General features: G+C 67.9%; 58 protein-coding genes and 2 tRNA genes (1 of these 60 running past the window's edge). 21 read left to right on the top strand and 39 right to left on the bottom strand.

All coding sequences use genetic code 11. The features are described 5' to 3' along the window. Nucleotides 1-395 carry the 3' portion of an arsenate reductase/protein-tyrosine-phosphatase family protein gene (locus GZ67_RS0102945; RefSeq protein ID WP_231481678.1) on the top strand. Its footprint begins 379 nt before the window's first position, so only the last 395 of its 774 coding nucleotides appear in the window; its start codon lies off the left edge, out of view; the stop codon is at nucleotides 393-395. 94 nt (nucleotides 396-489) lie between these two features. Then, entirely contained in the window at nucleotides 490-1953 is a 1464-nt protein-coding gene (locus tag GZ67_RS0102940) for a polysaccharide biosynthesis tyrosine autokinase (protein WP_051662301.1), read from the top strand. Nucleotides 1954-1978: 25 nt separating this feature from the next. On the opposite strand, the gene GZ67_RS20020 is transcribed toward GZ67_RS0102940, so the two are convergent. Next, on the bottom strand, nucleotides 1979-3064 hold the full coding sequence (locus GZ67_RS20020) for a hypothetical protein (RefSeq protein WP_051662300.1): 1086 nt from the start codon (nucleotides 3062-3064) through the stop codon (nucleotides 1979-1981). A 328-nt stretch (nucleotides 3065-3392) separates the two neighbouring features. Here GZ67_RS20020 and GZ67_RS0102925 point away from each other — a divergent pair, with 328 nt between their 5' ends. The 3 genes from GZ67_RS0102925 (at nucleotide 3393) to GZ67_RS20015 (ending at nucleotide 6068) form a co-directional block, all read left to right on the top strand. Further along, nucleotides 3393-4289 (top strand): AraC family transcriptional regulator, encoded by an 897-nt coding sequence (locus GZ67_RS0102925; RefSeq protein ID WP_029261183.1) that lies wholly within the window; start codon nucleotides 3393-3395, stop codon nucleotides 4287-4289. A 195-nt stretch (nucleotides 4290-4484) separates the two neighbouring features. Next, nucleotides 4485-4991 (top strand): hypothetical protein, encoded by a 507-nt coding sequence (locus GZ67_RS0102920; RefSeq protein WP_029261182.1) that lies wholly within the window; start codon nucleotides 4485-4487, stop codon nucleotides 4989-4991. 87 nt (nucleotides 4992-5078) lie between these two features. Beyond that, nucleotides 5079-6068 carry a MauE/DoxX family redox-associated membrane protein gene (locus GZ67_RS20015; RefSeq protein ID WP_051662299.1) on the top strand — a complete coding sequence of 330 codons (990 nt, stop codon included), beginning with the start codon at nucleotides 5079-5081 and terminating at the stop codon, nucleotides 6066-6068. A gap of 27 nt (nucleotides 6069-6095) precedes the next feature. On the opposite strand, the gene GZ67_RS0102900 is transcribed toward GZ67_RS20015, so the two are convergent. Next, a complete protein-coding gene (locus GZ67_RS0102900) occupies nucleotides 6096-7160 on the bottom strand; it encodes an acyltransferase family protein (protein WP_029261180.1) in 1065 nt (354 codons plus the stop codon). A 48-nt stretch (nucleotides 7161-7208) separates the two neighbouring features. On the opposite strand from GZ67_RS0102900, the gene lepB reads away from it, so the two are divergent. Continuing rightward, nucleotides 7209-7892, top strand: a complete 684-nt coding sequence (lepB, locus tag GZ67_RS0102895) for a signal peptidase I (protein ID WP_051662298.1) — start codon at nucleotides 7209-7211, stop codon at nucleotides 7890-7892. Nucleotides 7893-7908: 16 nt separating this feature from the next. Here the strand turns inward: lepB and GZ67_RS0102890 are convergent, their stop codons facing one another. Continuing rightward, nucleotides 7909-9015, bottom strand: coding sequence for a PqqD family protein (locus tag GZ67_RS0102890; RefSeq protein ID WP_029261178.1), 1107 nt, complete (start codon nucleotides 9013-9015; stop codon nucleotides 7909-7911). 30 nt (nucleotides 9016-9045) lie between these two features. Next, nucleotides 9046-10128: a nucleotidyltransferase family protein gene (locus GZ67_RS20335; RefSeq protein ID WP_231481677.1), complete on the bottom strand. Its 1083-nt coding sequence runs from the start codon at nucleotides 10126-10128 to the stop codon at nucleotides 9046-9048. On the opposite strand from GZ67_RS20335, the gene GZ67_RS0102880 reads away from it, so the two are divergent. The 5 genes from GZ67_RS0102880 (at nucleotide 10117) to GZ67_RS0102860 (ending at nucleotide 16968) form a co-directional block, all read left to right on the top strand. Beyond that, a complete protein-coding gene (locus tag GZ67_RS0102880; protein WP_029261176.1) occupies nucleotides 10117-11985 on the top strand; it encodes a DUF4012 domain-containing protein in 1869 nt (622 codons plus the stop codon). The genes GZ67_RS20335 and GZ67_RS0102880 overlap by 12 nt on opposite strands. Before the next feature lie 73 nt (nucleotides 11986-12058). After that, nucleotides 12059-13423: a hypothetical protein gene (locus tag GZ67_RS0102875; protein ID WP_029261175.1), complete on the top strand. Its 1365-nt coding sequence runs from the start codon at nucleotides 12059-12061 to the stop codon at nucleotides 13421-13423. A 154-nt stretch (nucleotides 13424-13577) separates the two neighbouring features. Beyond that, entirely contained in the window at nucleotides 13578-14609 is a 1032-nt protein-coding gene (locus GZ67_RS19550) for a glycosyltransferase family 2 protein (RefSeq protein ID WP_081859855.1), read from the top strand. Further along, nucleotides 14606-15670: a polysaccharide pyruvyl transferase family protein gene (locus GZ67_RS0102865; RefSeq protein ID WP_029261173.1), complete on the top strand. Its 1065-nt coding sequence runs from the start codon at nucleotides 14606-14608 to the stop codon at nucleotides 15668-15670. The genes GZ67_RS19550 and GZ67_RS0102865 overlap by 4 nt, the downstream gene beginning before the upstream one ends. Next, nucleotides 15670-16968 (top strand): lipopolysaccharide biosynthesis protein, encoded by a 1299-nt coding sequence (locus tag GZ67_RS0102860; RefSeq protein ID WP_029261172.1) that lies wholly within the window; start codon nucleotides 15670-15672, stop codon nucleotides 16966-16968. Before GZ67_RS0102865 ends, GZ67_RS0102860 begins: the two co-directional genes overlap by 1 nt. On the opposite strand, the gene GZ67_RS20010 is transcribed toward GZ67_RS0102860, so the two are convergent. The 7 genes from GZ67_RS20010 to GZ67_RS0102825 form a co-directional block, all read right to left on the bottom strand. Next, entirely contained in the window at nucleotides 16965-17804 is an 840-nt protein-coding gene (locus tag GZ67_RS20010) for a glycosyltransferase (RefSeq protein ID WP_168380829.1), read from the bottom strand. The genes GZ67_RS0102860 and GZ67_RS20010 overlap by 4 nt on opposite strands. A 272-nt stretch (nucleotides 17805-18076) precedes the next feature. Continuing rightward, entirely contained in the window at nucleotides 18077-19201 is a 1125-nt protein-coding gene (locus tag GZ67_RS0102850) for a glycosyltransferase (RefSeq protein ID WP_029261170.1), read from the bottom strand. A gap of 20 nt (nucleotides 19202-19221) precedes the next feature. After that, nucleotides 19222-19866, bottom strand: a complete 645-nt coding sequence (locus GZ67_RS0102845) for an acetyltransferase (RefSeq protein WP_029261169.1) — start codon at nucleotides 19864-19866, stop codon at nucleotides 19222-19224. After that, complete coding sequence (locus GZ67_RS0102840; RefSeq protein WP_269319683.1) at nucleotides 19859-20467, bottom strand: sugar transferase; 609 nt, start codon at nucleotides 20465-20467, stop codon at nucleotides 19859-19861. Before GZ67_RS0102840 ends, GZ67_RS0102845 begins: the two co-directional genes overlap by 8 nt. Nucleotides 20468-20475: 8 nt before the next feature. After that, nucleotides 20476-21606: a DegT/DnrJ/EryC1/StrS family aminotransferase gene (locus GZ67_RS0102835; RefSeq protein ID WP_029261167.1), complete on the bottom strand. Its 1131-nt coding sequence runs from the start codon at nucleotides 21604-21606 to the stop codon at nucleotides 20476-20478. Then, nucleotides 21603-23417 (bottom strand): polysaccharide biosynthesis protein, encoded by a 1815-nt coding sequence (locus GZ67_RS0102830; RefSeq protein WP_231481676.1) that lies wholly within the window; start codon nucleotides 23415-23417, stop codon nucleotides 21603-21605. The genes GZ67_RS0102835 and GZ67_RS0102830 overlap by 4 nt, the downstream gene beginning before the upstream one ends. 129 nt (nucleotides 23418-23546) lie before the next feature. After that, entirely contained in the window at nucleotides 23547-24755 is a 1209-nt protein-coding gene (locus GZ67_RS0102825; protein ID WP_029261165.1) for a hypothetical protein, read from the bottom strand. A 70-nt stretch (nucleotides 24756-24825) separates the two neighbouring features. Here GZ67_RS0102825 and GZ67_RS0102820 point away from each other — a divergent pair, with 70 nt between their 5' ends. Continuing rightward, nucleotides 24826-26178 carry a polysaccharide biosynthesis tyrosine autokinase gene (locus GZ67_RS0102820; RefSeq protein ID WP_051662296.1) on the top strand — a complete coding sequence of 451 codons (1353 nt, stop codon included), beginning with the start codon at nucleotides 24826-24828 and terminating at the stop codon, nucleotides 26176-26178. Nucleotides 26179-26290: 112 nt separating this feature from the next. Further along, nucleotides 26291-27748, top strand: a complete 1458-nt coding sequence (locus GZ67_RS0102815) for a polysaccharide biosynthesis tyrosine autokinase (protein WP_029261163.1) — start codon at nucleotides 26291-26293, stop codon at nucleotides 27746-27748. Nucleotides 27749-27772: 24 nt separating this feature from the next. Here GZ67_RS0102815 and GZ67_RS19540 read toward each other — a convergent pair whose 3' ends face one another. Then, nucleotides 27773-28216, bottom strand: a complete 444-nt coding sequence (locus GZ67_RS19540) for a GtrA family protein (RefSeq protein WP_051662295.1) — start codon at nucleotides 28214-28216, stop codon at nucleotides 27773-27775. Nucleotides 28217-28270: 54 nt separating this feature from the next. Between GZ67_RS19540 and GZ67_RS0102805 the strand changes: the two genes are divergently transcribed. After that, nucleotides 28271-29056 (top strand): glycosyltransferase family 2 protein, encoded by a 786-nt coding sequence (locus GZ67_RS0102805; protein WP_029261161.1) that lies wholly within the window; start codon nucleotides 28271-28273, stop codon nucleotides 29054-29056. After that, nucleotides 29053-30501, top strand: a complete 1449-nt coding sequence (locus tag GZ67_RS0102800) for a hypothetical protein (protein WP_029261160.1) — start codon at nucleotides 29053-29055, stop codon at nucleotides 30499-30501. Before GZ67_RS0102805 ends, GZ67_RS0102800 begins: the two co-directional genes overlap by 4 nt. 84 nt (nucleotides 30502-30585) lie before the next feature. Here the strand turns inward: GZ67_RS0102800 and glmM are convergent, their stop codons facing one another. The 7 genes from glmM to GZ67_RS0102765 form a co-directional block, all read right to left on the bottom strand. After that, nucleotides 30586-31944 carry a phosphoglucosamine mutase gene (gene glmM, locus GZ67_RS0102795; RefSeq protein WP_029261159.1) on the bottom strand — a complete coding sequence of 453 codons (1359 nt, stop codon included), beginning with the start codon at nucleotides 31942-31944 and terminating at the stop codon, nucleotides 30586-30588. Nucleotides 31945-31958: 14 nt separating this feature from the next. Beyond that, nucleotides 31959-32444, bottom strand: a complete 486-nt coding sequence (gene rpsI, locus GZ67_RS0102790) for a 30S ribosomal protein S9 (RefSeq protein WP_028502255.1) — start codon at nucleotides 32442-32444, stop codon at nucleotides 31959-31961. Nucleotides 32445-32471: 27 nt separating this feature from the next. Further along, nucleotides 32472-32918, bottom strand: coding sequence for a 50S ribosomal protein L13 (gene rplM, locus GZ67_RS0102785; RefSeq protein WP_029261158.1), 447 nt, complete (start codon nucleotides 32916-32918; stop codon nucleotides 32472-32474). 183 nt (nucleotides 32919-33101) lie between these two features. After that, nucleotides 33102-33770: an endonuclease/exonuclease/phosphatase family protein gene (locus GZ67_RS0102780; RefSeq protein WP_029261157.1), complete on the bottom strand. Its 669-nt coding sequence runs from the start codon at nucleotides 33768-33770 to the stop codon at nucleotides 33102-33104. 12 nt (nucleotides 33771-33782) lie between these two features. Beyond that, a complete protein-coding gene (gene truA / locus GZ67_RS0102775) occupies nucleotides 33783-34667 on the bottom strand; it encodes a tRNA pseudouridine(38-40) synthase TruA (protein WP_051662294.1) in 885 nt (294 codons plus the stop codon). 42 nt (nucleotides 34668-34709) lie between these two features. After that, nucleotides 34710-36251, bottom strand: a complete 1542-nt coding sequence (locus GZ67_RS0102770) for an APC family permease (RefSeq protein ID WP_029261155.1) — start codon at nucleotides 36249-36251, stop codon at nucleotides 34710-34712. Nucleotides 36252-36349: 98 nt separating this feature from the next. After that, nucleotides 36350-36715 carry a winged helix-turn-helix transcriptional regulator gene (locus tag GZ67_RS0102765; protein WP_029261154.1) on the bottom strand — a complete coding sequence of 122 codons (366 nt, stop codon included), beginning with the start codon at nucleotides 36713-36715 and terminating at the stop codon, nucleotides 36350-36352. Nucleotides 36716-36808: 93 nt separating this feature from the next. Between GZ67_RS0102765 and GZ67_RS0102760 the strand changes: the two genes are divergently transcribed. Further along, nucleotides 36809-37654: an SDR family oxidoreductase gene (locus GZ67_RS0102760; RefSeq protein ID WP_029261153.1), complete on the top strand. Its 846-nt coding sequence runs from the start codon at nucleotides 36809-36811 to the stop codon at nucleotides 37652-37654. Between the two features lie 54 nt (nucleotides 37655-37708). On the opposite strand, the gene GZ67_RS0102755 is transcribed toward GZ67_RS0102760, so the two are convergent. The 9 genes from GZ67_RS0102755 to GZ67_RS19530 all read right to left on the bottom strand — a co-directional run bounded on the left by GZ67_RS0102755 (nucleotide 37709) and on the right by GZ67_RS19530 (nucleotide 41791). Further along, a complete protein-coding gene (locus tag GZ67_RS0102755; RefSeq protein ID WP_029261152.1) occupies nucleotides 37709-38083 on the bottom strand; it encodes a hypothetical protein in 375 nt (124 codons plus the stop codon). After that, the gene (locus tag GZ67_RS0102750) at nucleotides 38065-38685 is read right to left on the bottom strand and encodes an Asp23/Gls24 family envelope stress response protein (RefSeq protein ID WP_029261151.1); all 621 of its coding nucleotides are present in this window, start codon (nucleotides 38683-38685) and stop codon (nucleotides 38065-38067) included. The genes GZ67_RS0102755 and GZ67_RS0102750 overlap by 19 nt, the downstream gene beginning before the upstream one ends. Continuing rightward, nucleotides 38682-39248: an RNA polymerase sigma factor gene (locus tag GZ67_RS0102745; RefSeq protein WP_029261150.1), complete on the bottom strand. Its 567-nt coding sequence runs from the start codon at nucleotides 39246-39248 to the stop codon at nucleotides 38682-38684. The genes GZ67_RS0102750 and GZ67_RS0102745 overlap by 4 nt, the downstream gene beginning before the upstream one ends. A gap of 126 nt (nucleotides 39249-39374) precedes the next feature. Further along, the gene (locus GZ67_RS0102740; protein ID WP_029261149.1) at nucleotides 39375-39548 is read right to left on the bottom strand and encodes a CsbD family protein; all 174 of its coding nucleotides are present in this window, start codon (nucleotides 39546-39548) and stop codon (nucleotides 39375-39377) included. Between the two features lie 90 nt (nucleotides 39549-39638). Next, nucleotides 39639-40256 carry a hypothetical protein gene (locus GZ67_RS0102735; protein WP_029261148.1) on the bottom strand — a complete coding sequence of 206 codons (618 nt, stop codon included), beginning with the start codon at nucleotides 40254-40256 and terminating at the stop codon, nucleotides 39639-39641. Beyond that, nucleotides 40253-40819 (bottom strand): hypothetical protein, encoded by a 567-nt coding sequence (locus GZ67_RS20005; RefSeq protein WP_051662293.1) that lies wholly within the window; start codon nucleotides 40817-40819, stop codon nucleotides 40253-40255. Before GZ67_RS20005 ends, GZ67_RS0102735 begins: the two co-directional genes overlap by 4 nt. Continuing rightward, nucleotides 40816-41163: a hypothetical protein gene (locus GZ67_RS0102725; RefSeq protein ID WP_029261146.1), complete on the bottom strand. Its 348-nt coding sequence runs from the start codon at nucleotides 41161-41163 to the stop codon at nucleotides 40816-40818. Before GZ67_RS0102725 ends, GZ67_RS20005 begins: the two co-directional genes overlap by 4 nt. Then, nucleotides 41160-41351, bottom strand: coding sequence for a DUF2273 domain-containing protein (locus tag GZ67_RS0102720; RefSeq protein ID WP_029261145.1), 192 nt, complete (start codon nucleotides 41349-41351; stop codon nucleotides 41160-41162). The genes GZ67_RS0102725 and GZ67_RS0102720 overlap by 4 nt, the downstream gene beginning before the upstream one ends. Then, complete coding sequence (locus GZ67_RS19530) at nucleotides 41348-41791, bottom strand: Asp23/Gls24 family envelope stress response protein (RefSeq protein WP_081859859.1); 444 nt, start codon at nucleotides 41789-41791, stop codon at nucleotides 41348-41350. Before GZ67_RS19530 ends, GZ67_RS0102720 begins: the two co-directional genes overlap by 4 nt. 175 nt (nucleotides 41792-41966) lie before the next feature. On the opposite strand from GZ67_RS19530, the gene GZ67_RS0102710 reads away from it, so the two are divergent. From GZ67_RS0102710 to GZ67_RS0102695, 4 genes are all read left to right on the top strand, one after another. Beyond that, nucleotides 41967-42578 (top strand): TetR/AcrR family transcriptional regulator, encoded by a 612-nt coding sequence (locus GZ67_RS0102710; RefSeq protein ID WP_029261143.1) that lies wholly within the window; start codon nucleotides 41967-41969, stop codon nucleotides 42576-42578. After that, nucleotides 42579-44249, top strand: coding sequence for an MDR family MFS transporter (locus tag GZ67_RS0102705; protein ID WP_029261142.1), 1671 nt, complete (start codon nucleotides 42579-42581; stop codon nucleotides 44247-44249). It abuts the gene before it with no gap. 112 nt (nucleotides 44250-44361) lie between these two features. Next, nucleotides 44362-44670, top strand: coding sequence for a hypothetical protein (locus GZ67_RS0102700; RefSeq protein WP_029261141.1), 309 nt, complete (start codon nucleotides 44362-44364; stop codon nucleotides 44668-44670). An 85-nt stretch (nucleotides 44671-44755) separates the two neighbouring features. Beyond that, nucleotides 44756-45583, top strand: a complete 828-nt coding sequence (locus GZ67_RS0102695) for a CPBP family intramembrane glutamic endopeptidase (RefSeq protein ID WP_029261140.1) — start codon at nucleotides 44756-44758, stop codon at nucleotides 45581-45583. Nucleotides 45584-45590: 7 nt separating this feature from the next. Here GZ67_RS0102695 and GZ67_RS0102690 read toward each other — a convergent pair whose 3' ends face one another. The 7 genes from GZ67_RS0102690 to GZ67_RS0102660 are packed head-to-tail and all read right to left on the bottom strand — an operon-like array spanning nucleotide 45591 to nucleotide 52703. Further along, nucleotides 45591-45926 (bottom strand): L-rhamnose mutarotase, encoded by a 336-nt coding sequence (locus GZ67_RS0102690; RefSeq protein ID WP_029261139.1) that lies wholly within the window; start codon nucleotides 45924-45926, stop codon nucleotides 45591-45593. A 16-nt stretch (nucleotides 45927-45942) separates the two neighbouring features. Then, on the bottom strand, nucleotides 45943-46926 hold the full coding sequence (locus tag GZ67_RS0102685; RefSeq protein ID WP_029261138.1) for an aldo/keto reductase: 984 nt from the start codon (nucleotides 46924-46926) through the stop codon (nucleotides 45943-45945). Then, nucleotides 46923-48443 (bottom strand): sugar ABC transporter ATP-binding protein, encoded by a 1521-nt coding sequence (locus GZ67_RS0102680; RefSeq protein ID WP_029261137.1) that lies wholly within the window; start codon nucleotides 48441-48443, stop codon nucleotides 46923-46925. Before GZ67_RS0102680 ends, GZ67_RS0102685 begins: the two co-directional genes overlap by 4 nt. Next, a complete protein-coding gene (locus tag GZ67_RS0102675) occupies nucleotides 48440-49444 on the bottom strand; it encodes an ABC transporter permease (protein WP_051662292.1) in 1005 nt (334 codons plus the stop codon). The genes GZ67_RS0102680 and GZ67_RS0102675 overlap by 4 nt, the downstream gene beginning before the upstream one ends. Continuing rightward, nucleotides 49441-50520: an ABC transporter permease gene (locus GZ67_RS0102670; protein WP_081859852.1), complete on the bottom strand. Its 1080-nt coding sequence runs from the start codon at nucleotides 50518-50520 to the stop codon at nucleotides 49441-49443. Before GZ67_RS0102670 ends, GZ67_RS0102675 begins: the two co-directional genes overlap by 4 nt. Then, complete coding sequence (locus GZ67_RS0102665; RefSeq protein ID WP_029261135.1) at nucleotides 50520-51611, bottom strand: mandelate racemase/muconate lactonizing enzyme family protein; 1092 nt, start codon at nucleotides 51609-51611, stop codon at nucleotides 50520-50522. The genes GZ67_RS0102670 and GZ67_RS0102665 overlap by 1 nt, the downstream gene beginning before the upstream one ends. A gap of 27 nt (nucleotides 51612-51638) precedes the next feature. Next, nucleotides 51639-52703 (bottom strand): sugar ABC transporter substrate-binding protein, encoded by a 1065-nt coding sequence (locus tag GZ67_RS0102660; RefSeq protein ID WP_029261134.1) that lies wholly within the window; start codon nucleotides 52701-52703, stop codon nucleotides 51639-51641. A 118-nt stretch (nucleotides 52704-52821) separates the two neighbouring features. On the opposite strand from GZ67_RS0102660, the gene GZ67_RS0102655 reads away from it, so the two are divergent. Beyond that, nucleotides 52822-53478 carry a GntR family transcriptional regulator gene (locus GZ67_RS0102655; RefSeq protein WP_197024970.1) on the top strand — a complete coding sequence of 219 codons (657 nt, stop codon included), beginning with the start codon at nucleotides 52822-52824 and terminating at the stop codon, nucleotides 53476-53478. A gap of 103 nt (nucleotides 53479-53581) precedes the next feature. Here the strand turns inward: GZ67_RS0102655 and GZ67_RS0102650 are convergent. The 4 genes from GZ67_RS0102650 to GZ67_RS0102635 form a co-directional block, all read right to left on the bottom strand. After that, nucleotides 53582-53655, bottom strand: a tRNA-Met gene (locus GZ67_RS0102650). 34 nt (nucleotides 53656-53689) lie between these two features. Then, a tRNA-Thr gene (locus tag GZ67_RS0102645) sits at nucleotides 53690-53761 on the bottom strand. A 69-nt stretch (nucleotides 53762-53830) separates the two neighbouring features. After that, entirely contained in the window at nucleotides 53831-55084 is a 1254-nt protein-coding gene (locus GZ67_RS0102640) for a peptidoglycan DD-metalloendopeptidase family protein (protein ID WP_029261132.1), read from the bottom strand. 120 nt (nucleotides 55085-55204) lie between these two features. Further along, nucleotides 55205-55999 carry an inositol monophosphatase family protein gene (locus GZ67_RS0102635; protein WP_029261131.1) on the bottom strand — a complete coding sequence of 265 codons (795 nt, stop codon included), beginning with the start codon at nucleotides 55997-55999 and terminating at the stop codon, nucleotides 55205-55207. Between the last annotated feature and the right edge of the window lie 16 nt (nucleotides 56000-56015).

The following is a 56015-nucleotide window of genomic DNA, read 5'->3' as shown; positions in this document are numbered from 1 at the left end:
CCGCCCACCTGGCCCGCTACCTGGTCGAGCCGCTTCTCGAAGACGCCGACCTCGTCCTCACCATGGCACGCGAGCATCGGTCGCACGTGGTCAAGATGATGCCGAACCGACTGCGTCGCACCTTCACGGTCCGCGAGTTCGCGCGCCTCGCATCGACGGTGAGCACCGACGACGCCCGCGCTGCCGCCGATGCGGCCGGCTCGTCGTCCCACGAGCGGTTCGCCGCCGTGCTGCGTGCCGTCAACGATCAGCGCGGCGTCACCGCCTCCTCCGGGGATGACGACGACGTGATCGACCCCTACCGGCGGTCGCGTGAGACCTACGCGCGGTCGGCGGCGGAGCTGACTCCCGCGCTGGTCGAGGTCGAACGAATCGTGCGCGCCGCCCTCACGTGAGCCGTGTGCGCCTCCGGCGGCGGGGTGTTCGCCGTATGCTCATTCTCATGTCTGCATCCCGGCCTCCCCGCGGGATGTGCGAGGGGATGAAGAGTTGGAACTGAGAGACTACGCGCGCATTCTGCGCGCACATTGGATCGTCATCGTCGCGGCCACGCTGGTGGGTGCGGCCCTCGCGTTCGGCTGGAGTTCCCTGCAGCCGCGGGTGTACTCGGCCGACACGACAGGCATCGTGACGGCCGTGGGCGGAGACGGCACGAGCGGTTCCGCCCTCGTGGGCAACCAGCTCGCCCAGAGCAGGGTCAAGTCGTACCTCAATCTCGGTTCCTGGCGGGCGGTCGCCGAGCATGCGATCGACGAACTCGACATCGACGCCTCGCCCGACGTGCTGGTGAACCGGGTCACGGTGACGAACCCCGTCGACACCACCGCGCTGAAGGTCACCGCCACCGGGCCGACGCCCGAGTCGGCGCAGGCACTGGCGCAGGCCTGGCTCGACGGCATGGCGATCGAGATCGAGAAGCTCGAGGGCGGCACGGCGGAGACGCCGGCGGCGATCTCCCTCATCGTCGGTGACTCCGCGCGCCTTCCCAGCACCCCGTCGTCGCCGAACACGCGGCTGAACGTGATCATCGGCGCTCTCGCCGGTCTCGCTCTCGGTCTCGTCTACGCGTTCGTGCGACACACCGTCGACCGTCGCGTGCGTCACCCCCGCGACATCGAGCGCGAGACGGGCGTCTCCGTCATCGGCACCCTCCCGCTCGAGAAGTCGATCGCCGACGAGCGACAGGTGATCGATTTCTCGCTGGAGTCGCAGCACGGGGTGTCGCACCACCTCATCGAATCGATGCGCGAGCTGCGCACGAACCTGCAGTTCATCGACGTCGACAACCCGCCGCGCGTGATCGTGGTCACGAGTTCCGTGCCCGGCGACGGCAAGTCCACCGTCTCGGTCAACCTCGCCTCCAGCCTCGCCGCCGCCGGACAGTGGGCCATCCTCATCGACTGCGACCTGCGCCGCCCGGTCATCGCCGACATCTTCGGCATGTCCCACGACGTGGGCCTCACCGATGTGCTCGCGGGTCGGGCCGAGCTGCAGGATGTGGCGCATCGCCCCTCCCGCGACATCCCGCTCGCCGTCGTCGGCGCGGGGCGCATCCCGCCGAACCCCAGCGAGCTGCTCGGGTCGCAGCGGATGCGCGACTTCCTGGCGGAGATCAGCAAGTCGGCGATCGTCATCCTGGACTCCCCGCCGGTGCTGCCGGTGACCGACGCCGCGGTGCTGGCCGCGAACGCAGACGGCGTGCTGGTCGTCGTCTCGTCCGGGAAGACCACCTTCGACATGCTGCAGCGTGCGATCGACAACATCACGCGTACGACCGGCCGCGTGCTCGGCGTGGTGCTGAACCGCGTGCCGCGCAAGGGTGCCGAGTCGGCGTACTACGGCCGCGAGTACTACGGCGCCTACGAGCGCTATGCGAAGGACGGCGGCGACGGCGAGAGCACTGAGCCCGACGCCGCGCCCGGTGTACGCCGGCGCGGCACCGCTCAGGTCTGAGTCACCGCTCGGTCTGCGGCCCCTCTCAGGGCTGAGTCGGCGGCAGCAGGATCCCGTCGGCGATGAGTACCTGCACGGCCGTCTGCACGATCGTCACGGGGTCTCCATCCGCGGGCTCCCCGTGCGCGCTCACCACGGCGTCGACGAGCTGAGCGAGCGAGCTCCCGCCGGCGGCCGCGCTCCAAATGGTCGGGCCGATGCCGTCGAGGACGTGCACCTGTCCCCCGGTCGGCGTCCGCCGCAGCACGGCGACGCGGGATTCGAGTACCAGCTCGTCGACGGTCTCCGCGCGGCGGTAGGCATCCGCGGCTGACGCGTCGACCACGGGTGCGGTGCGGGCGACGATCGGCGGCACCGGAGTCGGCTCGACGTCGAGCAGAGCATCGATGATCCCGTCGATACCCGTCACCTCCCGGTAGCGCAGTCGCACGGCACCGCCGGTGGCTGCGAGCAGCGCGGCTATCCGCTGCAGGGGTGCCGGGCCGTCGGAGAGGTAGCTGGTCTGCGGTCCCAGCAGAGCCAGGGCGTCCGCGACGTCCAGCAGTTCGACCTCCGGCACCTCCGGGCCCTCCGGCGAGCGATCGATCACGACGATCTTCGCCACCCGCAGCTCATCGGGAAGCGGGTGCGCGCCGCCGATGCTCGACAGCGCGACCTGAGCCTTGGGGACGACATCCTGTTCGATGATCGACAGCGGCTTGCGGTAAGGCACCACGCGACCGGTGTCGTCGATGCCGATGGTCTCGTCACTCACATACGCGTAGCGCTTCGAGAGGTGGCGCGCCGCCGTCGTCTTGCCGGTGCCGGATGCCGCACTGAGGACCACGACGCGACCGTCGTCAGTGGCGAGACCGGCAGCATGCAACATCCAGATCGGGTCGTGTCGGCGGTGCGCGAGGGCTTTGATCGTGACGTCGGTCGAGAGCGCGGAGAGGGCTGCGGCATCCTCCGTGTCGGCCGGAACCACGGCGACCGCATCGGCGACTCGATCGCCCTCGTAGCGGGCATCCGCCCAGGCAGCCGCGGCGCGAGCCCGGAAGTCGTCGTCGCGTTGGGAGGCGTCGATCTCGATGACGGCTCCGACCGCGTTGACGAGGAGGCGATCGGGCATGCCAGCAAGCCTATCCACGTTCGCCGACTCGGCGAGCCGCGGAGTCGACAGCACAATGCGCGCAGGAACAACGCACATTGCGCGCTTTTCGTCTATTCGTCAGATTTTCCCCGAAGGGCGCTCTACGGTGGCTCGCAGTGAGGCTCCTGGGGGATGCAGATGAGTTTCGTGTCGTCTCACTACACGAATTCGAGATCTGCATTGACAGGAGGTCCGGGATGATTGAATCTATATTCAATACACCGCTGTATCGGGGCTTCGGCTTCGAGACCGCACCGATCGCAGAGGCGCTACTGCCGCTCGCTGGCACCCTGAAAGGGGACGTCTCGTGAGTCATTCCCACGCTCAGGTCATCGACGACAGAGAGCTCGCGAAGCACGGTGTCCGACGGGTCGGAGACCGCCCTGGACTGCGTTCCCGGGAGCGTGCCTCCGGCGGTGTGCGACTGCTCAGCACAGGCGGCGGGACCTCCGAACTCCACGTGGACACCGTGAGCTCGTACCCCGACCACGCCGTGTTCGCGTTCGTCGAAGCACAGGCGTTGTGGTCACGTCTCGAGGGCGAACCCTGGGTCGAGACCGAGGGCGGTCTCGTCGTCGCCGCACACGGCATCGCACGCCGACTGCGGTGGGCAGGACAGTGGCGCTTCGTCGCCGCCCTCGTGCCCCGCTCGGCCATCTCCTCGTTCGTGCCGTCGCTGCCTCCCGATGCGAGCGTGTTCGCGGACCGCCGGCTCCTGGATACCTCGATGCAGCAGTTCATCGGGTGCCTTCTCGACACCGACGACAAGGCGTCTCCGATCGAGCAGTACGCGATCGAGCAGCTGGTGATGGAGATGTGCGGGGCGGTGCTCCTCGACCGGATCGGCGGGGTCAGCGGGCAGGGCTCGCCGCATGCCGTGCTGCGTGAGCGGGCGATCGCCGTGATCTCGCAGCAGTGCGGTGACCCGTCGCTGAAACCGTCGCGCGTCGCGCATGAGGTGCAGTCGTCGTTGCGGCAGCTGCAGCTCGTCTTCTCCGAATCCGGCAACAGCGTCGCGGCGGAGATCCGTCGCCAACGCGCGCGGCTGGCGCACTCGCTACTGGTCGACAGTCGCTACGACGTGCTGAGCATCGACCAGATCGCGCAGCGCGCCGGATTCCACTCTCCGATGAGCATGCGTCGGGCACTCGACGAGGCCTATCAGGCCACCCCGCGCACCCTGCGCTCCTCGCGCCGGGCATAGCTCCGCGCAGCCAGAACGCACAGATCGCGCAGGTTGAGCGCACCCTGCGCGTAGTTCACCGAAACCCCCTTCCTCCCCCTCTTCCTCTCCCTACTTTGATGACCACGAAGAGGCTCCTGGGGGATGCAGACAACGTGTCGCCTCTTCACGACACCGCGGGAAACCGCATCTGCATCGAACAGGGAGGGCACTCACGTGACCGAAGAAATCCAGAAGAACAAGGGCATCTCGCGGCGCACCATCGTCAAGGGCGCGGCGTGGTCGGTCCCCGTCATCGCGGCAGCCGTCGCTACGCCGCTCGCGGCCGCGTCGGGCGACGTCGAGGTCGGCGCGTTCTCCGTCGACGGCGACTGCGGCACGCTGGGACTGCTGTTCCCGGGCTTCGAGATCACCGCCGGCCCGAGCGTACCGCTCCCCGCCGGGACCGTCATCAACATCACGGCGACCGGCGTCGCGAACGTGCAGCTCTTCTCCATCTCGAGCGCACTCGCCGACATCCAGCTCCTGGGACCGACATCGCAGCAGATCACACTCGTCGCCGACCTGCCCGCAGGCGCTTCGTTCGAGGCCCGCGCCCTCGTCGGACTCGGCGTCGGCAGCGTCCTGACGGCAACGGCCACGCTTCCCAGCGGGTACGTCGCGACCGGCGCGAAGACCTCGGGCACGCTGTCCCAGACCGCGATCCTCTGCACCGACGGCTGATCTGTCCTTCGAACTGATCACGAAGATCGTGGAGCGGCCGGAGCCTTCGGGTTTCGGCCGCTCCGGCTATCCGGGAGTATTGGGGCCATGGTCGCGTTCCTCACACCTTTGACGGTGTTCCTCGCCGTCGTCTTCGCCGTGAGCGCGGTCGGAAAGCTCCGATCGGCCGACCGCGGAAGCGCCGCCTTCGCGGCTTTGCGTATCCCTGTCGGTCACCCGAAGACCGCGGCCGGAGCACTGATCGCCGTCGAGGCGGTCGTCGCCGTCGGGCTGCTCGCGACGGACGGCTGGCTCTTCGTGGTCTTCGCTGCCGCGGCGCTCCTGCTGACCTCCGGCCTTCTGATCGCCGTCATCCGGGCGCACCGCCTCGGCGCCACCGATGATTGCGGCTGCTTCGGCGACTGGCTCCCCTCCGCGATCGGGCCTCGCCTCATCGTGCGCAACGCGGTCCTCACCGCCATCGCCGCCTCCGTGCTCGCAGGGGCCGTCGCCACGGCCGCCGTCTCCCAGCCCGTCGGGATTCCGGCCACGCTCCTCACGGGCCCGTCGGTGCCCCTCGTGCTCGGCGCTGTCGGTGCCGGATTGTTGATCGCCGTCGGCGTCTGGTCCCTGGCCCGCGCATCGAACGCCGCCGGACGAGCGGATGCGCAGATCCCCCGTGGAGCCGGCGCCGTGCTGCTGCCTGGCACTGCGGAGATCGTCGACGTGCTCGCCCCGGCCGCCCGCGCCCGACTCCTGGTGTTCGTGGCGCCAGGGTGCCACGCGTGCGCGACCGCCATGACATCACTCAAGGCCGCAGAGGCCCCTCTGGCGGCCGTTGTCGACGTTTACGTGATCCAGCGCGCCGTGAGCGTCGCGGCGAGCACAGAGCCGCCGCACGACCTCCCCGCTTCGACGCGGTTCGCGCTCGACGTCGGCGGTTCTGTTGCGGCGGCGCTCCGCATCGGCGCGGCGACCCCCGTGGCCGCCCTCATCGGAACCGACGGAACGCAGGCCGGGCCGCTGGCGGTCGGCAGCGACGAGGTGCGGGTGCTGATCGACAGCATCCGTGCGGCGGTCGAGGTCTCCCCCGCCTGATGCGGTGCCGAGGGCGCGCGGCTGCGATCATCGCCTCCGGAGCAGGGGCTTGCGCCGACCGGTCAGCCAGCCCATCACCCATTCGACGGGGCCGGTGCCGACGAACCGCCACCAGAGCCATCCCACGAGGATCATGCCGGGAACGATCACGAGCCAGCCCGGCCAGAAGTTCTCGGTGGGGCGGCCTTCGGCCCGCGCGTACAAAGCGATGAGCCCGACATGCAGGAGATACAACGACAGCGCGACCTGCCCGCACGCGACCAGGGGCACGAAGATCGGGCTCCAGAAGCGCTTCGCACCGTCGCGACGCGCGGTCGCGGCGAACACCACGATGACGTAGACCACGAACACGAGGCCGAAGTCCTTCAGGGTGTCGAGGTAGTCGCCCGACTGCACGTCACCCAGCCGCTGACCGACGCCCCAGGCCAGGTAGGCGAGCGGTGCGGCGATGGCCAGCCCCGTGAGCAGTCGGTCGCGCTGCAGGCCGTGCCGGATGAAGAGCGCACCGATGAGGAACATCGGCACAAGATTGAGCACGCGGTAGTGCTGGCCGAGGAAGAGCCACTGCATGATGTCGGCGACCGGAGCAGGCGCCGTGTACACCCAGGTCCAGGTCCGGGCGAGGTCCACCAGCGGTTGGCTGATGAGCAGGAGGACCGCCGTCACTCCGATCACCACGGGCGTGCGCGCGAGGAGGATCGGCGCTCCGAGGATGATGGTCACGCCGAGATACGCCAGGATCACGTCGACCCACGAGCCCCAGGTCGCCATCCAGACGCCCAGAGCGATCAGGAACAGTCCGCGGATGACCTGCTGCAGAAGTGTGACGCCGAGGCGTCCGCCACGGCGCCAGACGAGCTCTGCCGACATACCCATCACCAGGGCGAACAGCGGCGACGCCAGGTCGCTGAACATCGCCGTCACGAACTTCGCGGCCCAGGGCAGTTCGGGCAGGAACGGGTTCGCGTGCGCGATCACCATCGCCACGATCGCCACGCCACGGAGGACGTCGGGGATGAGCAGGCGCTGCGCCTGCGATGCCGATGCGGACTCGAGCAGGCGGGGACCGCTGTCACCGGAATACTGGGCCATTCACTGACAGTATTGTGTCGACACCGCAGCGCGCGAGCCGGAGAGCACATGATGACGACAGATGCACCGAAGCCGCGTCGGCGACTCCTCGGGAACATCTGGGTCAACATCGCACTCGCACTCGCATTGACCGGCATCATCGTCGCCTTCATCGGCCAGCCGTCGTCCGGATCCATGTCGCCGACGCTCGAGCCGGGCGACCGTCTCATCGTCAACCGCCTCGCCTACGTCGCCGCAGACCCCGCGCCGGGCGACATCGTCGTGTTCCGTCCCGATGAGGCCTGGGGCGAGAAGCCGGCGGCCGGCGGGAACTGGTTCTCGCAGGCGTTCCACTGGGTCGGCGAGGCCACCGGCATCCGGCCCTACGTGCTGGTGAAGCGGGTCATCGCCGGACCCGGGCAGACCGCGGAGTGCTGCGACGCCCAGGGCAGGGTGCTGGTCGACGGCGAGCCGCTCGATGAGCCCTACGTCGTCAAGGATCTCCCCTTCGTCGCCGGGTCGCTCGACTGCGACAGCGAGCCGATGTCGACCCGCTGCTTCGGGCCGGTGACCGTTCCTGAGGATTCGTATCTCGTGCTCGGAGACAATCGGGCGAACTCGGCCGACTCCGCGTATCTCTGTCGCGGGACGGCGGATCCGGACGAGAGCTGCTGGCGCTGGATGACGCGCGACGACGTGTTCGGCAAGGCCGGGGCCATCCTGTGGCCGATCGGGCGGTGGGGCGGGCCGTAGGCGGGGGTGCCGCTGTTCAGATGCGAATGACCAGGCCTCGTCCCCAGAGGTCGTAGAGAAGCGCCTCGATCGGGGCTTCGATCTCGCGCGCGTCGGCATCGAAGAGCCGGGCGCAGGCATCGACCAGCGCATCCTGGTTCACTGCACATCGATCGGCGAGCACCGACCACACGACATGCGACGATCCCACCAAGGCCAGCGGCGAGATGCTGTCCGGGCTCAGTACCGTCGTGCGAGCGTCGTCTCCCACCCACGCGACATCGTCACTGATGCGCCACGACGGCCGGGAGTCGAGCAGGCCGAAATCGAGCAACGTATCGACGACTCCGGCGGGACCTCCCAATCGCGTTCGCTCGACACCATCAGCGCGGTTCCAGACCTGGGCGACGTCTGCATTCAACACGTGAAGAAGCGGTGTTGCGTTCTCGCCCTGGAGCACGACCGAACGCCCGTCCACGAGCGCGAGCTCGTCGAGGGCAGGACCGCGGAAGTACAGCGGTCTCGCAGGCGTGGAGCGTCCGGCTGAGTCACTGTCACCCCGATGGCGCGCTCTCGAACGCAACGGCGACTCGTCGACGACCAGGCCGGTCGCAGAGACATGGCGCTGCACCCTCTCTCTCAGCTCATCGATCGTGATCGTGGAGGCAACGGTGAGATGTGCAGCATCGCACTGCGAAACGACATCGGTGATGCGCGCCAGTGGTCGCGGTACGCCCCCCAAACCGATGCTTGCGCTCACGAGCGAGCGCAAGATGCCCTCGAGACCGTCTGGCACCGACGTCTGCGATTCCCCCACTGCACCGTCGTTGAGGACAACGAGATGTCGCGCTCGCAAAGTCGCCGGCAGGTTCGACGTTTCCGACGACGGCCGCACGGACTCGGCCTGCGACTCTTGCAAAGGCACGACCACTCCGGTGGCGTCGATGCCCACGAGCCGCGCGCTCACGTATCCCGGGTCAGCCTCGAGCCCCGACACCATCTTCTGGAGGTTGCTTCCGTCGACAGCCAGCAGAAGCATGACGGATCCGTCGGCGTCCGCGATAGCCCCGGCACGCAGGACCCAGACCTCATCCCCGATCTCGGTGAACTCCTCGCTGAGCAGGCGATCGTGGACGGCGGGCATGGTCGTAGCCTATCGACAGCCGAAGGAGCATCAGCCTCGCAGATTGCGGACGTAGTTGAGTGTGGCACGCAGACCCCGACGCCAGCGTTGAATCTGGTAGCGCATCACCTGTTGCGTCGACAGCGGCACCGACTTCTCATTGCGAGGCACGAACTCCTTCGGCACCCACACAGCGCGAACCAGAGTCAGAGCCCGTTCCCTCATCGGCCCGCGCCGAAGGGCGATGAGCCATCCGGCCGCACCCCCGTCGGCGCCGAAGCGCAGGTTCGAGGACCAGCTGTCCGCCTCGCTCGTCGAGAGGTCATTCTCGACTGGCCCGAACCCGATGATCTCGAGCGCCTCCCGAAGCACCCATCGGGACCGTCCGGCGTCGGCGAGACGCAGGAAATCCTGCCGGCCGCTGTCGTCGAGGCGGCTCTGCAGCATTTCGATGATCGAGTCCCACTCCGCCCGATGCCGAGGGACCGACATGTTGCGCAGCGCGTGAAGAGCACCGATCATCATCGACGGCACGAGTGCGGGGATCGTGAGTGCGACGCCTCCCACATGGAGTGCCTCGCGACGATTCCACAGCTCATCGAACACGTCCGCCGGGTCTGCGAAGAAGCCGGGGAACCTCTCATGCACATCGATGTCGCACGGCCACCGTGGGTGGATATAGGTCCGGGAATGCGGTTCGAGAATCGTCGGAGTCGACCTGGCCACACGTTCGTGCCAGCCCTGCGCCTCCAACGCCGCGCAGAATGACTCGAACGCCGGGGGGTCTACAAGAAGATCCGCGTCCACGGACAGGCGAGGTTCACGGAGCGCGTGATGATCGGCAGCAGGCCCCTTGATCGAGAGCACCCGGGCGGACACCTGTTCGGCGACCCTCGCTCCCAGCGCGTGTGCGAGCAGTGTCGCCTCAGGTAGCCGAAGTGGCACCGCTTCCAACTCTTCCGGACGCCCCATGTCACCCTTCCAGACGCGAAACGCCTCCGATCGCATTCCCTGGCATTCTTGCACCTTGCGCGGGCCCGCTCGTGCGTCAGTACTCGCTTCACAGGTTGCCTTGCGGTGCAGCGCGATATGTTGCCATGCGCAGATGATTGGATAAGTGACATGAGCTCGCACCAGCCCCCCGCTTCTCGAAAGGCCGCACGCGAGGCTCGATCAACCGAGACCACTCGCGAGTCGCCTCGCCCGGACAGCACACCGCGTCGGCGACGACGCGGGTGGATCTGGCTCGCGATCGTCGTCGTCGTGCTCGCCGCGATCGGCGGAGCGGTGTGGGTCGCCCTGCAGGTCTACACGCAGGCGCAGAGTGCGCGGACCAGCCTCAGCACAGCTATGACCGAGGCGCAGAAGGCGAAGTCATCGCTGCTCGCCATGGACCTCGAAGCCGCGTCGCTGAGCGCGGACGCCGCGCTCGAATCGACGCAGGCAGCTGTCGGCGAGACCTCGGGCGTGGCATGGAGCATCGCGGAAGCCGTCCCCTTCGGTGTGGGCGACAACGTGCGGGCAGTCCGCGTCGTGTCAGTACTCACTGACCGCCTGGTCAGCTCCGTCGCAGGGTCTATCCAGGGACTCGATCTCGCATCCATAGCTCCTCAACAGGGCAGGTTCAACCTGGACGCGCTCGAGGGTCTGAAGAGCACGACGGCTGACCTCTCCGAAACCGTCGACTCGGTCGTCGCCGACCTCGGGGCCGTCGATCAGGGACCGCTGATCGGTCCTGTCCTCGCTGGAGTCGAGGCGTTCGAGAACGAAGCGACGCAGCTGCAATCGACCATGAGTCCGATCGCCGACACTCTTGCCCTGCTCCCCCGCGCGCTCGGGTCTGAAGGGCCTCGGAACTACCTGGTCATGTTCCAGGGGAACTCGGAAGCGCGGAGCCTCGGTGGGAACCCGGCGGTGATGATGCTGTTGCGCGCGGAGGCGGGCGCGATCAGCATCGTTCGATACGCGGACACGGCGGAATTCCCCAACGGTCTGGACCAGCCCGTCACGCAGCTCACCGACGAGGAGGTCGCCATCTACGGCGACAAGATCGGACGCTGGACTCCTGACCTGACGATGGTCCCCGATTTTCCTCGAGCAGCCGAGATCCTGGGGGCTCATTGGCAGGGCACGATCGGCGAACCGTATGACGCGGTCGTATCGCTTGATCCGGTGGCACTCTCGTACATCCTCGCTGCGTCAGGGCCGGTGCCGCTCCCCACCGGCGAAGTGCTCACCGTGGAGAACACCGCGCCGATTCTGCTGAACGGCGTGTACTTCAACTACAAAGACGGCTACTCACAGAACGCCTTCTTCGCTGCGGCCACCGATGCGATCTTCACGGCCATCACCGGGGGCAGTCCTTCGCCGGTCGCCCTGATCAACGCCCTGAGCAGATCCGCTGACGAAGGCCGCCTGCTCTACTGGTCTTCGGACGAAGCGGAGAGCGCTGCGATCGCGGGGAGCCGCCTCGCCGGCTCTTTGCCATCGTCGAACAGCGAGCACACGGCCATCGGCGTCTACGTGAATGACAACACGGGTTCGAAGAAGAGCTATTACCTCGACCTGGCGACTTCTGCGTCGTTCGAAACGTGCGAAGCCGGACAGCCGCAGGCTGTTCGAGGCACAGCCGTACTCTCCTCGAAGATTGACGAAGAACTGGCGGCGAGATTGCCGTACTACGTTCGCGGGCCGTACTTCGCAGCCGAAGATGTGAGCACCTACGTCGTGATCTACGGCCCCGAGGGCGCCTCGCTCAACAGCATCACCCTCGATGGCGCGCCCGCGAAGCCCATCAGCAGCGGCACGCACCTCGGGCGACCCGCCGTGAAGATCGAAGTCCTGAACCACCTGGTGAGTTCGCACACGGTCGAGTTCGAGTTCGCACTCGCGGATTCGGCGGATGCGGGGCCACTGGAGATCTGGCACACGCCGATGTCGCGGGCCACGCAGTCGACGGTCGATGGAGCATCGGGCTGCACGACGCAGTGATACCGCGCGCACTGCAGATGCTCGGATCCAGAGCGCCGGGCGCCGCCCAGTAGGCTTGTGCGCGATGAGAGACATGACCACAGCGCTGCCTTCGACGCGCGTCGGGGACGAACTGGCCCGACCCGCGGAGCGCTCGGGTTTCCTCCGCAATATCGGGTTGTACGTCTACGTCTTCTACGTCATCTACACGCCGACGTTCTCCGCATCGTTCTTCGCGAGCAAATTCTTCATCCTGACCGCACTCGCCGCCGTTCTCCTGATCCACTCCGCCCTGAGCGGAAAGCGCATGTTCCGGCTGCTGGGATACCCACCGCTGAGGCGCTTCCTCATCGTCATGTTCGGGCTGAGCCTGTTCGTGGCGATCGTGCACCTGGCCTCGCATCCCGAGGTCGAGGACTTCGTCGATCTGCGAATCGTCCAGAACAACGTGCTTCTGCTGATGGCGATTCACGCCGCCTTCATCGTCCACATCTGCAAGAGTCGCGGGTTCAGCGCGGAGTCCGCCCTCCGCATGATCTACAAGCTGGCGGCGTTCCAGGGCGTCTGGGGGTTGCTGTCGTTCGTCTTCTTCCCACTCAAGGAGATATCGAACTGGCTGTACCAGCTCGCTGCTGGCGACCGGGGCGAGTACCTGATGAGCTCCCGGATCTACGGGCTTATGGGAGAGTTCACGTTCGTCACGCCGATCTACCACGGCATGCTCGCCGCGGTGGCCGTCTACTTCGCCTTGAACTATCGTTTCCGCGGGCTGCGCTACGTGCCTCTGATCCTCGTCGCGATCCTTCTCAACGGACGAACCGGGATCGCCGTATTCGCTGCGATGACCGCGCTGATGCTTCTCGGCCAGATCCTCCGCGGCCGCAAGATAGGTCCGTCGCTCGCGATCGTGGCCGGCCTGGGTGGCCTCCTGTGGATCGCGTGGTCCGTCGTCTCCCAACTCAGCCCGATCACCGCACGTTTCCTCCAGGGGTTCATCGACGAGACCACTGCGCTTGTGGCGGACGGGTCGGTAGAGGGAACATACAGCGTGCTGTTCGAGGACATACTCGTCTTCCCCGAAGGGCTCGGGCTGATCTGGGGCACCGGTGACGACATCTTCCAGAGCCAGGGGTTCCGGTCAGATGTCGGCCTGACCAATGACCTGTTCATGGGCGGGTTGCTCTTCGTCGTCATCGGATACGGCACGCTTGCGTACTTCCTCCTGAAGAACTCGCGTCCCGACACGGTGCTGTTCCTTGCCCTGTTCGCAGGGTTCGCCATCGGAATCGTCAAGGGGCAGATATTCATCGGCACTCCCGTCCTGTTCCTGTTCGTGTTCGTGGTCTTGATACACAAGCAGATCGTCGGAGGCGAAATGCCCCCGAAGAGCGCCAGAAGAGCGCGTCGCGAGAACGGGACCCTCGGTGCCGGCAGCGGATCCGTCAGGCGGCGCGCCTGAGCGCGCCCACCCGGGCTCGGATTGGTCTCGCTCTTACCCAGCCTGTAGAGTCCTGACGTAAGCCGGCGCCCTTCAGACAGGCTGGTTCGCTCTCAATTGCGGCCGACGGGTCGGGGTCGTCCCGTCTAAGCGCCCAGACACGAAGGACGTCACGATGGCCCCCCCGAGCCCTTCCTGCGTCAGCGTGATCGTGCCGGTCTACAACGTCTCGTCGTACCTCGCTCCGTGCGTCGATTCGATACTCGCCCAGACGCACGCTGAGCTCGAAGTCATCCTCATCGACGACGGGTCGACGGATGACTCCGGGCTGCTGTGCGACGCCTACGCGGCTGCTGACAGCCGGGTCCACGTGATCCATCAGAGCAATGGCGGTCTGTCGGCTGCGCGAAACTCGGGGCTGGATGTCGCTACCGGCGACTACATCATCTGCATCGATGGCGATGACGTCGTCGCCGTCGACCACATCGAGAAGCTGGTCGCGGAATTCGCCCACCCGGGAGTCGACATCGCGATCGCGCGCTTCCAGTCGACGGAGCCCCGGGAGGTGTACCCGCAGCATGGTCGGCCTGCCCCCTCGCCGACCACGTACGAGTCTCGCGATGATGCGCTCGTCCGGCTCTTCCGCTTCGACGGCACGACCAACAGCGCTTGGGGCAAGCTCTATCGCGCGGCCCTCTTCGATGGCATCCGATACCCGGTCGGCGCGCTCTATGAGGATCTTCCGACGACGTACCGCCTCTTCCTCCGATCCGAGCGCATCGCCTTCACCACGTACGCGAGCTATTTCTACATCCAGCGGGCGACGAGCATCACCGCCCTGCGTCACACGGCTCGACGTCTCGACACCTTCACCTTCGCAGCGGAGGCCGCCGAAGCGGTGTCCGAGCTGCCCCCCAGGGTGCAGCGGGCGGCCCATGCGCGCCAGTTCATGGAGAGCGTCTTCTATCTGTCCGAGATCTCGGTGCGCCAGAACCTGAAGACCCTCCCCGCCCCGGCGCTCGCGCCGCTGCGCGCGTTCCGCCGCGAAGTGCTCTTCGACAAGGAGAGCAACACGAGCAGCCGGCTCTTCGCGCTTGCCGCGTATCTGGGCCCTCGTGCCGTCCAGCTCCTCGGAGCCCTGCGGGTGTGGCTTTACGCCCGACGTCACACGATCGCAACCCGCCTGACGAAGAAAGAAGAACGATGAAGGTCAAGACGCTGGCGGCCCGCGCATACCAGTTGTTCCACACGTGGACGTCCCGCGAGAAGATCGCTCTCAGCACCGACCGTCCGAATGCCGTCATCATGCTGGTCCCCGACTACGGGAACATCGGTGACCTCGCCATCGGCTACGCGCAGGAACACTTCACGTCGAAGCTGGATCCCGGCTACAACGTGCAGAGCATCCGAATCTCGCGAACATACAGAGTACTGCGTTCGCTCAAGCGTCAGCTCGGACCAGACGATGTCGTCCTCCTCGTCGGCGGCGGCAGCATGGGTGACCTGTACCCGAGAGCGCAGCTCGGCCGGGAGTTCGTCGCCCGCTACCTACGGCCTCATCGGCTCGTGTCCTTCCCTCAGTCGATCATCTACATGGATCGTCCGGAGCGGGAGAAATCCGCTCAGCGAGAGGCGCGCGCCCTCAGCGCGAGCTCCGACAGGCTCACACTCTTCGCCCGCGAAAGCGAGAGCTACGAGATCATGCGGGCGTTCTACCCGGGACAGGTGGGCTTCGCGCCGGATGTCGTGCTGTCTCTGACCGAGGACTATCAGGATCGGGACCCGCTCGACCGCGCAGGTGCCCTCCTCGCGCTGCGCAAGGACGTCGAGCGTGCGCTCTCCGACGCAGACCACGCTGTCATCCGCGAGGCGGTAGCCCGCTTCGGTGATATCACGGACCGGGATCACGGCATCCCGGATGATGAAGTCGACCAGACGGCTTTCGACCGGCTGCCTCTGGAAACCATGGAGACCTACCGCAGGTCCGCACTCGTCGTCACGGATCGTCTGCACGGCATGATCTTCGCCGCCGTGACAGGCACACCGTGCGTGGTTCTTCCGAACACCAACCATAAGATCACCGGCACCTACCGCGACTGGATCGCGGACCGCTGCGCGTACATCACGCTCATCCGCAAAGTCGACCAGCACACGATGCGTGAAGCCATCGACGAGGTCACCCGGCCTGAAGCCGCGGCGTCGTATCGTTCCGTCCGTTTCGATTTCGGGAGTCTTCAGCGGGCCATCCAAGGCGGAGCCGTTTCCTGATGTCGGCTGCCCGCGACGGCGAGAAGCGGGTCCGGCAGGGCGCCGGACGTGGTTTCAGCACGATCGTCCTGGGCACGGTCGTGGGTCAGATCGTCACGTTCTTCGCCCTGCCTGTGCTGTCGCGCTTCTATACGCCGGACCAGTTCGGTGTGCTCACGTTCGCCCTGGTTCTCGCCGGTGCTATCGCGCCGTTCGCACTGCTGGGGTTCGATCAGGCCGTCATCCAGCCACCCGCTGACCGTGACGTGGCACCGCTCGTCTGGACGGCATTGTCGACGCTCCTGGGCGCCGCGTTGGTCCTGGCCGGCGTCATCGCATGGACGCCCCTCGTCGAGTCCTTTCCCGGAGCGCTCCGCCCGTTCCTCACTTGGTCGCTGCCTCTCCTTCTCTTCGTGACGGGAGTCGCACTGCTGTTCAGCCAGCTGGCGGTCCGGAGCGGTCGTTACTCCAGCATCGGGGGCAGGAATTCCGCGCAGTCGTTGACCATCACCGCCACGCAGTTGGCCTTCATCGGAACGTCGAAGACGACGTCTTTCAACGGGCTCGTCGGTGGCGCGGTCATCGGCACGTCCGCAGGCGCCCTGCTGCTGCTGCCGTTCGCGAAGCGTTACCAGCGTCGGGTGCGCCTCCACGAGGTGAGGAGCTCCGTACGACGCTTCTGGCGATTCCCTGTGGTCTTCGCGCCGATGACGAGCATCACCCTTCTCTCCCAGCAGGCGCCGGCGTTGTTCGCCCTCTTCGCGTTCGGTGCGACAGCTGGCGGCTATGTCGGTATGGCCGAGCGCATCGTCGCGGTCCCGCTCGCCCTCATCGGTCTGGCGGCGGGATCCGTGTTCAGCGGTGAGCTGTCGCACGCGCTTCGGTCGGACTCTCCGCACAAGGAACGGATTTTCCTTCGGACGTCGGCCTGGCTCTGCATCCCCGCGATCGGCGTCGCGCTCGGACTTCTTCTGCTGGCGCAACCGCTGCTGCCGTTGTTCCTCGGCGCGGACTGGACCGCGGCCGCGGCGGTCGCGCAGGCGATGGCGGTGGTCTCGGCGACGCGCATGGTGACGAATCCGACCCGCGCTGTCTTCCGCATCCTGGAACGCGCACGCATCCTCTCAATCGTCGAGCTCGTCCGCGTCGCCCTGCTTGCACTCGCCATGGTCATCGCCGTGGCCGCGGGGCTGTCCCTGCTAGTGAGCCTCACGCTGCTGTTCTCCGCGCTCGCGCTCGCGGACGTCATCACTTGGGCATGCGCGTGGTGGACTGTTCGCCGAGCCTCGGCGCCACTCAGTACAGCCGGAGCGAACTAGGGCCGGTTGCCGGCCGAGCCCAGCGCTCGATAGAAGTCGGTCGCGAATCGATCGATCGACCAGAACGACTCCCCTGTCGCCCTTCCAGCGAAAGCCTGCGCCGTTCGATCCGCAGTTCCCAAGACCTCGCTCAGAGCCGCGCTGATCAGTTTTGAATCAGGCGCCTCGACCAGTCGTCCAGCCGAGGGACCGTCGACGATCTGACGAAGGCCGCCGACATCCGTGGCGACGATCGGTGTCCCCAACGCCGCAGCCTCCATGACGGCGACCGGGAGGCCCTCGAAGTAGCTCGGATGCACCAGTGCGTCGGCGATCGCGGTCCAACGCCACGCATCGTCCACGCGTCCGACGAAGTGCACGCGCGATGAGACACCCATCTCGCCAGCGAAGTCCTGAAGTGACGACCGTTCGGCGCCGGCTCCGACCAGCGCGAGAGAGACTTCCGCGAGTTCGGGGGCCTTCAGCGCCTCGATCGCATGTCGGTGCCCCTTGAGTGGAATCAGACTCCCCACCGCGACGACCAGCCGATGCCCGTAAGGAACACCGAGCTGACTCCGCATCTGCGAGGGCGCATCGGGGGACGCCTGGATCCAGGCTCGCATGCGTACTCGATCCACGCCAGCGAGCACAGTGCTGACAGCTCGGTAGTGCCGAGCCGTAGATGCCTCCGCGACGTCGTTCCCTACAGCGATGGCGAGATCGCTGAACCGATCGAGCATCGCGCCCATCAACCGATACGGCGCGCGATAGCGGGTGCTGTGCACGACGTCGATCAGGCGGACGTCCGAACCCGACCGCCTCGACGCTCGTCGCGTCTTCTCGAGGTAAGTGGTCACCGGCGAATGAAACACGACCGTGCTCACGGAGTCTTGCGCCGCGATGACCGAGGACAGCTCCTTCATCCCTCGCACGGGATTCGACGAAGACAGTTCCACCACCTCGACACCGAGGTCGCGCAGCCGAGAAGCGAAATGGTCATTCTGCCGCAACGTGTTGACCACCACGGTTCGTTCGAACCCTGGTGGACGGTGCTCGACCGCGTGACGCAACCTCGTGAACAGAAGCGTCTCTGCACCGCCCATGTTCAGCCCCCGAATGACCTCGATGATCACCGAACGCCTCCTTCGCCGGCCCAGCAATCCGAATGCTGCCGCCAGACGACGGCCGGGACGAAGGCTTCCTCGCCCCACGCTCGCGCTGCAGCGCCCAGCGATTCGCGGCGATCCGCATCCGTGAGGAGGGTCTCCAGGGCAACGGCGAGCGCCTGCGCGTCGCCGACCGGTGCGACGAGGCCGGTCACTCCGTCGATCACGGCATCCACGCACCCGGTGGCATCGGAGACGATGGCGGGCACCTTCATCGCCCCGGCTTCCAGAACCACATTCGGGAAGCCCTCCCGTCGGCTCGGGAGCACGAGGATATCCATCGCGCGCAGCAGCGGCCGGACATCCTGCACGAACCCGGCCGCATGGACCGGGATGTCGACGGGCCCGTCGATATCGGTCTCGACGTTCACGCCTTCCTGCGCGCCGACGACGAGAAGCTGGGCAGAGATCGACCGCTGTGCACAGATTCGGAGCGCCTCCATGAGCGTGTCCACACCCTTGTCCGGGTGGAGACGACCCACGAATCCGACGATCGGAGCGGACGAGCGCTGCAGCAGCGCTTTCACGCCCGGATCCAGATCAGGCATTTCCGCGTCCTCGGAATACCGCCTGGCATCTACCCCGTGCGAGGACCCCGCTCCGAGAACGACAACGTCCCGGCCCCCGTTCAGCCCCAGCGCGGACACTCGTTGCGCAAGACTCGCGCTGTTCGCGATGACCTGACTGGAGAGCCGCATCGTGAGCCGCTCGAGGAAGGCGAAAATCCGGCGGGAGAACCCTGCCGAGGTCTCCAACCGCAACCCCCACAGCTCGTAGTTGCGTCTGGGCACACGAGCGAGCCAGCCGGCCACCGCACCGATGAGGGCAGCCTTCGGTGTGGCGTAGACGAGCACATCCGGTCGTAGCCGTCGGAGCAGCCCCGTCGCCTTCAGCAGAGCACGGGCATCCTTCAACGGGGATGGTTCACGTTCCATTCGAAGGGGCTGGTAGAGGACGCCCGATGCGCGCGCGAGTTCGACGACCCCTGGACCCTCGCTGCACACGAGCGTCACCTCCCACCCGGCGTCCCGCAGAAAGCGCAGGTATCCCCCGAGGAAGGTCGTCACGGTCACCGAGCTGGTGACCATGAATACCAGACGTCTTCCCGTCATCGTGCGGGCACTCCCTTGACCACGACCCGCGGCGGGACATCCCTCGTCACGCACGCACTCGCACCCACGACTGCCCCCTCACCGACGGACAGCCCCTGCAGGACCACGGCTCCGGCCCCGATGAGGGAGCCTCGTCCCACGCTGACATCCCCCGACACGACCCCGCCGGGGTTGACCGACACGTCGTCCGCGAGAACAGCGTCGTGACCGATGATGGCCCCGGGGTTCAGGTGGACCCGCAGGCCAAGGCCGACATTCGTCGAGACCTGCACCCCTGCGCAGATGATGGACCCTTCGCCGATCCTGCTCTGTGACCCCACGATGGCCGACGGGTGGACGAGGGTCGCGAAGCGAGCACCTGCCTCGATCAGCCGGGCGGCGAGAAGCGCTCGAGTGGCGGGGGAACCTACAGCGATTGCCATCGCGGAGGTCGCCAGGATGTCACGAGTCGCGTCGATCCCGCCCAGATGCGGGTACCCTCGCGCTCCGAGCCGTTCGAGATTCACCGCGGCGGGGGCATCGTCGACCACGCCGACGATCTCCCACGTCGGCGCGGCACCGCTGCGGTTGATCGCCTCGATAACGTCGAGCGTCTCGCGCCCGAAGCCTCCGGCGCCGATGACGACGATCCGCTCAGCCATTCGCTTCTCCGAACTTCGACATCGTCACGTGTCCTTCCGCGGAGATCCCGTCCCGCTTCAGTACGGATCCGATCGTCGCGAGGACGATCCGCAGGTCGAGCCCGGCGCTTCGTCGATCGACGTAGCGGACGTCCTGCCTGAACTTACTCTCCCAGGAGATCGCGTTGCGTCCGGTCACCTGCGCGAGCCCGGTGATGCCGGGTCGCACCTCATGCCGGCGAGCCTGCTCCGGCGTGTACCGATCCAGGTACTCCACGAGCAGCGGACGCGGACCGACGATGCTCATGTCGCCTTTCAGCACGTTCCAGAGGCTCGGCAGTTCGTCCAGGCTCGTCGATCGCAGCCGCACGCCGAACGGGGTCAACCGGTCGGCATCGGTCACCCATCCGCGCGCCTCGTCGACCGAACGCATCGAACGGAACTTGTAGAGCGTGAAGATCCGACCGCCCTTGCCGGGCCGCTCCTGCGCGAAGACGACCGGCCGCCCCAGCTTGGTCGCGACCAACACGGCCGTCGCGACGATGACGGGAGAGAGCAGCACGAGCGCGACGGCGGACACGACGATGTCGAGCCCTCGCTTCACCACGTCGTACGGACGCACCCGCGCCCTCATCGGTTCAGGAAGCCGCGGATCGCGGTGACCACGCGCTCACGCTGCGCATCGGTCAGAGCCGAGCCGCTCGGTAGGGTCAGGCCACGCGCGAACAGCGCCTCCGACGCCCCGTTGGTCTTGCTGCGCGCACCGTCGAAGACGGGCTGAGCATGCATCGGCTTCCAGAGCGGACGGCTCTCGATATCGTCGGCGGCGAGCGCTGCGGCGAGTTCGGAGGGCTCCCAGCCCGTGATGGACGAGTCGATGAGGATCGACGTCAGCCAGACGTTGTCCGCCTCGTCTCCCTCGGCCCCGAAGACCTCCACTCCATCGACCGCGGCGAAGAGCTGCTTGTAGAGCTCGCGCATCTCGCGACGGCGGGCGATCATGGCGTCGAGGCGAGCGAGCTGCGCGCGGCCGAGCGCCGCGAGCAGGTTGCTCATCCGGTAGTTGTAGCCGATGTCGGTGTGCTCGTAGTGCACCACCGGCTGCCGTGCCTGGGTGGCCAGGTACCGCACGTGCTGCGCGAAGTCGGCGTCGTCGGTGAGCAGCATTCCGCCACCCGACGTCGTCATGATCTTGTTGCCGTTGAACGACACGATGGATGCGCGTCCGAAGCTGCCCGCCGCACGACCGGCGTGCGTGGCGCCCAGCGACTCCGCCGCATCCGCCACGACCGGCACACCGAACTCGTCGGCGATCGCGAGGACCGCGGTGTAGTCGATGGCCTTGCCGAGCAGGTCGACCGGGACGATGGCCGACACGTGCTCGCCGGCGTCGCGCAGCTCGACGAGAGCCTCACGCAGCAGTGCCGCATCGATGTTCCCGGTCGCAGGATCGGCGTCGATGAAGTACGGCTCGGCACCGGTGTAGACGATGGCGTTGGCCGTCGCCGCGAAGGTCATCGACGAGGTGAGCACCACGTCGCCCGGCTTCACGCCGAGCGTGAGCAGTGCGAGGTGCAGTGCTGCGGTCCCCGAACTCAACGCCACCGCGTGAGCCACTCCGACGCGCTCGGCGAGCTCACGCTCGAAGGCATCGACGTCGGGGCCGAGAGGGGCGATCCATCCGGATCGCATCGCCGCGACGACCGCCTGCTCCTCCGCCTCGCCGACATCGGGCGAAGACATGTAGATCCGCTCGCTCACGCCTCTGACACCTTTTCTGCACGGATCGGCTCGATCGCCACCGTGTCGTTGATCCGCGGGCTCGCGTACATCCGGTCCATCCAGCCCGCCTTGTCGAGCCGCTCGGGCGTGATGATGTCGGCCCGCGTGTGCGACACCTTCGGGTGGAAGGGCCGTTCCAGGTTCTCGCGCGACCCGACGAGCTCTTCGTGCAGCTTCTCGCCACGACGGAGCCCGGTGAACACGATCTCGACGCTCTTGCCCGACATCGCGATCATGCGCTTGGCGACCTCGAGGATCGACACCGGCTCCCCCATGTCGAGGATCAGAACCTCGCCCGCACGCCCGATGCCGCCCGCCTGGACGACCAGCTGGCAGGCCTCGGGGATCGTCATGAAATAGCGCGTCGCCTCGGGATGGGTGACCGTGATCGGCCGCCCCTCGGCGATCAGCCGCTGGAACGTCGGCAGCATGGAGCCGCGGCTGCCGATGACGTTGCCGAACCGCACCGAGAGGTACCGCATCCCGGTCTCTGATCCCGCCCAGGCGGTGAGCTTCTCGGCGACGCGCTTGGAGTGTCCTAGCACGCTCGTCGGGTTGGCCGCCTTGTCGGTGGAGATGTTGACGAAGGTGTCGACGCCCACGGCACGCGCGGCGTTGATCACGTTGAGCGTGCCCAGCACGTTCGTCTTCCACGCCTCGTCGGGGTACTGCTCGAGCATCGGCAGGTGCTTCAGAGCGGCGGCGTGGAACACGACCTCGGGGCGGCGGTCGACGAAGATGTCGAGCAGATTCTGCTCTTCACGGATGTCCGCGAGGACGACGTCGCGAGAATCGAGCAGCCCGTGTCCGAGCGTCCCGAGCTGAGCCACCTGAAGGCCGGTCTCGTCGCGGTCGATCATGATCAGCTCGCTCGGCCCGTACTTGGCCAACTGTCGGCACAGCTCCGAACCAATGGAGCCACCGGCACCGGTCACGAGCACGCGTCGACCGGTGATGTACCCGGCGATCAGCTCGACGTTCGTGTCGACGGGGTGGCGTCCGATCAGATCCTCGATGCTGATGTCGCGCACGTCGGTGACGGACTGCTCCCCCGACGCGAGCGTCGCCAGAGTCGGGGTGACCGCGACCCGCAGACCGGCGCTCTCGGCACGGTCGCTCAGGCTTCGCAGCAGGGTGCTGTCTGCACTGGGGATGGCGATGACCGCGAGCTTTGCTCCGGTGCTCCGGGCGGCCGACGCGATGTCGCGTGTGGTGCCGAGCACCGGAACGCCCCGCAGGCGGAGCTTGCGCTTGGCCGGGTCGTCATCCAGCAGCCCGACGGGCCGGATGGGAGACGACGGGTCGGTCGTGACGTTCGCGAGCAGTTTGTCGCCGAGGAACCCGGCACCGATGATCAGGGCCGCCTCGGCGTCAGCACCTGGCTTGCGTGCACGCTCGATCGCGAGACGAGCCACGTACCGCACGCCGAACATCAGCAGCAGCACGAACGGGAAGGCGAGCAGCAGCGTGCCGCGCGGGATGCCGACGAGCGGCCCGATCGGGATGACGATCAGCGACAGGAGCACCGCCTCGACCACGACGATCAGCGCCACCGCACGGACCTCGTCGAACGAGCCGTAGGTGAAGCGCCCGCGGTAGAGGGCTGTCGCGAATCCGACCGCCATCTGGATGATGCCGGCGGCGAGCGCAAGCACGATGGTCGAGATCCACCCCTGCGCGTCCATCATGAACTCGAAGCGGAGCGCGATCGCCAGCACGACGCCGAAAGTCCAGGCGAGCCCATCGACCGCCGCGGCCAGCATGCGGCGTCGCCGCTGCTTCACCGACACCTCGGACAATATTGGAATATTGCCGGTAGACACGTCGACAGACCCATCCGGAATCACGATGTGGAGCCCCCTCAGACTTATTCACTCCCCTGGAGATATGTTCTCACAGCGAATGACCAGGTCTGAGCGTTATGGCGTTCCCTCGCCGTCCGGCGGTGTCTCCCCGCCGGGGTCAGTCTCGCCGCCACCGGGGTTCGTGACCGGCGGAGTGACGCCGGTTCCCGGGTCGGTGCTTCCCTCCGTGGGCGGATTCTGAGTCCCGTCGCCCTGCTGCTGCTGTTGCTGCTGCGGCTGCCACTGGTTCATGTCGTCGCGCTGGTCGCGCTCGATCTCGAACCGCAGCTGGTCCGCAGCCAAAGCGACGAATGCATCCCGGTAGGCCGCCAGCGCCGAACGTCCCTCCACCGTCCACAGATCCGCGGCAGCGACGCGCGCCGCCGCATCGGTCACAGCCGCACGCAGCGACTCCTCGGCATCCGGGTAGCGGCCGAGCGCGGCCTGGGCTGCGGGCACGAAAGATGCCGCGTACGCATCCACCGCCACGTCGGCGGTCGGCCGAAGCGCATCGAACTTCTCGCGGACAGCCCGGGCCTCGGCGGTCGCGTCGTCCATCGCGACCAGACGCTCCTGCACGCCGTCGATCGCGCCGCCGACCTCCACGAGCGAATCCTCGTCGATGTCGGCACGTACGTACGCCGTCGGAAGCTCCGGAACCGTGATCGCCGCCAACCCCGAGGCATACGCATCGACGGCTGCGAGTGCCGTGGCGAGCGCGGTGGCGTCGGTCACGGCGATCGGCGCATCGTCGGGTTCGCCGGCCGGATCCGGGGCGGTGCTCGTCCCGGTGAGCGCGCTCCGGAGCGGGGCGACCTCCGCCGTCTGCGCATCGATGTCGGCGATGAGCCGGTCCTGAGCCGTCTTCAAGGACTGGTGAGCATTCAGAAGGGCGGCCTCATCGGCCTCCAACGACTCCACGGCGCTCGCGGCCGGGCTGGCCGTCGCCATCTGGATACCGCCGACGGTGCCGGCGACGACCAGGGCCACGACGGCGAGAGAGGCTGCCGAGAGCGTCACGGCGTCGACCGAGCGCCTCGGCCGCTTCTTCGCACGAGAGGACTCCTCGGAACCTGCACCGACGGGAACGGCGGTACGGGCGGCGGCCTGAACCATGTCGGAGAGCGCACGAGCATCCGCATCGGACGTCGCCGATGCCCGGCTCTGCCGCGGCTCGCCGATCATCTCCCGCAAGCGGCGCGCAGTGTGGTGGTCGTCCAGCACCACACTGCCTGCGTCGCCGGCGCGGGGCCCGTCGGGGAAGAGATCGTCGAGGTGCGTCATATCGCCTTCATAGGAATCGGTAGTCTCGGAAGACGATACCGCCGATCGCACTCGACCACGCTGGAGAGCTTTGGACATCCATGACTACCTTCGGGTGTTCCGCCGACAGATCGTCGTGATCGTCGCGAGTGTTCTGATCGGTCTCTCCACCGGTGCGCTGGTCGCGATGCTCACCCCTCTCCGCTACCAGGCTTCGACCGAGGTCATGGTGGCCGCGCAGGTCTCCGACACCGCCACACCCGCCGAGCGCTCGCTCGCCACCGGGTACGCGAAGCAGGCCGTCGAGACCTACCGCTCGCTCATCACGAGCTCGCTCGTGCTCGATCCCGTCACCGAAGACCTCGGCCTCACCGCAGCCCCCACGGGCATCAGCGCCTCCGCACCCCTCAACAGCGCGATCATCACGATCACGGTCGACAACCGCAACCCGGGGCAGGCCGCGCGCATCGCGAACGCCGTCGCCGAGAGCTTCGCCACCGTCGTCACCGGCACGCTCGAGAAGCGCGACCAGGCCGCGGCGTTCAGCATCCGCATCGTCACGCTCGAACCCGCTCAGGTGCCCACGAATCCCGTCGCGCCCAACCTCCCCCTCTCTCTCATCGTCGGCTCGCTGCTCGGGCTCGCGGTCGGCGTCGGCGTCGCTCTCCTACGTGCGACGCTCGACCGCCGGGTGCGCGTCGCCGCCGACGTCGAGGCCGCCGTGCCGGTTCCCGTCCTCGGGCAGATCCCGCTCGACCCGGACACGGGCGAGCACCCCCTCGCCATGAGCACCGCACCGCACGGCCTCCGCGCCGAGGCCTACCGCAGCCTCCGCACCAACGTGCGCTTCTTCTTCTCCGGCAACCAGGGCGTGTTCGTCGTGACCAGCTCCGGCCCCGGCGAGGGCAAGTCGACCACCGCGGCGAACCTGGCACTCGCCTTCGCCGATGCCGGGCAGCGCGTGGCCCTGCTCGACGGCGACCTCCGCCTCCCCCGCGTGGCCGAGTACTTCGGCATCGAGGGTGGGATCGGACTCAGCGATGTGCTGGCCGGACGCGTGCAGCTCAACGACGTCATCCAGCGCTGGGGCCGCAGCGCCCTGTTCGTCCTCCCGGCCGGCACTGTTCCGCCGAACCCGGCCGAGCTGCTCGGCTCTTCCGCGATGGAGAGTCTGATCGAGACGCTCACCGAGGCCTTCGACGTCGTCATCATCGACGCGCCACCGCTGCTGCTCGTGACGGACGCCGCCGTGATCGCGCGCGTCACGACCGGAGCCCTCCTGATCGCCGCCGCCGGATCGTCGCAGGCCAACCGGCTCACCGACGCGGCCAAGAGCATCGAGTCGGTTGGAGCCCGAGTGCTCGGAACCGTGTTGACGAAGGCACCGGTCACCGCGTCCGCGAGCACGACCTACAGCGCCTCCGCGCAGACCACGACGAACTGACCACACGCAGCGGCCGGTCGTCCCACCGTCGCTGTGGAAGAATACCGGGATACCGTTTTCACGGCCCGCCTTGATCGGCAGCGGTCGCATTGCATCAGGGGGAATCTGCCGCGTGGAACTTCGCGACTATGTGCGTGTGCTGCACAGAAACTGGATCCTGATCCTCGTCCTGATGGTCCTCGGCCTCGCGGGCGGTGCCGGCTATGCCGCACTGCAGCAGCCGAAGTACGTCGCATCGACGCAGCTGTACGTCTCGGTCCGCACCGAAGGCGCAGCCACCGGTGACCTCGTGCAGGGCACGACCTTCGCACGACAGATGGTCACGAGCTACGTCGACGTCGTCGGCACGGCGCTCGTGCTCGAACCCGTGATCGACGAGCTCGGCCTCGACGACTCGGTCTCGGGCCTCAGCAGCCGCGTCACCGCGACCACGCCGCTCAACACGGTCCTGATCGACGTCAGCGTGACCGACGGAGACCCCGAGCAGGCCGCGGCCATCGCCAATGCCGTCGCAGTGAGCTTCCAGGATGCGGTGCAGAAGACGCTCGAGCAGCCCGCAACCGAAGATGCCGTCAGCCCGGTGCGCATCACCGTGACCGAGCCCGCCATCGCCTCCTCCACGCCGACGAGCCCCAACGTGCGCCTGCTGATCGTGCTCGGCGGCATCATCGGCCTGGCTCTCGGCCTCGGCATCGCGATGCTGCGCACCGTGCTCGACAACCGCATCCACACGCTCCACGACATCGAGACGCTCACCGATCGCCCCGTCCTCGGTGGCATCGCGTACGACCCGGATGCCACCAAGCGCCCGCTGATCGTGCACGCCGACCCGCGCAGCCCGCGCGCCGAATCGTTCCGCAGCCTGCGCACGAACCTGCAGTTCCTCAACCTCGACTCGGGCCCCCGCATCTTCGTCGTCTCCAGCGCCGGCCCCGGCGAAGGCAAGTCGACGACCACCGCCAACCTCGCCATCGCACTCGCCGAGACGGGAGCCCGCGTGGCCCTGGTCGACGGCGACCTGCGACTGCCCCGCGTGGCCGACTACCTGGGCATCGAGGGCGGCGTCGGACTCACCGACGTGCTCATCGGACGCGTGGACGTGGCCGATGCGCTGCAGAAGTGGGGCACGTCCGACCTGTACGTCCTGCCGAGCGGGCAGGTCCCGCCGAACCCCAGCGAGCTGCTCGGCTCGGCCGCGATGGATCAGGTGCTCAAGTCACTCGGCGACTACTTCGACTACGTGCTGATCGATGCCCCGCCGCTGCTGCTGGTGACCGACGCGGCCGTGGTGGGAAGCAAGACCCGCGGAGTGATCCTCGCCGCCGCCTCCGGCAAGACGAAGAAGCAGGAGCTCTCCGGAGCACTGCGCGCGCTCGAGAACGCCGGCGTGCAGATGCTCGGCGTGGTCGTCACGATGCTGCCGACCAAGGGCCCCGACAGCTACGGCTACGGCTCCTACACCTACGGTTCGACGCACGACCTCGACGGCGAGACGTCGACGGATCGCCGGAAAGCGAAGAAGGCCAAGAAGGCGAAGAACGCCAAGAAGCGCGCAACCGCCCGAGCCTGACCTGCCCGCGACCGAGCCGCACCGCTACTTGGTCGGCGCCACCCGGAAGACGATGCCGTGATAGAGCACGAAGCGCAGCAGGACCACGATGACGATGCTCGTCAGGTTCACGAGGTTGACGGCGACAGCCCCCGGCTCACGGCCGAGGACCGCACCGACGGCTTCGACACCCACCCAGACGAGCACGGCGCCGATGGCCGTGCAGACGGCGTTGGTCACGAGGAACAGCGTGACCTCGGAGACCCGTCCGCGACGATCCCGGTGACGGAACGTCCACTCGCGGTTGCCGATGTACGCGTTCACGAGCGCGACGAGCGAGGCGACGATCTTCGCGGCGACCACATCCCATCCCCACACGTAGACCAGCAGGTTGAAGACGCCGACCTCGATGAGGGTGCTCAGAGCACCCACGACGAGAAAACGGCTGCCGACGCTGGCGATGCGACGGATGCGGGAGGGAGGGTTCATGGCTCAACTAGGCTACTGGCTGATCCCCGCGCCCTCCGCCACCCCAAGGACCCCGTGACCCTTCGCCACCTCGCCGTCGTCATGCCCGCCTACAACGAGGCCGAGGGCATCCAGGGCTTCATCGACGAGATCCGTGACTGCGTCTCCCCCCTGGCCGACCACGTCTCCTTCCACGTCGCCGACGATCGCTCCACGGATACCACGGCCACGGTGTTCGACGCCGTCTCCGACGTGACCGTCGAGGTGCAGCCGCTGAACCGCGGCCACGGCCCGACCGCGCTCTCGGCCTACCGTGCCGGGCTCGCCGCCGACCCCGACGTGCTGGTGCATGTCGACGGCGACGGGCAGTTCTACGGGAGCGACTTCGTTCGGCTCATCAACGCGCTCACGACCGAAGACGCCGATGTCGTCCACGGCGTGCGCGACGGCCGCACCGACCCCTGGTACCGCAAGGTGCTCACGGGTGCCGTCGGCCTGCTGATCGCCCTCGCCGCCGGACGACGTATCCCCGACGTCAACACCCCGCTGCGCGCCTATCGCCCCGACGCCCTTCGACTGCTCGTCGACGCGACCCCGGCCGACGCCACGGTCCCGCACGTGCACTTCTCGCTCGCCGAGGCGCGCGCGGGCTTCACCGTGCGCTACCTCCGCGTCGCCAGCATCCCTCGTCGGGGCGAATCGACCACGGGCACCATGTGGGGGCGAGGGAACTCGGTCACCCTGCCGCCGAAGCGTCTGCGCCGGTTCGTTCGCGTCGCCCTCGTCGAGGCGTGGACCCTCTCTCTGCGGCCATCCGCTCCCCTGCGCGGCATCCGTCTTCCGGAGACCGTCGCGCGATGACCCGAGCACGCACGGTCGTGTTCTGGGCGGCGGCCGTCGCCCTGCTGATCGGTCACGTCATCGTGGCCTGGCACAGCCTCGTGGTGTGGCGCTTCTGGGAGGACGAGGCCTTCAACCTCACGGTCCCGCTCAATCTGCTGGACGGACTCGGATACTCCAGCGACGGCGCGCTCTCCGGCTCGACCATCACGCCGTTCGACCCGCGTATCTCGACCGGGCCCGTCGTGCTCCTGCCCGTCGCCGCGCTCCTCGCGACCGGGATGGACCCGGTGCTGGCCGCACGTCTCGTCCCCTTGGCCTTCTGGGTGGCGCTCCTCGCCGGCCTCGCCGTGATCGGGCGACGCATCGGCGGACGCTGGGCCGCTCTGCTCGCCGTGGCCGTGCCCCTGGCGTTCACTGCGGATGCCGGCTTCTCCCCCATCCAGGGCCCCGCCGATCTGCTGGGCGAGATCCCCGCGGCCGCGCTCCTCGTCTGGGCCCTCACACTGCTTCCCCGCCGCGCCTGGCTCGCCGGGCTGCTCGTCGGCCTCGCGACCCAGGCGAAGCTCATCGCCGCCCTCGCGCTGCCCGCCTTCGCCATCGCCCTGTGGGTGCTCTCCGACGGCACCGGCTGGGCCCGGGTGCGCGACACGCTCCGGCGGTCGTGGCTGCCCCTCCTGCTGGCCACCGTGCCGACGCTGCTCCTCGAGCTGGGCGCGCTGCTGTCGCTGGGGTTCTCCGGTTATTGGCAGCACGTGCGCGACTTCGCCCACTTCCTCCGCACGGGCGGGCAGGGCGACGCCGCGACCACGGTGCTGCAGAAGCTCGGCACGCTGGCGGACTCGTGGTCGCTGCCCGGGTTCCTCGCCGTGATCGGAGCGGTCATCGCCCTCGGTCTCGCGGTCACCGGCGTCGTGCGGCGTTGGCGTGACGCGAGCGCGGCCGACCGGATCGTGATCGCGTACACCTTGGCGGCCATCGTCGGCGCGCTCGCCTTCGTCGGCTGGTGGGCCACCGCGTCCCGCCTGCCGCTGTGGGTGCGGCACCCCGCACCCGGCATCCTGGCGTTCTTCCCCGTCATCGCCGCGGCCGCGCTGTGGGCCGTGACGGCCCTGCCGCGCCGCAAGGGCATTCGTGCCATCGGCATCGTCGCCGCCTCCGCGCTGGCCTCCATCATCGCCGGCGGCGGCGTGAGTCATGTCGTGTCGACGTACGAGCCCCGCACCACGCTGGAGAGCCAGCGCACGGCCCTCGTGCCGCTCACGGCCTGGGTCGAGGCGAACGACGTTGAATGGCTGGCAGCCGAGCCCTGGGGGTACGCGGTCGCGCCCATCGTGCTGACGGGTGCGCACGTTGGGCTCTTCGACGCCCCCGCCATGGCTGACGTGCCACGGCTGACCACGCAGCCGTGCACGACCGAGACGCTCGTCGACGCCGGCCAGTACCGCATCTGCGCGGCACCCTGACCGCCGCCCCTCGGCTCCCCCGCAGACAGAGAACCGGCCGACCGCTGAGATCAGCGACCGGCCGGTTCCGAGGTTCTGCGAGCGTCAGAGCGAGAGGCGCTCCTGCACGACCTCCGCCAGACGTCCGGCGTAGGCGTGCACCGACTCCGCATCGGCGGCTTCGACCATCACCCGCACCAGGGGCTCGGTGCCGGACTTGCGCAGCAGCACCCGGCCGGAATCACCCAGCTCACCCTCGATGTCGCGCACAGCCTGCTGCACGACCTCGTCGTCTGCGACGCGATCCTTGTCGACGTCGCGCACATTGATGAGCACCTGCGGGTACACGGTCATGATCGATGCGAGCTCCGCAATCGACTTCTTCTGCCGCGCCATCTCCGCCACCAGGTGGAGGCCCGTGAGGATGCCGTCGCCGGTGGTGGCGTACTCGCTCATGATCACGTGACCGGACTGCTCGCCGCCGAGCGCGTATCCGCCCTCGTTCATGTCTTCGAGCACGTAGCGGTCGCCGACGGCGGTCTGACGCACCGTGATGCCGTGCTCGCGCATCGCGACATGCAGGCCGAGGTTGCTCATGACGGTAGCGACGAGCGTGTCGTCGGTGAGACGTCCGCGCTCCTTCATCGACACCGCGAGGATGGCCATGATCTGGTCGCCGTCGATGTGATTGCCCTCGGCGTCCACTGCGAGGCAGCGGTCGGCGTCGCCGTCGTGGGCGATGCCGATGTCGGCGCCCAGACGCACGACAGCCTCGGCGAGGTTGTCGAGGTGGGTGGAGCCGACTCCGTCGTTGATGTTCCAGCCGTCGGGGTCTGCCCCGATGACCGTCACCTCGGCGCCCGCATCGCGGAACGTCTCGGGCGAGACCCCGGATGCCGCGCCGTGGGCGCAGTCGAGCACCACGTGGATGCCCTCGAGACGATTCGGCAGCGAGCCGAGGAGGTGCACGACGTAGCGGTCCTCCGCGTCGGAGAAGCGGTCGACACGACCGACGCCGGCACCCGTCGGGCGCAGCATCTCGCCGTGCATGGCCTCTTCGATGCGCTGCTCGACCTCATCGGGGAGCTTGCGGCCCCCGCGGGCGAAGATCTTGATCCCGTTGTCGGGAGCGGCGTTGTGCGAGGCCGAGATCATGACACCGAAGTCGGCGTCACGGTCGGCGACGAGGAACGCCAGCGCCGGGGTCGGGATGACACCGGCCTCGAGGACGTCGACCCCCGAGGAGGCGAGCCCGGCCGAGACGGCCGACGTCAGGAAGTGTCCGGAGACCCGGGGGTCGCGGGCGACCACTGCGGTGAGTCGCTTGCCTTCGGCTTTGCGAGCCTCCGCAGTACGGCCCTGGCCCAGGACGACAGCAGTCGCCTGGGCCAGGGTGAGCGCCAGGTCGGCGGTGAGGATGCCATTGGCAAGTCCTCGCACGCCGTCCGTGCCAAAGATCGGCATCGGAGCAGTGGACCTTAACGCTTCGAGTACTGAGGCGCCTTACGGGCCTTCTTGAGTCCGGCCTTCTTGCGCTCCTTGACGCGAGCGTCACGCGAGAGGAAGCCGGCCTTCTTGAGGGTCGGACGGTTGTTCTCCTCGTCGATGCCGTTCAGCGAACGGGCGATGCCGAGGCGGAGCGCACCGGCCTGGCCCGAGGGGCCACCACCGGAGATGCGCGCGATGACGTCGTATGCACCGGTGAGGTTCAGCACCGTGAACGGGTCGTTGATCAGCTGCTGGTGCAGCTTGTTCGGGAAGTAGTCCTCGATCGTGCGGCCGTTGACCGTGATCGTGCCCGAGCCGGGGACGATGCGCACGCGGGCGATGGCCTGCTTGCGACGGCCGACAGCGGCACCCGGGACGCTGAGGACGGGGCGGGGAGCCGCCTCGACCACGTCGGTCTCCGGAGTCGACGTCGAGAAGTTCTGGGGGGTTTCGGTGGTGTCCTGGATGTCAGCCACGAGTATGTCCTTAAGTCTTTACGGCGCTTACTGGGCGACCTGGTCGAGGGTGTACGTCTGCGGCTGCTGCGCGGCGTGCGGGTGCTCGGCACCGACGTACACCTTGAGCTTGGTCAGCTGCTGGCGGCCGAGGCTGTTCTTGGGGAGCATGCCACGGATGGCCTTCTCCACAGCGCGAACCGGGTTCTTCTCGAGGAGCTCGGCGTAGGTGACCGACTTCAGGCCGCCCGGGTAACCCGAGTGGCGGTAGGCCAGCTTCTTCTGGAGCTTCTGACCGGTGAGCGCGACCTTGTCGGCGTTCACGATGATGACGAAGTCACCCGAGTCGATGTGGTTGGCGAAGGTCGGCTTGTGCTTGCCACGCAGGAGCGTAGCGGCGTGCGAAGCCAGACGGCCGAGAACGACGTCGGTGGCGTCGATGACGACCCAATCGCGCTGGACTTCGCCAGCCTTGGGGGTGTAAGTGCGCGTCACGATAGTGCTGCTTTCTTGTGTCGAACGGAGAAGTTCGTGAATCCCACTCCGGGGTGGTTCTTCCCGACAGGGAGGAACACGCCAGTGGAGGGCTCACGTTCGGACGATGCCCACTTCCCGCGAACGGGAAAGGCACCAAAGGGAAATCATACGCCACCGGGCGCGGATGCCCAAACCGCCGACTCAGTCGGGTTTTACCGTGACCAGGATCGGGCGGTGGTCGCTCGACCCCTGGGGCAGCGTCGTGATGCGCTCGATCTCGAAACCGGCCGAGGTCGCGAAGTCGTAGTGCCCGCGGAACACCCGGTAGCGCGTGTAGGTGTGGTCGTCGCTGAGCGAGAGGGCATAACCGTGGTCGCGCACGGCCTGACCGAGGTTCTCCTTGAAGATCGGGTAGTTGTAGTCGCCGACCATCAGCTGCGGCAGCCCCTCCCCGAGAGTCGCGAGCTCGGTGAGCGCCGCGCGGATCTGGTGCCGACGCAACGAGTTCAGTGCGGTGAGCGGTGCGGCATGGAACGAGGCGACGATGAAATCCTGGGCGTCGTCGATGTCACGCAGCCGAGCGCCGAGCACACGCTCGTGAGCGGGTTTCGCGATCCGGTCGTGCAGCGACTTCTTCAACCCGAGGGTGCGGATCGACTGCAGATGGTAGGTGCTCGAGCGGTAGAAAAGCGCGAGCCCGAGGCGGTTGCCCTGCGTCGCGTCCGCGAGGACCAGGTCGCCGATCTCTGCGGGCAGCTCCGGAACGTCGCACTCCTGCAGACACAGGATGTCGGGGTCGTGCTCGCCGACGATGGCGGCGAGTTCACCGGCCGCGCGATGCTTCTGGAGGTTGTAGGAGATGACCTTCATGACCGTTCCACGCTACTCGCCCAGGCTGTGGTCGGGCTCCGGATCACGAACGCGGCTCGTACCGTCACGTCGAGCCCGCGTCTGCTCCGCGCGCGTCGCGAGCAGCTCGTCGGCGGGGTAGCCGACCTCGGTGAGGATCAGGCCGCGCGCCGCCAGGACCTTGAACTCGCTCGTGCGCGTCAGGGCGTCGCGCAGCACCACGACATCCTCGACGTCGAGGCGTCCCTCCCCCACCGCCGCGCACGCGCCGACGAGTGCGCGCACCATGCTGTGGCAGAACGCGTCGGCCTTGACCTCGGCGACGAGGACACCTTCGGCATCACGTACCCAGCGGTAGTCGAGCAGCGTGCGGATCGTCGTCGCCTCTTCGCGTGGCTTGCAGTACGAAGCGAAGTCGTGCAGGCCGATGAGGCTGCGGGCCGCGGCATCCATCGCCTGTTCGTCGAGATTCCCGCGGATGTTCGTCGTATCGTGCCGGCGCAGTGGATCGAATCCGGCCTGCGCATCGGCGAGACGGTAGCGGTAACGCCGCCACACCGCCGAGAACCGGGCGTCGAACCCCTCGGGAGCGATCGACGTCTTCATGACGGTGACGTCGGAGTAGGCACCGAGCACCCCGCGCATGCGCCCGGCGATGGTCTCTGCGGGAGCCAGCGGGGCCCGCCCCTGCCTGGCCTCGATGCGCGACCACTGCTTCTCGTCGAGGTCGACGTGCGCGACCTGACCGCTGGCGTGCACTCCCGCGTCGGTGCGGCCCGCGACGACGAACTGGACGTCGGAACCGACGATCCGCGCGAGGGCCGCCTCGAGAGTCCCCTGCACGGTGCGGAGCGTCGGCTGCTTCGCCCACCCGCGGAAGTGGGTGCCGTCGTAGGCGATGTCGAGCCGGATGCGCACGGAGCAAGCCTAGGACACGTCCGCGGACGTGCCCGGGCGACCTCAGATGCCGCCGTCGATGGAACGGATCGTGACGCTGGGCTCGTCCGGCACCATCACCTGCGTCTCGCGGTTCAGGCTCTCGCCGCGGAAGAACCGCTTCGACCGCGGGAACAGGTACCAGACGAACATCAGCACCAGACCGAACGCCAGCGAGCCGACGCCGATCACGAAGGTGCCGCCGATGCCGAACAGGACGGTGTAGCCGTAGTCGACGTCCCACATGTCGATGGCGGACTGGATGAACGCCCAGGTGAGCATGAGTCCGCCCAGCAGCGGGAAGAGTCCCTTGAAGAAGAAGTCCCGCGGCGACGACGTCAGATCCTTGCGGAAGTACCAGACGCACGCGAAACCCGTGATGGCGTAGTAGAACGCGATCGCGAGCCCGAGCGAGAGGATCGAGTCCTGCAGGATGTTGTCGCTGATCAGCGTCATGCCGATGTAGTACGCCGAGGCGACCACGCCCATGACGATCGTCGAGAACGACGGCGTCTTGTAGGTGGGGTGCACGTCCTTGAACTTCGCCGGCAGGGCGCGGTACACGCCCATCGCGAGCGTGCCGCGGGCGGTGGGCAGGATGGTGGTCTGCGTCGACGAGATCGCCGAGATGATCACCGAGACGACGAGCACCCAGCCGAACGGGCCCAGCAGTCCGTCCTTGATCGCGAGGAAGAAGTCGTCGGCGTTCGCCTCGTTGCCGAGGCCCGTGCCGCTCTCCCCCAGACCGGCGTACATCATGGCGGCGATGGTCACGGCGACGTAGGTGACCAGCAGGATGACGGTGGTCAGCAATGCGGCACGGCCCGGGATGCGCTTCGGGTCCTTGGTCTCCTCGTTCAGGGCGAGGCAGGTGTCCCAGCCCCAGTAGATGAAGAGGGCGAGCAGGATGGCCTCGGTGAAACCCGACCAGTCCGTGAAGGCGAAGGGGTTCATCCACTCCCAGGAGAAGGGCGTGGGGTTCGGGGCGGTGCCGGCGAAGAACTGCCACAGCGCGGTCACCACGAAGATCGCGAGCGCCAGGTACTGGATGCCCAGCAGGATGTTCTGGATGCGCTCGCCGATCTCGACTCCACGCCAGCTGACCCAGGTCATCGCGGCGATGAAGAGCACGGCGACGACGACCACGCGCCAGTCGTTGTTCTCGAGGTCCTGTCCGATCAGTGACCAGAAGTAGACCGAGGCGATCTGGGCGAGATTGGCGAGCACGACCATACCGGCGACGGCGACACCCCAGCCGCCCATCCAGCCCACCCACGGACCGAATGCCTTGGTCCCCCAGGTGAACGTCGTGCCGCAGTCGGGCACCGCGTTGTTGAGCTCTCGATACGCGAAGGCGATCAGGAGCATCGGGACGAAGGCGATGATGAAGGCGATCGGCGCCTGCGCACCGACGGCGAGCACCACGAAGCCGAGCGTCGCGACGAGCGAGTAGACCGGGGCCGTCGAGGCGAGACCGATGACGGTCGACCCCCAGAGTCCCAGGGTTCCCGCAGCCAGACCCTTGCCGTCGGGTCGTTCCAGATGAATGGGCGTCGTTGCTGCCATGTCAGAACAGTAGGGCCACCGCGGTTATCGCGTCAACGGTTTCTTTCACCGACCGAATCCGCGGCCAACGGCGCATCCTGGCAACGGAATCCGCAGATTCAACCCCTTTCGAGCATCCCGTCGGCGTGGTCGGCAACCCATTCCATCAGCGGCAGCATCCGCTCCATCAGATCGCGGCCGAGCGGAGTGAGGCTGTACTCCACGTGCGGCGGCACCGTCGGGAGCGACTCCCGATGCACGAGCCCGTCCTCGGCGAGCGTGCGCAGCGTCGAGGCGAGCATCTTCTCGCTGATGCCGTCGACCTCGCGACGCAGTGCACCCCAGCGGTGCGTGCCGTCGGACAGGCAGGAGAGCACGAGCACACCCCACTTGCTCATGATGTGGTCGAGGACGACCCGCGTGCCGCAGTTCTGATCGAAGACGAACGGCGTGGATTCCTTTATCTGCGCGAAACTAACCGTCATGTGGGTACCTTACTTCAAAGTGGGTACCCGCAGATCGGAATGCGCGCGACCCGTCGCGAGGTTGTCGAGGGTGTCACTTACGAAAGGACCCTCATGACCATCCTCGTCACCGGCGCGACCGGCAACCTCGGACGCCTCATCATCGCCAGCCTCCTCGAGCGCGGCGCCGACCCGCAGTCGATCGTCGCCGGAGCCCGCGACACCGCGAAGGCCGCCGACCTCGGCGTGCGCGTCGTGCGCCTGGACTACACCGACCCCGCCTCGGTGGCCGCGGCCGTCGAGGGCGTCGACACCGTCGTGCTCGTGTCCGGATCGGAGGTCGGACAGCGGGTGGCCCAGCACCAGGCGGTCATCGACGCCGCGAAGGCCGCCGGGGTCTCCAAGTTCATCTACACCAGCGCACCGAAGGCGACCACCAGCGACCTGGTCCTCGCGCCCGAGCACAAGGCGACGGAAGAGCTGATCGCCGCCGCGGGACTCCCTGCCGTGATCCTCCGCAACAACTGGTACACCGAGAACTACGCCGCCGACCTCGCCCGCGCCGCCGAGACCGGCGTGCTCACCTCGGGCACCGGTGACGGACGGGTCGCCTCGGCCAGCCGCCAGGACTTCGCAGAGGCGGCGGCGGTCGTCGCGCTCGAAGACGGGCACGTCGGCGAGGTCTACGAGCTCGGCGGCGACGTCGCGTGGACCTACAGCGATCTGGCCTCGGCCTTCTCCGAGATCACGGGACGCGAGGTCGCATTCGTCCCGGTCTCGCTCGACGAACAGCTCGCGGCTCTGCGCGAAGCCGGTCTCGATGAGGGAACGGCCGGATTCGTCGCCGCGCTCGACGCCGGGATCCGCGGTGGCGCCCTGGCCGAGACCGATGGGACGCTCGCGCGGCTGATCGGACGCCCCTCCACCCCGCTCATCGAGGGTCTGCGCGCAATCGCCTGATCGCCACCGGGTTCCGAGGGATGCCGCTCTTCTCCGAGGGCGGCATCCCCCGTGTCATCCTGCGGGGGCTACCTCTGCGGACTGCACGTGCACGACCGTGAGGGTGATGCTGTCCGGCCGGAGCCCCCGCGTCTCGAGCACCGCATCGACCGCGGCGTGCACGGCGCGAAGGGCATCCGCCGATCTCGCGTCGGAGTACACCCCGATCGACACCTCCACGGCGATGCCGTCGCCCACCGGCGCGACCGACACCAGCGGCTCGTCCTCCTGTCGCCCGCCGAGCGCCGCGGCCCCCGCGCGCAACAGATTCGAGATGAGCGAACCGGAGCGGTACACGGAGCGCACCCCGGGAGACGCTCGCACCGCCGTCTCGAGGTCGGCAGCGAGTTCGACCTGCACGTCCGCCGCCTTCAGCTCTCCTGCGTCCATGACGACACCTCCCTGATGTCCCGGATCGCGATGTCGATCGCGACGACGTTCAACTCCGTGTGCGCACGAAGGACCCGATCCACCTCGCCCCGGAGGCGGTCGGCGACCACCGGGATCGGCTGCCCGTGCAGCGCGCTGGCGTCGATCTCGACGCGGATCGGCTCATCCGCGACGGTCACGTCACCGATGAGGCGGCAGCGCCCGATGAGGAGTCCCTGCACGGTGCTCTCGGCCGAGCGGATGAGTCCGCGCACCGCGCCCTCGGTGATCCCGAGATCCGTCGACGGATCCGGGGACTCGAACGGGATGCGTCGGCCCGAGCGCGCATCCATGGCGATGCCGCTGAGGATGCGGTCGACCCAGCTCCCATCGACCTCCGGTTCCGCGGCGGTCTCGGCGGCCATCAACTCCGCGCCGAGGCCGTGCAGGCGTTCGAGCGCGTCCAGCGCCAGCTGACAGCCGGGCGACTCGTCGATCGAGCGGTCGGAGGGCTGTCGTCCCGCTTCGAGGTAGTCGGTGAGCTCGTCGAGCGTGTGCCCGTCGAGATCGCTCGGTTCCAGACCGAGACGGCGGACTTCTGGCATGTCTCTCTCGTCGGTCATCGCCACTCCTCCATCCGTACGATCATGTATTTCCGGGCCCGCGCGAGCAGTCCTCGCGCGGTGGAGACGGGAATGCCGAGCTCTTCCGAGATCTCCTCGTAGGAGTAGCCGCCGATCTCGCGCAGGACCCAGCATTCGCGCTGGGCATCGGGCAGCTCGCGTAGCGCGGCACCGACGGCGGCGACTCCGGCTCGCACCTCGACCACCGCCGACGGCGAGGCGTGCAACGGCGCCGGGCGATCGATGGAGTCGATGTCCACGACGGGTCGGGCCGCGCGGATGCGATCCACCGCCTTCCGGCTCACGATGCGCATCAGCCAGCTCTTCACCTTCGACGGGTCGTCGAGCTCGCCGAACCGCTGCCAGGCCGTGACGAACGACTCCTGCACGATGTCGTCGACGTCGGCCGAGGCGTTCAGCATCCGCTGCGTGTAGGCGCGCATCATCGGCGTGTATCTCCGCACGAGCACGGCGAAGGCTTCGACGTCGCCGTCCATCGCACGTCCGGCGACGATGCCGTCGTCGGCCTGCTCGAGCGCTCTGCGAAAGCGTTCCTCTTCCATCTGTTCCCCACCCCTCGATCCGATCCCCACAGGAGATTCGGAACCGACGCCTCACCGGATCGGATCCTCGCCGACCGACCTGGGAGTGATCGGGGAGGAACCCGGTCGGGTCCCTCCCCGCGTCCGCTACTTCTTGAACGCATCCTTGACGTTCTCGGCCGTGTCGCGGATCTCGCCCTTGGCCTGCTCGGCCTTGCCCTCGGCGACGAGCTTGTCGTCGTTGGTGACCTTGCCGACGGCCTCCTTCGCCTTGCCGGCGACCTTCTCCGCAGCGGCCTTGATCTTGTCTTCAGCGCCCATGGCGTCTCCTTTTCTCATCGCACCCGTGTCTCGGGTTCGCGTGTTCACGCACGTGGTCCGTGCGTTGGTCTGTGTCGCCGTCGCACCCGATCACCGCACTCTCGTCGGGGAACGGAAACCCTCGCTCCAGCGCCGATCGGAGAGGTGCAGCAGGATCGGGATTCGAGACCCCAGCAGCTCGTCCCATTCGCCGATCGCCGCCTCAGCCGCCGCGACGACGTTCGCCAGTGGAGCCCCCGGCCGCACGGTCACGGCCAACTCGACCGCGCGCGTCTGACCGACACGGTAGGTGCCTGTGCGGGCCGAGAGCACATCGGGCCGTCGGATCAGCGGCTCGGTGAGCACGGCGTCGACCACGTTGCGATCGACCGTCGTCCGCCCGGTGGCGGTATGCACGTCGAGCACGGTCTTCGAGCGCCCACGTCGGCGCGAGATCAGGAACACCACCAGCAGAACCGTCAGCAGCAGCGCGGCCGCCGCCGCGAACAGCAGCGGCATCGATACCGGGCCGATGCCCATCACCTGCCACGTCCGGCCGTCGACGGATTCCCACGCGGCCGCGACTTCTGCCGCCGGCCGCCGCACCCACGCCGGCGGATCACCGGCGGAGAGCACTCCTGCCGCGAGAGCGACGGCTCCGGCGATCAGAAGTACCGCCCCCACGAGGAAGAGCACACTGCGGTTCACGAATCGGTTCGTCGCGTTCATGCGACCACTCCGTTCGGTTCGACGATGACGCGCGGGGTGGCCGAGAAGCCGATCCCCGCGAGAATGTCGTTCGCTGCGTCCTCCGCATCGGCCACCCGGACGAAGACGCCGCTGGTCGGAGTGATGCGGACTTCGACCGTGCGTCGGCCGACGAAGACGGCCACCCGGCTGCGTTCGACGCCGGCACGACGGGCGACCGCTGCGGCGATCGAGTCGGCGATCACACCGTCGTCCACGAGCAGCGCGGTCCGCTCGGTGAGGCGTGCCCGCCGTGCCCGTCGTCCGGGCAGCAGTGCGAGCGCGAGGAGCACCACGGCGAGAGCCGTGAGCACCCCACCCACGGCGAACAGCACCGGCGGCTGCTGCACCCCGACGGAGATCTCCTCGAGCGGTCGCGCTGCCGCATCACGGAAGCCGCCGTCGACGAGCCACCACACGGCGCCGGCGAGCAGCGCGATCAGGAGCAGGGCACCGATGGATGCGACCACCATCGCCGCGGCAGTGCGGGACGTGTGCGTCTCGCGACGCAGGACGCGGCGATACGTCGCCTGTTCGTTCGTCATCGCACTCTCCTCTCCGTACTCCGGTGGACGCCCGAGTACCGGACGTCCACGGTGCCGACCTCACGGCCGGCCAGTTCTCGCATGCCCTCGATCAGACCGGTGCGGAGGTCCTCCCCGCCGGCGACCAGGTCCGTTCGACGCGTCGATGCCACGGCCACGGGCACGGTGACCGCGATCCGCAGTGCGCCGCGCTCATCCGACAACTGCACCCCGACGTCGCGGACCGAGACCCGGGCGACATCGTGCGCGATGCCGACGGCGAGCCGTTGCAGCGCGCGGGCGGTGAAGGTCGTCGTCCCCAGGACGGCACCTGCCTCCGCCAGGGGTGAGCGGTCGGCCGTCATGAGGAGGAGCGCCGGCCTCGGAAGACCTCGGCGAGCGCCCGCAGGTCGAGTCGACCGTCGATGATGCGGCCGGCGACCGCGCCCACCAGCATCGCCAGTGCCACGAGCACGAAGGCCCAGAAGCCCAGAGCCACCCAGGTCAACGCGAGGGCGGCCGCAGCCGCCGCTCCGATCACCGACGCGGTCACTGGACTCGCGTCTCCTGCGTGCCGTCGCCCTCGTCATCGGAGGGGATGTGCACGTCGTTGACGGTCACGTTGACCTCGGCGACCTCCATGCCCACCAGTTCCACCATGGCGCGGTGGATGGCGGCGCGGACGTCGTCCGCTACCTTCTGCAGCGAGACCGGGTACTCGGCGACGATCGTCACGTCGACCGCGACCTGAGTCTCCCCGACCTCCACGCGGATCCCCTGCGAGAGGTCGGTGGTGTTGAGCGCGTCGCGGATGGCCCCCACCATGCGCGCGGTGCCCCCACCGAGTGCGTAGACGCCGCTGACCTCGCGAGCGGCGATGCCGGCGATCTTCGCCACCACCGCATCCTCGATCGTGGTCTTGCCCGCAGCAGCCCCCTGCTGCGGTGCGACGATCTGGGTCTTGGGCTGAGTACTGCCGGTCACGTTCGCCATCTCGAGCTCCTTCATCCGTGTATCCGTCCCCCTGCGGAGTGCGGGTCGCCGTTCAGCGACACCACTAGGACGGATGCCGGGCGGAGAACGTCACAGATTCGTCGGAACTTTTTCGTCCCCGCCTGAGCGGGCACTCACAGTGCACTCCAAGGAAGAGAGTGCAATATTGCACTCCATGAGCGAAAGTGCAGATTCACTGCGGGAGCAGCGCAAGCGCGAGACGTCCCGTGCACTCACCGATGCCGCCCGCCGACTGACGACGGAGCAGGGCTTCGCGGGTTTCACCATCGAGGAGCTGTGCGCCGAGGTGGGCGTGTCCCGACGCACCTTCTTCAACTACTTCGAGAGCAAGGAGAACGCGGTCTTCGGGTTCGCCACCATCGACTCGCGCCAAGAGGCCCTCGAAGAGGAGTTCGCCTCGCAACACGGTGACCTGCTCGACGACTTCATCGAGCTGACGATCCGCCGCTTCGAGCTGTTCAACCCGGTCGAGGATGCTCCGGCGATGTTCGCCGTGATCGAGCAGGAGCCGCGTCTGCTCAAGGCCGCGTTCGAGCAGCTCGCCAAGAACGAGCGTCGCGACATGGGGCTGATCGTCCGCCGCACCGGAGACGACGCTGATGCCGAACTCCGCGCCGAGGTGATCGTGCACACCGTCGGCGCGCTCGTGCGGATGAGCATGGACCAGCTCCTGCACCACCAGGCCACCGAGCCGTTCAGCGATCTCATCACCCGACGTCTCGACCTCGCCCGCTCGCTCTACGCACCGTCACAGAAAGACCTCTGAATGTCCGCCACCGCCACGAAGGATGCGCCCTTCCTGCTCACGAAGCGCCGCATCTGGATCATCTTCAGCGCCCTCATCGCGGGCATGCTGCTCTCCAGCCTCGATCAGACCATCGTCTCGACCGCCATGCCGACCATCGTCGGGCAGCTCGGCGGCGTCGACCACCAGGTCTGGATCACCACCGCCTACCTGCTCGCCACGACCATCGTGATGCCGATCTACGGCAAGTTCGGTGACGTCCTCGGCCGACGCAACCTGTTCCTGGTCGCCATCGCTCTGTTCACCCTGGCCTCGGTCGGCTGCGCCTTCGCCACCGACTTCTGGATGTTCGTCGTCTTCCGCGCCCTGCAGGGCCTCGGCGGCGGCGGCCTGATGATCCTGTCGCAGGCGATCATCGCCGACATCGTGCCGGCCAACGAGCGCGGCAAGTACATGGGCCCGCTCGGCGCCGTGTTCGGTCTGTCGGCCGTCGCGGGGCCGCTCCTCGGCGGCTACTTCGTCGACCACCTGACCTGGCAGTGGGCGTTCTACATCAACATCCCCGTCGGCATCGCCGCGTTCATCATCGCTCTGGTCGCGCTGAAGCTGCCGAGCAAGAAAGCCGAGAAGCCGATCGACATCTTCGGCGTGATCTTCCTCTCGATCGCGACCACCTGCCTGATCTTCTTCACCGACTTCGGCGGCGACAAGGAGTTCGGCTGGGATTCACTGGCCACCTGGGCCTGGGGCGCCGGCCTGATCGTCGCAGCCACGGCCTTCGTCATCACGGAATCGCGGGTCAAGGACCCGATCATCCCGCTCAGCCTCTTCCGCAACCCGATCTTCGTGAACGCGACCGCGATCGGACTGGTGCTCGGAATCGGCATGTTCGCGGCGATCGGCTTCGTGCCGACCTTCCTGCAGATGTCGTCCGGCACCTCGGCGGCGGAATCCGGTCTGCTGATGATCCCGATGATGGTGGGCCTGATGGGCACGTCGATCTTCTCGGGCATCGCGATCTCCAAGACCGGCAAGTACAAGATCTATCCGATCCTCGGCACGATCATCACCGGCATCGCGATGGTCTCGATGACCACCCTGTCGGCCTCCACACCGATCTGGTTGATCTGCACGTTCCTGTTCGTGTTCGGCGCCGGGCTCGGCCTCATCATGCAGGTCGTCGTCCTGGTCGTGCAGAACGCGGTCCCCGCGGGCGAGCTCGGCACCGCCACCAGCACGAACAACTACTTCCGCGAGGTGGGCGCGTCGCTGGGAACCGCCGTGTTCGGCACGATCTTCACCACGCGCCTGACCGAGAACCTCACCGGGGTCTTCGCCGGGGCCGGTGCCTCGCCGGATGCCGCGTCGCAGGCCGCGTCCACGATCGACCCCGCGACGCTGAACACCCTCCCCGACGAGGTGCGCGACGGCATCGTCACCGCGTACGCGGACGCTCTGGCGCCGGTGTTCTGGTACCTCGTACCCTTCATCGCGCTCGCACTCGTGCTGTCGCTGTTCCTCAAGCAGATCCCGCTGTCCGATCAGGCCGGACTCGTCGCCCGCGGCGAGGCGATCAGCGGTGAGGAAGCGGAGCGCATGGAAGCCGAGCAGCGGGGCATCGCCCATCCGGACGATCTCGCGACGGCGGATGCCGGGCCGACGGACACAGGTTCCACACCGACGGTCCGCTGACATCCTCGCGCCCTCACCCTTCCGATGAAGGGTGAGGGCGCGGCGGTGTCAAGCCCCTCCCTTTCCGCGAAGCGAGCGGTCATCCTTCATCGTGGGGACAGGCAGGAGAACGATGGAGCACGACCCGGACCGCAGGTTCGCCCTGGCGCGCGTCGGCGACACCGACTGGGCGATCCATGATCTGCACTACCCGGAGGGCGATCACCGCCGAGTGGTCTGCACGATCTTCGAAGACGCGCCGACGGAGTTCGAGGTCCTGTGGCGACGCGACCTCCCCCTCGCCCTGCGGTACAGCTCCGCAGAGGACGTGCTCGACGCCGTCCGGAGGTTCCAGGACGCCTCTCGGGCGACGCGGCCGATCCCGATCCCGCACCTCCCACCGACGCGCAAGCGGGGTGCGGGTCGGAGCGCTCCTCGCTGACACGCCGAGATGCCTGGACGCACAGCGCCGGCCTGCGCAAAACTGACGTGAACACGCCGGCCCGCCCCCACCGCCTGGAGTCCTCATGACCTCTCCCGCACCCACCACCACGTTCTGGAAGAGGTTCTGGGAAAAGGGCGGATGGTGGCGAGCGCTCCTCCTCACGGTCGCGTACTTCGTCCTCTTCCAGCTGCTCTCGCTGTCGTTCACTCCGCTCGCGCTGAACATCCAGGAACCGAGCAGCGCGGCGGGCCTCGCCGTGTTCTACGTCCTGCCCGAACTCGTCGGGGCCGTCATCCTCGCCGCCTTCACCCTCTCGGTCGGGTGGTGGCGCGAGGTCTTCGGCCGGCAGCCGATCCGCGGGCGGGGCTGGATGTGGATCGCCATCGTTGTGGTGCTGCTGTTCAACATCCTCCGCTTCGCGACGATCGACTACGGCAAGGCGGGCTTCGACGTCGTGCTGACGTGGCTCCTCGCCGGACTCCTGATCGGCTTCGCCGAAGAGGTGCTCACTCGCGGTCTGGTGGTGAACCTGATGCGCAAGGCGGGTTACCGCGAGGTCGTGGTGGCCGTGATCTCGGCCGCGCTCTTCGCGGGACTGCACGCCGGCAACCTGCTCAACGGACAGAACCTCCTCGCGACCGGGTTCCAGCTGATCTACACCTTCGCCTTCGGCATCCTGATGTACCTCGCGCTCCGCGTGACGGGAACGATCATCGCTCCGATCCTGCTGCACGCGAGCACCGACCCGAGCATCTTCCTGCAGACCGCCTACCCCGCGGAGGGCGCACTCACGGGCTTCGCCGGTCTCGGCAACATCGTGGTGGTCGTCGCCGGCTTCGTGACGGTCTTCTTCATCCGCGGCCGTGTCGGCGACGCGCATCCGGACTTCAGCGAGACACGTCCGGCCTGACCGCGCGTCACGCGTCGGTGCCGCGCTGCACCGACAGCGCCCACACCTGCTCGATCGGGGTGAAGCCGTCCTCGCCATCAGCACCGTGGAAGCCTTCGACGAACCGGCCGATGTCGGCCTGCCACGCGTCGTTCACCGGCGAGGCCTCGACGACGCGCATCGCGGCCTCGAAGTCGTCGCATTCGACCAGGTGGAAGAGGTGTCGCCCGGAGCGCCAGATCGTCCAGTCGTGGATGCCCGCGACGCCGAAGAGGTCGCGCAGCGCGTCGGGGATCCGGGCGTGGTGGGCTCGGTAGTCGTCGACCGCGCCCTCGGCGATGATCGAATGCAGGGCGATGCGCATGTGGTCCCCTCCGCGGTCAGATCGATTCCGGTGGGACGATGAGTCCCGCGTCCTGCAGGGCGGTCCACAGCTCCGCAGGAATCACCGCCGTCGCGCGGGCGACGGCCTCCGTCACCTGCTGCACCCCGCGCATCCCCACGACGGCCGAGACCACCTGCGGCATCCGCAGCGGATACTGCACGGCGGCCGACGGCAGCGTCACGCCATGCGCGCGGCAGATGCGCTCGAGCTCGCGCGCCCGCTCCACCACGTCCTGGGGCGCATCGGCGTAGTCGTAGCTGACCCGGTCGGGCACGCTGTCACGGGCGAGGAGTCCCGAGTTGTAGACGGCGGCGGCGACCACCGCGACACCACGCTCGCGCGCGAGCCGCAGCATCCGCAGACTGGCGGCCTGCTCGAGGAGTGTGAGCCGGCCTGCGCACATCACGATGTCCGCGTCGGTCTGCTCGATCAGGTCGGCGAGCATCCCGGCCTGGTTCATCCCGCCGCCGTACGCTCCGATCACGCCCTCGTCGCGCAGCGCCGACAGCGTCTGCGCACCGGTGGTCCTGGCGGCGTCGAAGTGGTCGTCCGGGTCGTGCATGTACACGACGTCCACCCGGTCGACTCCGAGCCGGTCCAGGCTCGCCTCGAGCGACCGCAGCACGCCGTCGCGGCTGAGGTCGTAGACGCGACGCACGTCGGACGGCACGTCGAAGAGGTTGGCCATGTCCCGCAGGTGAGCCGTCTCCGGGCTCGGGACGAGTAGTCGCCCGACTTTCGTGGAGAGCACGTACTCGTCCCGCGGATACGCGGCGAGCGCGCGGCCGAGTCGGCGCTCCGAGAGGCCGAGTCCGTAGTGGGGCGCCGTGTCGAAGTAGCGGATGCCGGCGTCCCAGGCCGCGTGCACCGACGCTCCCGCCTCCTCGTCGGTCATCACGCTGCCCAGATTGCCGAGCTGGGCGCACCCCATGCCGAGGACGCTGACGTCGAGCCCGCGATGCATGCGAACGGGGATCATGAAGCCTCCACCGACGATCCGTGGATGTGACTCATCACGGCCGCGCTCATCGGCTGGTAATCGTGCGTGTTCTCGACGACACCGCGCACGATGAACTGGTCCATCACGACGATGCGGTCGGCGAGAGTCACCATCTCGGCGAGGTCGCTCGAGATGAGCAGGATCGCCATGCCGTCGTCGGCGAGCCGCCAGATGAGTTCGTAGAACGCGCGCTTGGTGCGCACGTCGATTCCGACCGTCGGCTCGTCGATGATGAGCACACGGGTCCGCGCGGCGAGCCACTTGGCCAGAGAGACCTTCTGCTGGTTGCCTCCGGAGAGCTGTCCGGCGAGCTGATCCTGCGAGCTGATCCTGATGTCCAGGGCGTCGACGTGGGTCTGCACCGCGTCGCGCTCCGTGCGCCCGGGGACGAATCCGAGGACCTTCGAGATCTCCGACCAGATGGTGACGGCGACGTTGCGCGTGATCGACTGCAGGAGGAAGACGCCCTCCTCCTTGCGGTTCTCGGTGACGTAGCCGATGCGGAAACGGCGCAGGGCATCGCGCACGGAGCGGATCCGCACCGATCTGCCGTCGACCTTCACCTCTCCCCCGACGACTCGGTCGAGTCCGAGGATGGCTCGCGCGAGCTCGGTGCGGCCGGCGCCGACGAGCCCGTACATCCCGAGCACCTCTCCCGGATGAACCGCGAGCGAGATGCGGCGATGCCCGGAGGCGGTGCTGACATCCGTCAGCTCGAGCGCGGGCGTGACGGTGCGGTCGACCTCGCGCTCCTCGACCTCCAGATCGGCGAGCGTGCGGCCGACCATCCGCGCGACGACCCCGTCATGGGTCGTGTCCGCGATCGGCTGCGAGGGCATGACGGTGCTGCCGTCGCGGAGCACCGTGATCGCATCGCAGTGCGCGAACACCTCGTCCAGCTTGTGGCTGACGAGGACGATGGCGGTGCCCTCGGCGCTGAGCTGGCGCACCACTTTGTAGAGCCGGTCGGCCTCGTCGTTGCTGAGCGATGCGGTCGGCTCGTCGAGCAGGAGCACCTTGGCGCTGCGGTACAGGCCGCGGGCGATCTCCACGAGCTGGATCTGCGCGGCCGAGAGCTCACGCATGGGGGTGCGGGGATCGATGTCGAGGTCGAGCATGTCCAGGCAGCGCTTCGACTCGCGCCACACCTGCCGCCAGTCGACCGTGCCCGCACGGCGGGGCATCGCGGAGAGGGCGATGTTCTCCCCCACGGTGAACTCGCGGACGACGTTGCGCTCCTGATGCACGACACCGATGCCGGCCGCCATCGCCTCCAGCGGATTCGAGAACGAGATCTCCTCACCGCCCAGGATCAGGCTCCCGGAGTCGGCGCCCTGCACACCGGTCACGATCTTGATGAGCGTCGACTTGCCCGCGCCGTTCTCGCCCATGAGGGCGTGCACCGAGCCGGCCTCGAGGGTCAGGTTCGCGTCGGCGAGCGCGGTCACGCCAGGGAACGTCTTGCGCAGGTTCCGGACTTCCAGTGCGACGGTCATCGCTTCACCTCCGCCAATGCGGCTTCCGCTCGCAACGATCTGATCCTGCTGGCATGTCGAGACGCCTGCACCTCGCGCAGCTTGCCGAGAGCCACGGTACCCAGCACCACCGCACCGACGACGAAGTTCACGACCTCGGCATCGAAGCGGAAGATCGGGCTGGCGGCATCCACGAGCCGCACGACCATCGCCGCGAGCACCGTGCCGAGGACGGCCACGGTCCCTCCGGCGAGCGCGACGCCGCCGATGATCGGTGCGGCGAAGCTCGGCAGCAGCCAGTCGCCGCCGACGGTCGTGTTCACACCGGGGAGGAACGAGATGCTCACCATCGCGGCGACGCCGCAGAGGAGTCCGGAGAGCGTGTGGGCCACGACGAGAGCACGGTCGGTCGAGATTCCCGCGAGCTGCGCGGCCGAGGCGTTGCCCCCGCTGGCCAGGAGCTTGCGTCCCGACACCGTCTGCGCGAAGTACAGGGCGACGATCACGGCGACCACGAGCGTCATCAGGAAGATCGTGGGGATGCCCAGGATCTCCGACCGCCCGAAGGCGGCGAGCTCGGGCCAGGCCTTGCGCTCGATCGTACGGGTGCCCACGAGGGCGTACTGCACACCGATCAGGATCTGCGACATCGCGAGAGTCACGATGAAGCCGTTGATTCTGGTCCCGACGACCAGCAGACCGTTGACGAGGCCGAGGACGGTGCCGGTGAGCACGGCGACGAGGGCACCGATCCATGGGGGGACGCCCCAGGAGGTGACGATCACGCCGGTGAAGCAGGCCGCGACACCACCGATGGCACCGACCGCGAGGTTGAGCTGCCCGACGCAGAGCGTGATCATCTGGGCGAGCCCGATCAGGATCGGCACGCTGACGAACCGGAAGAAGCTCGTCATCGACACCGGGCCGAAGAACTGTCCCGACGTCGCCATGCCCAGCACGGCGGCTCCGACCACGACGATCCCGACCAGCAGGAGGTTGTTCGCGCTGATCATGCGTTTCATCGGTGGGCCTCCGCCTCTTCGAGTTCGACGGCGAGCGTCGCGACGGACTCCGTCGCTGCGGCGGGACGGCGTCGCGCGAAGAGCAGCCGCAGCCGGTCCGTGGCGAGTGCCGCCAGGAGGATGACGCCGAGCAGGACGTTGAGCGTCTCGAGCCCGACCCCGAACAGCTCGAGCCCCTTGCGGATCACCGAGGTCAGCGTGATGCCGAGCGCGGTGCCGACGATCGAGACCAGGCCGCCGGCGAGCAGCGTGCCGCCGAGGATCGGTCCGAGGAACGAGGAGAGCATGAACTCGCTGCCGATGGCGGGGGTGAACGACCCCGTGCTCGCGGCGAGCAAGAACCCGGCGATCGCCGCGAGCAGCCCGGAGAGGGCATGCGCGAGGATGGTCCGGCTCGCGGTGGGGATGCCGGAGAGCTCCGCGGCCTTCACGCTGCTGCCGGTCATCAGGACTTCGCGTCCGCTGCGTGTGCAGGTGTAGAAGTACCAGATCACGGCCATGCAGCCGAGGGCGGGCAGGACCATGAGCGGCACGGCGTTCGAGCCGCAGTAGCCGAACATGCAGACGTCGGCGAAGGTGCCGCGACCGATGGTCTCGAACCCGGCGGGCGAGACCGTGAACGCCTGGCCGGTACTCCACGACTTGTACAGCGTGGGGATCAGCCCCAGCAGCGTGAAGCTCATCGCGAGAGTCACGATGAAGGAGTTCACCCCGGTCTTGGCGATGATCCATCCGGCGAGCGCGCCGAGCGCCGTACTGGCGAGCACCCCGAGAGCGAGCCCGGCGAGGAGTGGCAGGCCGAGGTTCTCGAACGCGGCACCGGCGACGAGCGCCCCGATCCCGGCGAGCTGCCCGACAGCGAGGTTCATGTGACCGATCGAGAGCACCACCATCTGCGCGAGCCCGACGACGGTGAAGATCGCGATCGTCGTGAGCAGCGGCGCGATGACGAAGGGGCCGTTGAGGAACGCCGGTTTGAGGATCGCCAGGGTCGTGACCAGGACGACGATCAGGACGACGAGGAGCGCGCGTGGTGAGCGGAGCTCGGCGCGTGCGGCAGCGCCCAGACGCGACATCAGAGCACGATCCTGTCGTCCATCGCATCGCGATCCCAATCGATGCCCAGGCCGAGCGTCTCCGGCGCGAGGGCGCGGCCGCCTTCGATGGTCATACCGGTCCGGGTGATCGAGCGCAGCTGCGGGATGTGCTCGACGTAGCGTCCGTTCGGCACTGCGGCGACCAGGCTCACGTGCAGCTCCATGAGGAAGTGCGGGCACACGTGCACGTTGAACGACTCGGCGAGGTGCGCGACCTTCAGCCAAGGGGTGATGCCGCCGATGCGGGCGACGTCCACCTGGACGATTCCCGCGGCGCCGCGGTCGAGATACTCGCGGAACTGCGCGATCGAGTACATCGACTCCCCCACCGCGATCGGTGTCGAGGTCGATGCCGCGAGCCTGGCATGCCCCTCGATGTCATCGGCGGGCAGGGGCTCCTCGATCCAGCCGAGGTCGAGTCCGTCGAACAGCCGCGCACGGCGGATGGCCTCGGCGGAGGTCATCGATTGGTTGGCGTCGACCATGATGTCGAAGTGCGCGCCGACGGCCTCACGAACGGCCGTCAGTCGCTCGCGATCCTCCTGCCCGCTCGGCTTGCCGATCTTCACCTTGACACCCTTGAGACCGGCATCCTTCGAGGCGAGCGCACCGGCCACCAGCTCGTCGGAGTCGAGGTGCAGCCACCCGCCCTCGGTGTCATAGAGGGGGATGTCACGACGGAACCCACCCGCGAGGCGCCACAACGGGAGTCCCGATCTGCGCGAGGCGATGTCCCACAGCGCCGTGTCGACGGCGGCGAGGGCCAGCGAGGTGATGGCCCCGGTCGTCGTCGCGCGGGTCGAGGCGAACAGGCGGTACCAGACCGCCTCGATGCGGTCGGCTTCCTGACCGACGAGGATCGGGAGCAGGTGGTCGCGCAGCATCGACAGCACTGCGCGACCTCCCGTTCCGATCGTGTAGGAGTACCCGAGGCCGTGCAGGCCGTCGCTCGTGGTGAGCTCGACGAAGATCGTCTCCTGAGACACGAAGCTCTGCACGGCATCCGTGCGTTCGGTCTCGACGGCGACGTCCACGAGGAACGCGCGAGCATCGGTGATCGTACTGGCCATCGGGTACATCTCCTGGTGTGGGTCAGATCACTTGCAGGTGAGCAGCTCGTCGTCGAACTGCTTCTTCACCTTCTCGGCGAACGCGACGCGCTCGTCGTCGTACGTGTCGACGTTGTCCTTCGTGACGACGAACGAGCCGGAGTCGACGATCACACCGGGCTCGGCCATCTCGCAGGTGCCGCTCGCGAGCTGAGCCAGCACCCAGCTGCCCACATAGGCCTGGCCGGCGGGGTTCTGCGCGACCGTTCCGTAAACGGAGCCGTCGCGGATGCCGTCGAGGATGGTGGCGTCGTCGTCGATCGCGACGAGCTGGATCTCGAGGCCGGATTCAGCGATCGCCTCGGCGCTCGCCACGGCCGGGTTGTAGGCCGTGGTGACGATCGCGTTGATCTCGGAGCCGCTCGCCGCGAGGAGATCGGATGCCGCCTTCTGGGCCGTGGCGAGGTCGGTGTCGACGTCGGTGATCGTCTGGAGCAGGGTGACGGCGCCGTCGGTCTCGTCGATCGCGCGCTGGACGCCCTCGATACGGCGCTGCGTGTTGGAGTCGACGTTGTTGCCGGTCATGTGCACGATCGTGCCCTTGCCGCCGATCGCCTCGATCGCCGCAGCGGCAGCCTGGTACGCGGCCTCCTCGGTGTCGGTCGAGAGGCAGAAGGCGGCGAGGTTCTCGTCGCCGGCCGGACAGGAGGCGATGGATCCGACCGCGACGCCCGCGTCCGTCAGCTTCTTGAAGGTGGAGTTGATGTCGGTCGGCGAGACGCCGAAGATGCCGAACGCGTTGTAGCCGTTGGCCACGAGCGAGTTGATCACGTCGTTCTGCTTGGTCTGGTCCCATTCGGCGGTCTCGTTGAACGTGACCTCGCCGAGGCCGAAGTCCTTGGCCGCCTTCTCGCCAGCCTCGATCCAGGGCTGGAAGTACGGGTGGGCGCCGCCGGGAACGAGGGCGACGCGCACGTCGGACAGATCTCCGCCGGCCCCGTCGCCGCCGGCATCCGGATCGGCGTTCTGCGGGGTGCACGCGCCGAGCGCGAGGGTGAGGGCGGCGGCTGCCGCGATGACGGCGCCGAGCCGCACGTGCTGTGTGATGCGCATCTTTGAGCCTCCAGGAAAAGGGTTCCTTTTGAAATATCGTATTTGATCTTTCAAAGGATATGATGGCTGCACTCCGCCGCTATGTCAAGGGAAAGGTCGGATGTCTACGCTCGGTCAGTTGCCCTCCTTCACCCCCGGTGCACGCACGATGCTCGGCGACGAGGTGTACGGCGCGCTCCAGCAGTCGATCCTCGACGGAACCTACCCGCCGGACGCGCGCATCAACGCCGGCGAGCTGGCCCGGCAGTTCGAAGTGTCACCCACTCCGGTGCGAGAGGCGCTCGCGCGACTCGAGTCGGACGGGCTCGTCGAGAAGCTCCCCCTGCGCGGGTACCGCACGACCGATCTGCTCGACCGGACGCGGCTGACCGAACTCTTCGAACTGCGACTGCTGCTGGAGCCGGGCAGCGCGGCGAGCGCCGCCGAACGCCGCTCGGCCACGGATCTGAAGGAACTCGCTCACGAGGTCGAGACGGGGCGGACCGCGGTCGGAGAGGCGGACGCCTATCGCCTGCTCTCCCGCCATGACGTGCGACTGCACGACCTCGTGTTCCGGTCGGCGCAGAACGAGACGGTCCGCCAGGCGTATGCGCGCACGCACTGCCACCTGCACACGTTCCGACTCGCCTACACGGGCGCGTACGTGTCCGACACGGTCGACGAGCACGCGGCCATCGTCCGCGCCATCACCGAGGGCGACCCCACCGCGGCGGCGGAGTCGATGCGCACGCACATCGAGCGCTCCCGCGACCGGCTGATGCGCGTCGTCGACTGACACGCGCACGCCTGCTCTCTCGCGGCGCAGGGCCACATCATCGGCTACACCGCGCCCGTTCAGGAAACGACAAAACCCCCGGATGACCGGGGGTTTAAGTCTGTAGCAGGAGCGGGGCTTGAACCCGCGACCTCACGATTATGAGTCGTGCGCTCTAACCAGCTGAGCTACCCTGCCGCGAGGCATCCGTCCGCGTGAGAAGAATGCTGCGAGCCCCGAGTCAGGATTGAACTGACGACCCCTTCCTTACCATGGAAGTGCTCTGCCACTGAGCTATCGGGGCGTGCTGCCCCTCGCGGGGCAACCGTACGAGAATACCATTACTGTGGCGTCCTCATGAAATCCGGGCCGGTCAGTACGACGTCCGCCCGGCGTTCTCCTTGAGCCACGGCATCGGATCGATGGTCGACCCGTTGACGATGAGCTCGAAGTGCATGTGCGCGCCGTAGGAACGACCCGTGTTTCCGGTCTTGCCGACGACGGTGCCGACCTTGACGGTCTCGCCGGCCTTGACCTGCAGCGAACCGTACTGCATGTGCGAGTAGTGGCTCGTGATGACCGACCCGTCGATGACGTGATCGATGTAGACGGTCACGCCGTAGGCGCCGCCCTGCTCGGTCGCGATGCGGACGGTGCCGTCGGCGATCGCCTGAACCGGGGCGCCGTCGCCGGGAACGAAGTCGATGCCCTCGTGCAGACGGCCACTGCGCATGCCGTACCCGTAGCTCATGCCGACGCCGACCAGGAAGGGCCACTGGATGGCCGCGTCGGGGTCGTTCGTGAAGATCTCGCCCGAGTAGTTGATGCCCTGCTCGGCGGCGACCTGGACCAGCGAGACGGTGCTGAAGTCGTCCGACCGCGCAAGCGTCTCGTTCTCGACACCCGAGGGTGCGACGAAGGCCTGGATCTCGTCGTCGGCCGCTCCCTTCGCGTCGGCGGCAGCAGCCGAGACCAGCGAGGTGGCGGCGACCGAGGTTCCCTGAACCGCGGCGACGGCCTCGGCGGGAAGAGTCATGGAGACGGCGAGGAGCCCTGCGAGGCTCATCACGCCGACGCTGGCGCCGACGGCCACGACCTTGCGGAAGCTACGCGGGCGGCGCGCGACGACGTGGACGGGCGCCTCGGGCTGCGCAGAGTCCGCAGCCGGCGACTTCCGCGCGGTGAACGCGGCGGCGGCGGAGTCGACCGTCGGGATCGAGCCCGTGCGGAAAGCGCGGGACGCACGCTCGAAGGCGTCGGCATCGTCTTCGAGGGGCAGGTCGGTCGCCGGCTCCGGCTCGGCCGCGGCGTGGGCCTCGTCGCCGGTGGCGATCTCGATGATCTGCTCGACCTTGTCGACAGCAACCGGTGAGGCGGGCACATCCGCGATGATCGGCTCAGGGGTCGGGGCGATGAAGGGCGGTTCGACCACGGTGTCATCGGTGGCCTGTCGCTGGCGTGCAGCACGGCGGGAAAGCGGAGCGACGACGGCGAGGGCGATGGCCGCGGCTTCTGCCGCGGAGTCGGGTGCCGTCGTTCCCGCCGCGGAGGCTTCGGGGGCCTCAGTGCGGAGTCGGCTGGACCGGCGCGTGGGCGCAGAGGCAGCCTGGGAATTCTCGAAGGGCAAAGCGTTTCTCTCGGTCGTGCGTCATGCTCGGGGGCGCAAACTCAGACTTTCACCTTCGGGTGGCGAAAGTAACGATCGGGTAAACCATACCCTGATCAGCCTGGGAATGCCATGAATCGGTCAGTGTTTCGGGTCGAGGATCTCGAGCAGTCGGGCGTGCACCTCGCGACCTCCGGCCACCAGCATCGGCCGCGTCGACTCGACGTCGATCCGGGAGACGCGGCCTCCCGCCTCCGTGATCAGAAGTGCCCCGGCGGCGTGGTCCCACGGGCGGAGCCCCCGCTCGAAGTACCCGTCGAGCCGACCGGCCGCGACGTAGGCGAGGTCGAGCGCCGCAGCACCCATGCGTCGAAGATCGCGCGCCATCGGCATGACGCGCGCCACCGTGGCGAGATCGCCCTCGTGGGTCGCGGGGTCGTAGCCGAAGCCGGTGCCCAGGAGCGCTCCCGCCGGAGTCTCCTCGGTCACCGCGAGCCGGCTCCCTTCCAACCATGCCCCGTGGCCACGGGCCGCCGTGAAGATCTCCCCGAGCGCGGGCGCGTTGACGGCGGCGGCGAGCGCCACCCAGGTCTCCGGGTCGGGCTCGCCCTGCACCGCGGCGATACTGACGTTGTACGCCGGGATGCCGTAGGCGTAGTTCACCGTGCCGTCGATCGGATCGACGACCCACGTGATCCCGCTCGCGCCCGGCTCGGCCCCCGACTCTTCGCCGAGGAAGCCGTCTTCGGGACGGGCGGCGCGCAGGCGCTCTCGGATGAGCGCCTCGACCTCGCGGTCGGCGTCCGTCACGATGTCGGCGAGCGTCGTCTTGGTGGCGGCGAGACGTACCCCGTCACGCCGACGGGCTCGGGCGACCGCCCCTGCTTCCCGGGCGATCTCGGTCGCGAGTTCGCCGAGCTCGAGTTCGGTCGTCACTGCGCAGGCTGCTGGG

Source organism: Microbacterium sp. Cr-K20, assembly GCF_000708325.1.
In the GTDB taxonomy this organism is placed as follows: domain Bacteria; phylum Actinomycetota; class Actinomycetes; order Actinomycetales; family Microbacteriaceae; genus Microbacterium.
The sequence above is the reverse complement of the archived record's forward strand: the minus strand, read 5'-3'. Positions and strand labels throughout refer to the sequence as shown.

Bases quoted from the DNA above. Each gene is read 5' to 3' on its own strand.
- GZ67_RS0102890 (WP_029261178.1), bottom strand. From the start codon at position 9,015: ATGCCCGCCGTCCACGATCGCCTGCTCAGCGAGGAGTTCACCGAGATC.
- GZ67_RS0102710 (WP_029261143.1), top strand. From the start codon at position 41,967: ATGAGCGAAAGTGCAGATTCACTGCGGGAGCAGCGCAAGCGCGAGACG.
- GZ67_RS0102800 (WP_029261160.1), top strand. From the start codon at position 29,053: ATGACCCGAGCACGCACGGTCGTGTTCTGGGCGGCGGCCGTCGCCCTG.
- GZ67_RS0102740 (WP_029261149.1), bottom strand. From the start codon at position 39,548: ATGGGCGCTGAAGACAAGATCAAGGCCGCTGCGGAGAAGGTCGCCGGC.
- GZ67_RS0102875 (WP_029261175.1), top strand. From the start codon at position 12,059: ATGACCACAGCGCTGCCTTCGACGCGCGTCGGGGACGAACTGGCCCGA.
- GZ67_RS0102690 (WP_029261139.1), bottom strand. From the start codon at position 45,926: ATGCGCATCGCCCTGCATTCGATCATCGCCGAGGGCGCGGTCGACGAC.
- GZ67_RS0102685 (WP_029261138.1), bottom strand. From the start codon at position 46,926: ATGATCCCCGTTCGCATGCATCGCGGGCTCGACGTCAGCGTCCTCGGC.
- GZ67_RS0102670 (WP_081859852.1), bottom strand. From the start codon at position 50,520: ATGTCGCGTCTGGGCGCTGCCGCACGCGCCGAGCTCCGCTCACCACGC.
- GZ67_RS0102660 (WP_029261134.1), bottom strand. From the start codon at position 52,703: ATGCGCATCACACAGCACGTGCGGCTCGGCGCCGTCATCGCGGCAGCC.
- GZ67_RS0102725 (WP_029261146.1), bottom strand. From the start codon at position 41,163: ATGACGGCCGACCGCTCACCCCTGGCGGAGGCAGGTGCCGTCCTGGGG.
- GZ67_RS20020 (WP_051662300.1), bottom strand. From the start codon at position 3,064: ATGCCCGATCGCCTCCTCGTCAACGCGGTCGGAGCCGTCATCGAGATC.
- GZ67_RS0102900 (WP_029261180.1), bottom strand. From the start codon at position 7,160: ATGGCCCAGTATTCCGGTGACAGCGGTCCCCGCCTGCTCGAGTCCGCA.
- GZ67_RS19530 (WP_081859859.1), bottom strand. From the start codon at position 41,791: ATGGCGAACGTGACCGGCAGTACTCAGCCCAAGACCCAGATCGTCGCA.
- GZ67_RS0102665 (WP_029261135.1), bottom strand. From the start codon at position 51,611: ATGGCCAGTACGATCACCGATGCTCGCGCGTTCCTCGTGGACGTCGCC.
- GZ67_RS0102770 (WP_029261155.1), bottom strand. From the start codon at position 36,251: ATGGCAGCAACGACGCCCATTCATCTGGAACGACCCGACGGCAAGGGT.
- GZ67_RS0102700 (WP_029261141.1), top strand. From the start codon at position 44,362: ATGGAGCACGACCCGGACCGCAGGTTCGCCCTGGCGCGCGTCGGCGAC.
- GZ67_RS0102675 (WP_051662292.1), bottom strand. From the start codon at position 49,444: ATGAAACGCATGATCAGCGCGAACAACCTCCTGCTGGTCGGGATCGTC.
- GZ67_RS20005 (WP_051662293.1), bottom strand. From the start codon at position 40,819: ATGACGAACGAACAGGCGACGTATCGCCGCGTCCTGCGTCGCGAGACG.
- GZ67_RS0102850 (WP_029261170.1), bottom strand. From the start codon at position 19,201: ATGGTCACCAGCTCGGTGACCGTGACGACCTTCCTCGGGGGATACCTG.
- GZ67_RS0102865 (WP_029261173.1), top strand. From the start codon at position 14,606: ATGAAGGTCAAGACGCTGGCGGCCCGCGCATACCAGTTGTTCCACACG.
- GZ67_RS0102750 (WP_029261151.1), bottom strand. From the start codon at position 38,685: ATGACCGACGAGAGAGACATGCCAGAAGTCCGCCGTCTCGGTCTGGAA.
- GZ67_RS0102765 (WP_029261154.1), bottom strand. From the start codon at position 36,715: ATGACGGTTAGTTTCGCGCAGATAAAGGAATCCACGCCGTTCGTCTTC.
- GZ67_RS0102735 (WP_029261148.1), bottom strand. From the start codon at position 40,256: ATGAACGCGACGAACCGATTCGTGAACCGCAGTGTGCTCTTCCTCGTG.
- GZ67_RS0102880 (WP_029261176.1), top strand. From the start codon at position 10,117: ATGAGCTCGCACCAGCCCCCCGCTTCTCGAAAGGCCGCACGCGAGGCT.
- GZ67_RS0102745 (WP_029261150.1), bottom strand. From the start codon at position 39,248: ATGGAAGAGGAACGCTTTCGCAGAGCGCTCGAGCAGGCCGACGACGGC.
- GZ67_RS0102755 (WP_029261152.1), bottom strand. From the start codon at position 38,083: ATGGACGCAGGAGAGCTGAAGGCGGCGGACGTGCAGGTCGAACTCGCT.
- lepB (WP_051662298.1), top strand. From the start codon at position 7,209: ATGATGACGACAGATGCACCGAAGCCGCGTCGGCGACTCCTCGGGAAC.
- GZ67_RS19550 (WP_081859855.1), top strand. From the start codon at position 13,578: ATGGCCCCCCCGAGCCCTTCCTGCGTCAGCGTGATCGTGCCGGTCTAC.
- GZ67_RS20015 (WP_051662299.1), top strand. From the start codon at position 5,079: ATGGTCGCGTTCCTCACACCTTTGACGGTGTTCCTCGCCGTCGTCTTC.
- glmM (WP_029261159.1), bottom strand. From the start codon at position 31,944: ATGCCGATCTTTGGCACGGACGGCGTGCGAGGACTTGCCAATGGCATC.
- GZ67_RS0102845 (WP_029261169.1), bottom strand. From the start codon at position 19,866: ATGGCTGAGCGGATCGTCGTCATCGGCGCCGGAGGCTTCGGGCGCGAG.
- GZ67_RS0102760 (WP_029261153.1), top strand. From the start codon at position 36,809: ATGACCATCCTCGTCACCGGCGCGACCGGCAACCTCGGACGCCTCATC.
- GZ67_RS19540 (WP_051662295.1), bottom strand. From the start codon at position 28,216: ATGAACCCTCCCTCCCGCATCCGTCGCATCGCCAGCGTCGGCAGCCGT.
- GZ67_RS0102680 (WP_029261137.1), bottom strand. From the start codon at position 48,443: ATGACCGTCGCACTGGAAGTCCGGAACCTGCGCAAGACGTTCCCTGGC.
- GZ67_RS0102825 (WP_029261165.1), bottom strand. From the start codon at position 24,755: ATGACGCACCTCGACGATCTCTTCCCCGACGGGCCCCGCGCCGGCGAC.
- GZ67_RS0102860 (WP_029261172.1), top strand. From the start codon at position 15,670: ATGTCGGCTGCCCGCGACGGCGAGAAGCGGGTCCGGCAGGGCGCCGGA.
- GZ67_RS0102780 (WP_029261157.1), bottom strand. From the start codon at position 33,770: ATGAAGGTCATCTCCTACAACCTCCAGAAGCATCGCGCGGCCGGTGAA.
- GZ67_RS0102695 (WP_029261140.1), top strand. From the start codon at position 44,756: ATGACCTCTCCCGCACCCACCACCACGTTCTGGAAGAGGTTCTGGGAA.
- GZ67_RS0102705 (WP_029261142.1), top strand. From the start codon at position 42,579: ATGTCCGCCACCGCCACGAAGGATGCGCCCTTCCTGCTCACGAAGCGC.